The sequence below is a fragment of the Pseudarthrobacter xylosi genome (assembly GCF_055412765.1).
Genome location: NZ_JBVAYT010000001.1, coordinates 451,330 through 508,266, shown reverse-complemented (window position 1 = coordinate 508,266; position 56,937 = coordinate 451,330). Strand labels below are relative to the sequence as shown.

Genomic DNA, 56,937 nt, shown 5'->3' with positions numbered 1-56,937 from the left:
GGTCGTCGTAGGTCCGCACCGGAGAACCCGGCGGGACCTACGACGACTATCACTGGGCCCGGTGGCAGGTCTTGTCACAGAGGCTCACCGCAGGATGTGACCCAGGGTCCCGACGCCAACGAAAACGCGAAATCGCCGGAACCATATCCGGGTCGCTAACGTTGCAGCGACCGAAAACGGTTCCGGCGATTTCGGCGGCCAGCCAGTAAAGAGGCGGGCTGGTAAGCGGCGGCCTAGGTGAGGCGGATCTGGCGGTTCATGTCCTTGTACAGCAGGTAACGGAACTGGCCGGGACCGCCGGCGTAGCAGGCCTGCGGGCAGAAGGCGCGCAGCCACATAAAGTCGCCTGCTTCCACCTCAACCCAGTCGTTGTTGAGCAGGTACATGGCCTTGCCCTCCAGCACGTACAGGCCGTGCTCCATAACGTGGGTCTCCGGGAACGGGATGACGCCGCCCGGCTGGAACGTCACGATGTTCACCTGCATGTCGTGGGCCAGGTCGCTGGAATCCGTGAAGCGGGTGGTCTTCCAGGCGCCGTCGGTATCAGGCATCGCGGTGGGTTCCACCTCGGCATCACTGGTGACGAAGGACTTGGCCTCGTAACCTTCGAGCCGCTCGTAGGCCTTGCGGATCCATTGGAAGGAGACGACGCCGTCCGAGACGTTTTCCAGGCCCCAGGTGGAACCGGCGGCCAGGTAGGCGTAGCCGCCTTCCTCGAGCTGGTGCAGTTCGCCGTCGAGCGTCAGGTTGACCTTACCCTTGGTGACGAAGACGACGCCCTCGACGCCGGCTTCGAACTCGGCCTTGGGGGCACCGCCGCCGGGGCCGATCTCAACGATCAGCTGGGAGAAGGTGGTGGAGAAACCGGAGATCGGGCGGGCGATGATCCAGGACCGCGTGTTGGTGAAGCCAGGCAGGGTGCTGGTCACGATGTCGGTCATAACGCCCTTGGGGATGACCGTGTAGGCCTCCGTGACGATTGCCCGTTCCGTGGTCAGGTGCGTCTGCGGCGGCAGGCCGCCCTGCGGGGTGTAGTACTTGCCCATCGTTGGATCCTTACTTCGAAGTGGAGTGTGCCAGCCGCGGGTGAGCCAGTGCGGTCAGCTGGGAAAGTTCGACGCCGGCGAGCGCCTGGACCTCTTCGGTCCCCACTGCGCCGCACTGGACGCCGCGCAGGACAAAGGCGGCCAGGGCCCGGGCGGTGGCGGGCTCGTCCATAACCCCGCCTTCGGTGCGTTCCACGTAATTGCGGAGCCGTGCCGCGGCGGCTGGCAGGCCCTCGCGGTAGAACGCATACGTGGCGGCGAAACGGCTGGGCAGCTGGGCGGCATGCAGGTCCCAGCCCTGGTAGTAGCCACGCTCCAGTGAACGGCGGACCAGCCGTCCGTGCAGCTTCCAGGCATCTTCGACGGCGTCGCCCACCGGGATGATGTTGGTGGAACCGTCTGAGAGCCGGATGCCCGTGCCGGCGACGGCCAGCTGCATGACTTCCTTGGCGAAGTCCGCCACCGGGTGCTCCATGGACTGGTACTCGGCCGAGATCTGCAGCGACGCGGAGTAGTCGTAGGTGCCGTAGTGCAGGGCGCTGATGCGTCCCGGAACCACGTGCGGCAACTGTGCCACGGGGGAGGTGCCGTCCGGTCCGAGGATCAGCTGCGGCGTTTCCACCTGCACCTCAAATCGGAGCCGGCCGGCGGGAAGCCCGTGGACTTCCTCCAGCCGGGACACCGCGAAGTCCATTGCCTGGACCTGGGCCACGGTGGTGACCTTGGGCAGGGTCAGGATGAGCCCGGCAGGCAGTTCGCCGGCCTGCGCGAGCGTGGAGACGAACAGGTCCAGGGTCTTCAGGCCGCGGGCCCGGGTGGGCGCCTCGAAGCACTTGAACCGGATGCCGATGAACGGTGGTGCGGTGCCGGCGGCAACTGCTTCGCTGACAGCCCGGGCAGCCGCGACCGCTGCCGCGTCCTCCGCTTCGTCGCCGCGGTCGCCGTAGCCGTCCTCGAAGTCGAGGCGCAGGTCCTCGATCGGTTCGCTTTCGAGCTTCGCCTGGACCCGCGACGCTACTGCCCCGGCGAGTTCGACGTCCTGGCCCAGTAGCGCGCCGAGCTGCTCGAGCCCGCCGTGCGCCTCCGCCGTCGTGAGCGCCTGGGCTCCCCACTCGGCAGCGAACGACGGCGTGAAACGGTCCGCCGGCACGTACACGGTGTGCACGGGCTGGCGGGTGCCGTCATCGCCCGGGTAATTGCGTTCCAGCAGCTGGTCGGTGGCTGCCAGCTGTGCGTCGATGGCGGCGAGGTCCGCCGCGGAGAGCGACGGCGTGGGGGAGACCGCCATGCCTCAGCCCACCAGTTCGTAGGCCGGGGTGGTGAGGAAGTCCGTGTAGTCCTCGGACAGGCAGATCTCACTGATCAGCTTGCTGGCCGGCTGGTAGTACCGGCGGAACGCCTCGTCCCCGAATTCGGTCCGGAGCCGTTCCGTTTCCTCGCCCAGGATCTTTTCCACCAGTTCCCGGGTGACAGTGTTTCCGGTGTCCGCCAGGACAGACTTGTTGCGGATCTGCTGCCATACCTGCGAGCGGGAGATCTCCGCGGTGGCGGCGTCCTCCATCAGGTTGTGGATGGCCACGGCGCCGTTACCGGAGAGCCAGACGGCGGTGTAGGCGACGGCGACATACAGGTTCAGGCGCAGCCCGCCTTCGGTGACCTGGCCGTCGGCCGAGGCGATGTCCAGCAGCTGGTCGGCGGTGACCGAAACTTCGGGGCGCTGCTTGTCCAGCTGGTTGGCGCGGCCGCCCGTTTCCGGATCGCCGAGCACCGCGTCGAAGACCTCGCGGCAGGTGGGGACCAGGTCCGGGTGGGCCACCCAGGAGCCGTCGAACCCGTCGTTGGCTTCACGGGTCTTATCCGCGCGGACCTTGGCGAAAGCGGCCTCGGTGACCTCGGGGTGGCGGCGGTTGGGGATAACGGCGGCCATGCCGCCCATGGCGAAGGCGCCGCGCTTGTGGCAGGTCTTCACCAGGAGCTCGGTGTAGGCGCGCATAAACGGTGCGGTCATGACCACCGAGGCGCGGTCCGGGAGCACAAACTCCTCGCCGGCGTCGCGGAAGTACTTGATGATGCTGAACAGGTAGTCCCAGCGTCCGGCGTTCAGGCCTGAGGCGTGGTCCCGGAGTTCGTAGAGGAACTCGTCCATCTCGAACGCGGCCGGGATGGTCTCGATCAGCATGGTGGCGCGGACGCTGCCCTGCGGGATGCCGAGGAAGTCCTGCGCGAAGACGAACACCTCGTTCCAGAGCCGGGCCTCGAGGTGCGATTCCATCTTGGGCAGGTAGTAGTACGGGCCGTGGCCGTTGAGCAGCAGCTGCTTGGCGGTGTGGAAGAAGTGCAGGCCGAAGTCCACCAGCGCACCCACGGCGGGTTCGCCGTTGATCAGCAGGTGCTTCTCCGGCATGTGCCAGCCGCGCGGACGGGCCACCACGACGGCGAGCGGAGCGTCGCTGCGGAGCTTGTACTCCTTGCCTTCGGGCGAGGTGACGGCCAGCGTGCCGGTTGCGGCGTCACGCAGGTTCAGGATGGAGTCGATGACGTTGGGCCATGTGGGCGTGCTGGCGTCCTCGAGGTCCGCCAGCCAGACTTTGGCGCCGGAGTTCAGGGCGTTGATGGCCATTTTGGCCGGCGTGGCCGGGCCGGTCATCTCGACGCGGCGGTCCTGCAGCGCGGCGGGCGCCTCGGCAACTTTCCAGTCGCCGTCGCGGATTTCCTGCGTCTCCGGGAGGAAGTCCAGGCGGCTGGTGCGGGCGACGCCGTCGCGCTTGGCCTGGCGGGCCTCGAGCAGCTCGTTGCGCGTGCCGGCGAAGCGCTGGTGCAGCTGCTCCAGGAAGGCCAGGGCTTTGGGGGTGAGGATCTCTTCGGCGCGGTCCACCGGCTGGCGGTCTGTGACAGTAATAGCCATGTTCGTAAGTCCTTTTCTAGAGAGCGCGGGCGGCGTTTGCGTGCGCAGCTGCCGCTACCGCACCGGCCACATCGGCGGCGACATGAGGATCGAAGACGCTGGGGATAATGTAGCTTGCATTGAGCTCGTCGTCAGCCACCCGGTTGGCGATAGCGTCCGCGGCCGCCACCAGCATCTCCGGCGTGATGTCGCTGGCCCCGGCGTCGAGCAGGCCCCGGAAGAAGCCCGGGAAGGCCAGCACGTTGTTGATCTGGTTGGGGAAATCGCTGCGGCCCGTGGCCACCACGGCGGCGTGCCTGGAGGCGATGCCGGGGTCGATCTCCGGCGTCGGGTTGGCCATCGCGAAGACGATCGCGTTCTCGGCCATGGCGGCAACCTGCTCTTCGCCGATCACGTGCGGGGCGCTGACGCCGATGAAGACGTCGGCACCGGTCATGGCTTCGTGCAGGGTTCCGGCGAAGCCTTCCTCGTTGGTGTTCGCCGCAATCCAGGCGCGGTGCTCGTCGTCGTAGTCCTTGCCCGAGTGGATGGCTCCGGACCGGCCGGCGGCAACGATGTGCTGCGCGCCCTGGGCCTTGAGGAGCTGGATGATGGCCGAACCTGCTGCGCCGACGCCGGAGACAACAATGCGGACCTCGGAGAGCTTCTTGTCCACCACGCGAAGGGCGTTATGGAGGGCTGCCAGGGTGACGATCGCGGTGCCGTGCTGGTCGTCGTGGAAGACGGGGATGTCGAGTTCGTCGCGCAGGCGCTTCTCAATTTCAAAGCAGCGCGGTGCCGCGATGTCCTCAAGGTTGATGCCGCCGTAGACCGGGGCCATGGCCTTGGCGATCATGATGATTTCCTCGGTGTCCTGGGTGTCCAGGCAGACCGGCCATGCGTCGACATTGGCGAACTGCTTGAACAGTGCGGCCTTGCCTTCCATGACGGGGAGGGCCGCGGCTGGGCCGATGTTGCCCAGTCCCAGGACGGCCGAACCGTCGGTGAGGACGGCGATGGTGTTGCGCTTGACGGTCAGGTTGCGGGCCGCCGACGGGTCCTCCGCGATGGCGAGGCAGACGCGGGCGACGCCGGGCGTGTACGCACGGGACAGGTCGTCACGGTTGCGCAGGGCCACCTTGGGGACTACCTCGAGCTTGCCGCCGAGGTGCATCAGGAAAGTGCGGTCCGAGACGTGCTGGACTGTGACGCCGTCGAGCGCGTTCAGGGCGTCCTTGACGCGGGCGGCGTGGTCGTCGTCGGTGGTGTTGCAGGTGACATCCACAACCAGGGTGTCGTGGTGGGATTCCGTGACGTCCAGCGCCGTGATGGCTGCACCGGCTGCGCCGACGGCGGCAGCGAGTTCACTCGTGGCGGTGAAGCTCGAGGGCGCCGCGACGCGCAGGGTGATCGAATTTCCGGGGCTCGGGTTCGCCATTGAATTTCCTCCTCGTTGGGTCCGTCGCCGGACCGTTCGTGCAACCGAATGTTTTCGTATTATGGATATTATTATCTACAAAGTGGAAATGCAACCCCTTGGTGGTCATGTTTGGGGACATCGCCGGGGCCTGGTTGTGCTGTATGTTGAGTGTTCTAAGCAACTCTTTTCACGATGTGGATAAGAGATGTCAGAATCTGAGCCATAGGAGACAACGGAATGGCTGAAAAAGCCTCCGGAGGCGTGCAGTCCGTCGAGCGCGTCTTCGAACTGCTGGAACTCATCACAGACGCGGGCGGTGACGTGACGCTCAGCGAGCTCTCCGCCTCCACGGACCTGCCGCTGCCCACCATCCACCGCCTGCTGCGTACCCTGGTCTCGCTTGGCTATATCCGCCAGCTGCCCAACCGCCGTTACGCGCTGGGCCCCCGGCTGATCCGGCTTGGCGAAGGCGCCAGCAAGCAGCTGGGAGCCGTGGCCCGCCCGCAGCTGAAGAACCTCGTGGAGCGCCTCGGCGAAACCTCCAACATGGCGGTACTGGATTCGGACATGGTCATCTACGTGGCCCAGGTACCGTCCCTGCACTCCATGCGCATGTTCACCGAGGTGGGCCGCCGCGCCCACACGCACGACACCGGCGTGGGCAAGGCGATCCTGGCCCAGCTCGACGACGAGGTAGTGCGCGGCATCGTGGCCCGCACCGGCATGCCCACCCCCACGGCCAAGAGCATCGGTGACATCGATGCCCTCCTCGCCGATCTCAAGCTGATCCGTGAACGCGGCTACTCCATCGACGAGGAAGAGCAGGAGCTCGGCGTGCGCTGCTTCGCGATGGCCGTGCCCAACGCGCCAACCCCTGCGGCCATCTCGGTCTCCGGGCCGATCAGCCGCGTGGACCAGAGCTTCGCCGACCGAGCCGTGCCGCTGCTGCGCCAGGCCGCGATGGCCATCTCGGCGGAGCTCAACCAGAACTGACCCGTCGAACGCACGCTCATAGCGCGAACGTACAGTTGAGGCCCCGGAATCCGCGGATTTGGGGCCTCAACTGTACGTTCGCGCTGTTTGGTGGTGGAGACGCTAGTGGTCAGACTTCGACGACGACTCCACCGGGACTACCTTGCCCTCGGCGTCGATCAGCTTGCCGCCCTCGAAGCGGTCGCCGTCGGCCAGGCATTTCAGGTCAGCGTCGGTGACCACCCGGGCCGTGCCGGCCACAAATACCGACTGGTTCTCCGAGTTGCCGGCCTTCAGGTGGTTGAAGAGCAGGTTCAGCGCGATGGCCATGACGGCGGCCGAGCTGATGCCGGAGTGGAAGATGGTGGAAAACCAGGACGGGAACTGGTCGTAGAAGGCCGGTGCGGCGATCGGGATCATGCCGAACCCGATGGACGCCGCCACGATGATCAGGTTCATGTTGTTCTTGTACTCCACCTTGGACAGCGTGCGGATGCCGCTGGCGGCCACCGTTCCAAAGAGTACGACGCCGGCACCGCCCAGGACGGGTGTGGGCACCGCCGCGACTACCCGGCCCAGTACGGGCAGCAGCCCGAGGACCACCAGGATCACGCCGCCGGCGCTCACCACGAAGCGGCTCTTGATGCCGGTGATGGCTACCAGGCCCACGTTCTGGGCGAAGGCGCTCTGGGTGAAGGAGCCGAAGAGCGGCGAGATGGCACTGGAAAGCATATCGGCGCGCAGTCCGTCGCCGATGCGCCGGGAATCGACCTTGGTGCCCACGATCTCTCCGACGGCGATGATGTCCGCCGAAGTTTCAGTCAGGGTCACCAGAATGACGATCAGCATGGAGATGATGGCCGCGATGTGGAACGTGGGCGGGCCGAAAGCGAACGGAGTGGGGAACGCGACTATCTCACCCTGGCCCACCTTGGAGAAATCGGCCATGCCGGTGACGAAGGCGATGACAGTCCCGATGATCATGGCCAACAGGATGGACAGCCGCGAGATGGTGGCGCTGCCGACCTTGCTGAGCAGCAGCACAATGCCCATGGTGGCGGCGGCCAGGCCGATGTTCGCCACGCTGCCGTAGTTGGGTGCCTTGTTGTTGCCTCCCATGGCCCAGTTGGCCGCCACCGGCATCAGCGTCAGGCCGATGGTGGTGATGACGGTGCCCGTGACCACCGGCGGGAAGAACCGGATGATCTTGGAGAACAACGGGGTGATGGCCAGGCCGATGAGCGAGGCCACGATGACCGAGCCGAAAACGGACTGGATGCCCCCGCCGCCGTGGACGATCGCCACCATGGTGGAGACGCCGGCGAACGAGACGCCCTGGACCAGCGGCAACTGCGAGCCGAAGAACGGGATGCCCACGGTCTGCAGGATGGTGGCCAGGCCGCCGACAAACAGGCAGGCCGCGATGAGCAGGCCGATGTCAGTTGAGGACATGCCGGCGGCGGCTCCGATGATGAGCGGCGGGGCGATGATGCCGCCGTACATCGTCAGGACGTGCTGGAAGCCGTAGGCGAAGCTGCTGCCGATGGAGAGGCGCTGGTCTTCGGGACGGTCAGAGGGCTGGCGGCCGGTCTTGGCGGCCAGGCTGGGGGACTTTTTCTTGAAGTTCACGGCAGACTTTCTGGTTCATGGCAGACATCTTTGTCTGGCTAACGTGGTCTGGCTAAGAGTGTGCGGGGGATTTCGCTCCCACCGGCTCAATCACCGGTGGCTGAGCCCGTCGAAACCCAGGGTCCCGACGGGCTCAATCAGCGTGGGCAGCTCAGCAGAAGCCGGCGATGCCGTTCCAGGCGGCGGGGGCCGTGCCTGAGTCTTCGCGCTGGACCGTGGCCTCGATCAGGCCGTACGGGCGGTCGGCTGCGAAGAAGACCTCGTTGGGGTTGTCGAGCCCGAACGGGGAGAGGTCAACCAGGAAGTGGTGCTTGTTGGGCATTGAGAACTTGATCTCGTCCACTTCGCCGTGTGCCTCGAGGACCTTCTTGCCCATGTCGAACAGGGTCTGCTGCAGGGCGTGGGAGTAGTTCTCCGTGAAGCCCTCGAGCAGCAGGGCCTTGATGTCGTCGTAGCTCTTGTTGAAATCCGTGGCCGTGTGGTCCAGGCCGGTGCTGTAGCGCCAGCGGGCGGAGACATCCGTGGCCAGGATACGGTCTGTGGTCTCCGGCAGGGTGGTGTACTTGTCGCGAGGGTAGCCCACAAAGCCGGACTGGGTGGTCTTCAGAACGGTCAGGTCCTTGAGCCCGGAGATCACGTGCGTTGTGTTGCCGTCCCGGACCACGACGGCGGTGCGGACTTCCTGCCCGTTGCGGACAAAGCTGTGGTCGTGTTCGGAGCCGTGCGCCTGGATCCGGTCCCAGGTGTAGGACTCGGCCTCCCAGCGGCCGCCGGTGACCCAGTCGAAGCCTGATGTGAAGTGCTCGCTGAGGCGAAGCAGGAAGGCTTCGGGGGAGCCGACTCCCGCCCGGGCGAAGGCGTAGATGGTGTTCTTCTGGGTGTCCGTGGCGACGACGTGGGCGTTGTCGCCCTGTAGGTGGGCAGCCTCGAAATCGCCGCGCAGTTGCGAGGTGACGTTCAGGTCTTCGATTTGGTGGCGGTCGGTGTCGCGGGTGACTTTGACGACGCGGACTTCTGCCTTGCCGTACTGGTTGTCGCCGAGGACGATCTTGTTGCTCATGGTCATATCCCAACTTCTGCGAGGTGGAACCTTCAAGGTCCACCAACGAAATTAAGCGCGTGTTTCAAGCGCGTTTCTGGTGGAGCCGACCCCAACAAAAAAGAGCCGGCATCCATTGATGCCAGCTCATTACGACCCTGCCTGCTGCTCCCAGGTTACGTGACTTGCGCCACGAGTTGGGTATCAGAATAGCCCAGCTTTTGGGTGGTGTACATCACAATCTGAAAAATCAGTTTGTGACCGAGGGTCATCCGGACCATTGACGTACCGAAGCCCGGCAATCTAGCATATTTCATATAGCAAAAGTTCTTTTCCACTTTGCGGAATAATAGAACCAGTATCAACCACCTCGGAGGAGGATCAGATGTATCAGCAGGACACAACGCCGGTCGCACCGGAACGGACGGCGGCACCCGCCGTCCAGGAGTTCTACCTTCCCCTCGGAGGCGGAACGGATCCGGACTTCTATCTGCCCGCGGACCGGGAGCATATTCCGGGCCGCTTCTCGCGCTGGGTCCAGGGCCTGCCGGGCTTCGGCCGCCAGCGTTCCCCACGGGGCTGACCGACACTCATCTTCGCTGAGGACGCCCAAGCGGCCTGGGGACACTCGAATTCGGAATTCGGGTGTCCCCAGGCCGTTTCCGTGTCCCCAGGCCGGCAGGCAGGGGCGGGCGCTACGATCCAGGGCGCTCCGGCCACTGCTTGCCTGCCCAGGGGTCGTAGTCGGCGATGAGTTCCTCCTGCGGCGGGCGCTCCGCCTCGGGGACGTGCTGCAGGTTCACCCGCACCCGGTACCAGAGCGAGCTTGATCCGCGCATGCCGTCGACGAGCACATCGGCCGGATGCAGGGCCGGGACGACGTCGGCATGCCGGGTCTTCCACTCGTCGAGGGCAGCGACCGCCTCGGCTTTGGACTTGGTCCGGGCCACCTCGAGGAGCGGCATCACGGACAACCGGCGGCCGGAGCCGTCGCCGCTGCGGGGGGCTTTCTCGGCGGGGCCGAGCTTGGCTGCCAGTGCGAGGAGTCCATCGAGTGAACCGACAGCGTCGTCGATCCCGGCGTGCGGGTCACCCATGCCGGCGAAGCGCTCAGGCACCGTGCGCACGGTGAACTGTTCCGGCCGGATGGAGTGGACCTCGTCCCAGGTGAGCGGTGTCGAGACCCGGGCGTCGGGCAGGGGCCGGATCGAGTACGCGGATGCCACGGTGCGGTCCTTGGCGTTCTGGTTGAAATCGACAAAGACGCTCTCGCCGCGCTCTTCCTTCCACCAGCGCGCGGTGGCGAGGCCGGGAGCGCGGTTTTCGACCTCGCGGGCGAGGGTCTCGGCGGCGAGCCGAACGTCGCGGTACTGCCACTGCGGCGCGATCCGCACCAGGATGTGGAGTCCGCGCGATCCGCTCGTTTTCGGCCACCCCACGAGTCCGACGTCGTCGAGCACCTCCCGTGCGACAAACGCCACGTCCACGATCTGGGACCAGCTGACTCCCGGCATCGGATCGAGGTCCACCCGGACTTCGTCGGGGTGCTCAAGGTCCTCGGCACGCACGGGATGCGGGTTGAGGTCCAGGCAGCCAAGATTCACCACCCACGCCAGGCCCGCGGCATCCCTTATGACGGCCTCCTCGGCCGACGTCCCCGACGCGTAGTGCAGCGTTGTGGTGTCGATGAAATCGGGGTGGTTTTCGGGCACGCGCTTCTGGAAAAACGGCTCAGCGTCGATGCCCTTCGGGAAGCGCTTGAGCACCATGGGCCGGCCACCCGCACCGCGCAGCGCACCATCCGCCACGGCGAGGTAATAGCGCACCAGGTCGAGCTTCGTCAGCCCAGGCTCGGGGAACACCACCTTGTCCGGGCTCGAGATGCGCACCTCGGTGCCACCAATGTTGAGGATCTCGGCCGGGGTCTTCGACGGGCTCATGCCGCCACGCTAGCAACGATCGGAGGTGGCAGCCAGAGCTCGTGCATCGGCCCCGTTCTGACGGTTCCCTGCACGCTCGACGCCGCTGGACGTCGTGTGCGCAGGGAACCGTCGAAGCGGCCAGCGAAGAGCTAGCCCGCCACAAGCTTCCGCGCCGCGGCCGAGTGTTCTGCGATGAGCCCGGCTATGTCCAGGCCCGGAATCTGCCCGTCAACCACCCGCCATGTCCCGCCCACCATGACGCGGTCCGCGCGGTCCGCACCGCACAGCAACAACGCGGCAACAGGATCGTGGCTGCCGGAGAACCGCAGGTCGTCGAGGCGGAAGAGTGCCACGTCGGCCTGCATCCCCGGCGCCAGCTGGCCGATATCGGAGCGCCCCAGGACCGCGGCGGATCCACGCGTCGCCCAGCCAAGGGCCCGCTCCACGGGAACGGAGGCCCCGTAGCGCAGCCGCTGCAGGTACAGCGCCTGCCGGGCCTCGAGCATCATGTTGGAGGCATCGTTCGACGCCGACCCGTCCACGCCCAGCCCCACCGGCACCCCGGCGGCCTCAAGTTCCAGCACGCGGGCGGTGCCCGACGCGAGCCGCATGTTCGACGTCGGGCAGTGGGCGACGGCGGTGCCAGCGGCTCCCAGCCGGGCGATCTCGTCGTCGTTGAAGTGGATGCCATGGCCCAGCCACGTGCGGTTGCCCAGCCAGCCGACGCTTTCCAGGTAGTCCACGGTCCGCAAGCCGAACATCGAGTGGCAGAAGTCCTCTTCGTCAATGGTTTCGGCAAGGTGCGTGTGGAGCCGGACGTCGAGCCGCTCCGCCATCAATGCGCTCTCCGCCATGATTTCCTTCGTCACCGAGAACGGCGAACACGGGGCCAGCGCAATCTGGATGACGGCGCCGTCGCCGCGCTCGTGGTACTGCGAGATGAGGCGTTCGCTGTCCGCCAGAATGATCTCCGGCCGCTGCACCGTGGACTGCGGCGGCAGGCCGCCGTCGTCCGTTCCCAGCGTCATGGAGCCGCGTGTGAGGGTGGCCCGCATGCCCAGTTCGCGTACGACGCCGACCTCCACGTCGATCGCGTCCTCCAGTCCCGCGGGGAAGAGGTAGTGGTGGTCGGCGGCCGTGGTGCAGCCGGAGAGCAGCAGCTCTGCCAGGGCCACTTTCACCGCGAGTTCCAGGCTGGCCGGAGTCAGGCGCGCCCAGACCGGATAGAGGTTCTGCAGCCAGGGGAACAGAGGGGCGTTGGCCACCGGACCCCAGGCGCGGGTGAGGGTCTGGTAGAAGTGGTGGTGCGTGTTGATCAGGCCGGGCAGCAGCACGTGGCTGCCGGCGTCGAAGGTCTCATCGCAGGGTGCGGATGGCTGCCCGCCGGCCGGAACCAGCTCGGCGATGATGCCGCCGCTGACCACAATGCCGCCACCGGCGTCGAGCCCGTTTGCGGTGAAAGCGGCGAGCGGGTTCCTGATCCAGAGCCTGGACGGGGACGGGGACGGGGACGGGGTGTGTGGGTGGGCCATGGATGGCTCCTTGTCTGGTCGGCGTGAGTGCGTTCCAGCTCAGTTAGGCCCTGTCTGCTGATCCAGGTGGCGCCAGCCTAGGGTGCTGCCGCGACGGAAGTCAATGCAACGCGGGGTCACATACGGCCCATTGCACGCCTTCGGATGGGCCGTATGTGACCCCGCGTTGCTGCAGAATTTCACATCACGAAATTAAGTTTTCAAAAACTATGGCGCTGCTCACACATCCGGTGCTAATCTCGATCTTGCCAAAGGCGGGCACCCGGACTCCGGGAAGCTATCTACCAGGCGAACCTTCAAAAGCACATGCTGAAGCCTGGTAGCCATCTCACTGGCGCGTCCCCGTCTCAGGGTTACTGGGCTTCCTTGCCACTAAGGAAGTCGCACAATGAGTACCACCGTCACGGCCGAACATTTCCTGGCCACCTCCATAAAACTGGCAACAGCCAACGTCCTGAACAGCGGCGGGCCGTTCGGCGCCGTCATTGTCACCGCGGACGGACAGTCCTTCGAAGGCGTCAACCGGGTCACCGCCACGAACGACCCCACCGCCCACGCCGAGGTCACCGCCATCCGCAATGCCTGCCGCGAACTCGGCACCTTCGATCTCAGCGGAGCCACCCTCTACACCAGCTGCGAACCCTGCCCCATGTGCCTGGCCTCGGCCCTGTGGGCGCGGATCGGCAACGTGGTCTTCGCCGCAGACCGGCACGACGCCGCCTCCGTGGGCTTCGACGACGCCGTCTTCTACGAGTACTTCGAGAACGAGGACCGGGATGCACTGATGCCGGTCGCCAAGCTGGAGCTGGGTGACCCCCTGGCCCCGGCCATCCTGGAACCGTTCAACACCTGGAACACGCTCGATTCCAGGATCGACTACTAGGGCCGGTGGCTGACATGACAATCCTGGACCCCGCAGAAATGCGATCGGCAGCTGAAGAGCAGGCTGCGCCCGCAGGCGCAGGGCACACAGCGGCACCCCGCCCCCCGGCGTCGAAATCCTTCCTGGACAGTTTCTTCCAGATCTCCAAGCGTGGCTCCACGCTGGCCCGCGAATTCCGTGGCGGCATCGTCACGTTCTTCACGATGGCCTACATCGTGATCCTCAACCCCCTGATCCTGGGCGGCTTCTCGGCCGAGAACGCCCCCACGGACGTCGCCGGCGGCTGGCTCTCGGCAGCGCAGGTGGGAGCCGTTACCGGCCTTACCGCTGGCGTCATGACCATCGTTTTCGGCCTCGTCGCAAACCTCCCCTTCGGCCTCGCAGCCGGCCTGGGCATCAACTCGTTCCTGGCCGTAGCCGTCATCCAGGAGGTCACCTGGCCCGAAGCCATGGGCCTGGTGGTCATCAACGGCATCCTGATTGTCCTCTTCGGCGCCACAGGTGCCCGGACGGCGATCTTCAGGGCAGTCCCCAAGGAACTCAAGGCCGCCATCACCGTCGGCATCGGCTTGTTCATCGCCTTCATCGGCTTTGTGGATTCCGGCTTCGTCCGCCCCACCAAAGGCGGCCCGCCGGTCCAGCTCGGCAATGACGGCTCCATCACCTCCATCCCCACGCTCGTCTTCATCGTCGGTCTGCTGGTTATGGGCATCCTCGTTGCCCGCAAGATCCAAGGCGGCCTCCTGATCGGAATCGTCGCCACCACTGCCCTCGCCGCCGTCGTCGAGGCCACGTTGCATATCGGCCCCGGCAGCGCCGACAACCCCGGCGGCTGGCACCTCAATACCCCGGTGCTGTCCGGCCAGCTGGTGTCCGCCCCGGACTTCAGCCTGGTGGGCCAGTTCGATCTCTTCGGCTCCTTCTCAAGGATCGGCGGCCTCGCGGCCACCATGCTGGTCTTCACCCTGGTGTTCACGAACTTCTTCGACGCCATGGGCACCATGACCGGGCTCGCCAAGAGCGCCGGCGTGGCGCACAAGGACGGCACGTTCCCCAGGCTGAAGTCCGCCTTCATCGTCGAAGGCATGGGCGCAGTGGTGGGCGGCGGAACATCCGGCTCCTCCAACACCGTCTACATCGATTCCGCTGCAGGCATTGGCGAGGGCGCCCGCACCGGCCTGGCCTCGGTGGTCACCGGCGTGCTGTTCCTGGGCTCGATGTTCTTCACGCCGCTGACCTCGGTGGTGCCGCTCGAGGTGGCAGCAGCCGCCCTGGTGGTGGTGGGCGCCATGATGATGGCACAGATCCGCGAGATCAAGTTCAGCAAGTTCTCGATAGCACTGCCGGCCTTCCTGACCATCATCACCATGCCGCTGACCTACTCGATCGCCAACGGCATCGGCGTCGGATTCATCTCCTTCGCTGTCATCAGCGCAGCATCGGGAAGGGCAAAGAAGGTGCATCCGCTGATGTGGGTGGTCACCGCGGGCTTCATCATCTACTTCGCCCGCGGGCCGATCAACGCCCTGCTGGGAGCGTAGGGCGCCGGCGTAACCGCCCCTTCGGGCGCCTCAAGCGGCGGTCCATCCGCACCCACCGCATCGGGTGGTCGTCCCGCCGCCGTGGCTCGCAGCACCGGAGCCACGACGGCGGGCGGCGGTGGAGTGTAGTTGTTCCGGCACGGACCGGGGCGGGATTAGAGGCCCTGCCCCGGTCCCCGCAAACAACTACCCTGACTTTCCCTCTACACCAGCAAGGAATGAGATTATGAGGCAAGACCGCGCTCTGTTCCGGACAGGCTTCCCGTCCGGAACCCCAGTGGTAAAGGACGTGTTGCCATGTTGGACCTAATCCCCTCACTGGGAAGGTGGCAGCCCGCGGTCTCCGGCCAGCGCTGCGCCGTCGCCACCATCGTGTCCGCCGGCGGCTCCGTGCCCCGGCCGCTCGGTACCTCCATGCTGGTTTCCGAACACGGCGACGTCCTGGGCAGTCTCTCCGGCGGATGCGTGGAGGGCGCCGTGGTGGAAGCTGCGCTCGCGTCAATGCGCGACGGCGGCAGCCGCCTTGAGTCGTTCGGCTACAGTGCCGAGGACGCGTTCGCCGTGGGGCTGAGCTGTGGAGGGGAGCTGGAAGTCCACATCCAGCCGCTCGGATTCTCGCCGGAGGCGATGGACTACGCCATGCTGAACAGCATGGCGGGCCAGCAGCCCACCGCTGCCCTAGCACTGATCCGCAGGCTGGACGCCGGCGGGGGAGCCGTCGTCGTACAGGATCCTGTGCGCTTCCGCGCCATGGAGTCCCCGGACCTTGCCCGCCTGGTGGGTGACCACCCCGCCACGGTTTACGCGGCAGCCGCCCAGCTCGAACCACTGCTCCAAGGCGGACGCAGCGGGCTGGTCCGCTTGGCACCACCCGATGGCTGCTCCGACAGCCCGGGCCAGACACACCCCGAGCCCATCACGCTGTTTGTGGAAAGCCGGCTGCCGGCCGCCCGGATGCTGATCTTCGGGGCCAACGACTTCGGCGCCGCACTCGTTCCGGCCGGGAAACTGCTGGGCTATAACGTCACCGTGTGCGATGCCCGGCCGGCTTTTTCCAGCCAGGGCCGCTTCCTCGCCGCCGACCACGTGGTCACGGACTGGCCGCACCGCTACCTTGCCGCAGAAGCAGCCGCAGGACGCGTGGACGGCCGGAGCGTGGTGTGCGTACTGACCCACGACCCCAAGTTCGACATCCCGCTGCTGGAAACCGCGCTCGGCCTGGGCGTCGCCTATGTGGGCGCCATGGGGTCGCGGCGGAGCCACCGCCAGCGCATCGATGCGCTGCTCGCGGACGGCACGCCGGCCGAAGCATTGGAGCGGCTCCATTCGCCCATCGGCCTGGACCTGGGCGCGGTCACCCCGGCTGAAGTGGCTGTTTCCATCACCGCCGAGATCATCGCTTCCCGTGGCCGGGTCGGACCAGGCAGCACCACGGTGGCGACGGTCAAGGCGACCTCCCTCAAGGACGGCAGCGGCCCCATCCACCACCCAGACGCCCGCACACACGATCCCCGCACGCACGAACCCCGCACATACGATCCCCGCACGCACGAACCCCGCCAGGAGGACCCATGGACATGAACACCATCGAGGCCGTCGTCCCAACGACCGACCCCGCCGACTGGCGCGACGGCGACGCCTGGCTCGCCGGCGGCACGGTGCTGTTCTCCTACGGCAGCACTGTCCTGAAGCGGCTGCTGGATTTGGGTGAAGCCGGCTGGCCTGCGGTGACCGTGAGCGACGCCGGGATTGAACTGGCCGCCACGTGCACCATCGCGGACGTTTATGCCCTGCCGGATTCCGCCGCAGTAGCCGGCCGGAACTGGCCGGGACTGGCCTTGTTCCGGCCGTGCTGCGACTCCTTCGTGGCTTCCTTCAAGATCTGGAACATGTCCACCGTGGGCGGCAACCTGTGCACCTCGCTGCCGGCTGGGCCCATGATCTCGCTCTGCGCCGGCCTGGACGCCACCGCCACCATCCTCGGTCCCGGCGGCAGCAGCCGGACGGTCCCGGTAGCCACGTTCATCACCGGCGACGGGCAAAACAGCCTGGCACCCGGGGAACTCCTGCGCAGCATCCAGCTGCCGGCGTCGGCCTTGTCAGCCAAAGTGGCCTTCCGGCGGCTCTCGCTGAGCAACCTCGGCCGTTCCGGGGTGTTGCTGATCGGGCGGCGGGACGCCGACGGCGGCCTGGTCATCACCGTTACTGCGGCCACCAAACGTCCCGTGCAGCTGCGGTTCGCCGCCGCCACGATGGCCGGCCCGGCGGCCCTGGCGGCCGCCGTCGGGAAAGCTATCCCGGCGGAGCTGTACCACGATGACATCCATGGGCTGCCCGAATGGCGCCGGGACATGACCCTCCGGCTCGCGGAGGAAATCCGTGCGGAACTGCTGGAAGAACGGCTCACCGTGTCGGGCGATTTCTGGACCGGACCGTCCGTCCAGCCGCATGCCACGTCGCCGCAGCCGAGCGCGCAACCCGAGACACCACAGAACAAACAGCAGAAGGAGGCCTGAGCATGGCAATTGAAATCAACGGCACCGCCACCCCGGCCACACCCCGCCCCGGCCAGTGCCTGCGCACGTTCCTGCGCGAACAGGGCAACTTCGGCGTCAAAAAGGGCTGCGACGGCGGCGACTGCGGTGCCTGCACCGTCCACGTGGACGGCACCCCCGTGCACAGCTGCATTTACCCGGCCGTCCGCGCGGAGGGCAGGTCCGTCACCACCATCGAAGGCCTCGCCCAGGGCGGTGCGCTGCATCCCGTGCAGGAGCAGTTCCTGGCCGAACAGGGATTCCAGTGCGGCTTCTGCACCGCCGGCATGATGATGACAGCAGCCACTTTCGACGACGAACAGAAGGCCAACCTGCCCCGCAGCCTCAAGGGCAACCTCTGCCGCTGCACCGGCTACCGTTCCATCGCGGACGCCGTGTGCGGGACCCACAACACGCACACGCACGACGGCGGCGTGGCGGGTGACGCTGTCCGTCCAGCTTCCGCGGATGGCACCGCCGCGGTCGGCACGTCCGCCGCCCGCACCACAACATCCCGGGCCGGGCAGCTCGGCGACAACGTGCCCGCCCCGGCAGGCGCCGCCGTCGTCACCGGTAGCGCCCGCTACACCCTGGACGTCCCGGCCGACGAGCTCGAGGGCCTGCTGCACCTGAAACTGCTGCGCTCACCCCACGCCCACGCGCGGATCGTGTCCATCGACAGGACGGCCGCGCTCCAGGTACCCGGTGTCGTCGCGGTCTTCACCCACGAGGACGCCCCGGGGCAACATTTCTCCACGGCCCAGCACGAGCTCTACACCGACGATCCCGACGACACCCGCGTCCTCGATGATGTGGTGCGGTTCATCGGCCAGCGGGTTGCCGCCGTCGTGGCCGAATCGGTGGGTGCCGCCGAGGCCGGCGCCCGCGCCCTGCACGTGGAATACGAACTGCAGGACACCGTCTTCAGCCCGCAGGACGCCATGCTTCCCGGTGCACCAGCCCTGCACGGGGACAAGGACGCCGTGAAGGCCAGGATCTCGCGGCCGCGGCAGAACGTAGTGGCCGAGCTGCACTCGGAGCTGGGCAGCGTGGCGGACGGGTTCGCCGCTGCGGATTTCACTCACGAGCACACGTACCGGACCCAGCGCGTGCAGCACGTCGCCCTGGAAACCCACTCCTCCATCGCCTGGCTCGACGCCGAAGACCGCCTCGTGGTCCGCACCTCCAGCCAGGTCCCGTTCCTGGTCCGGCGCACGCTGGGCCGGGTGTTCGACCTGCCGGAGGACCGTATCCGCGTGGTGGCCGGTCGCGTGGGCGGCGGCTTCGGCGGCAAGCAGGAAGTGCTCACCGAGGACCTCGTGGCCCTCGCCGCACTCACCCTGCGCCGGCCGGTGCAGGTGGAGTTCACCCGCACCGAGCAGTTCACCGCCACCACCACGCGGCACCCCTTCACCATCAAGCTCAAGGCAGGCGCCAACAAGGAAGGGTTCCTCACGGCGCTGCAGCTGGACGTGGTCACCAACACCGGTGCGTACGGCAATCACGCGCCGGGCGTCATGTTCCATGGCTGCGGCGAATCGCTGGCCGTGTACAAGTGCGCCAACAAGAAAGTGGACGCGCACGCCGTCTACACCAACACCGTGCCGGCCGGGGCGTTCCGGGGCTACGGGCTGAGCCAGATGATCTTTGCCATCGAGTCGGCCATTGATGAGCTGGCTGTTGGCATCGGCATGGATCCGATGGAATTCCGGCGCCGGAACATGGTGCGCGAGGGCGATGACATGCTCTCCACCAACCCTGAGCCGGAGGAGGACGTCCACTACGGCAGCTACGGCCTGGACCAGTGCATCTCCTTGGTGCGCGACGCCCTGGACCGCGGCAAGCAGCGCTACCGCGATGCCGGGCTCGATGACCTCGGCCCGGAATGGGTCACCGGCGAAGGTTCCGCGCTGTCCATGATCGACACCGTCCCGCCCCGCGGCCACTTCGCCCATACCCGCGTGAGCCTGCTCCCGGACGGCACCTTCGCGGCCGACGTCGGGACCGCCGAATTCGGCAACGGCACCACCACCGTGCACGCGCAGCTGGCCGCGACGGCGCTCGCCACCACGGCAGGCAAAGTGGCTGTGCGGCAGTCCGATACCGACCTGGTGGAGCACGATACCGGTGCGTTCGGCTCGGCCGGGACGGTGGTGGCCGGCAAGGCCACACTCCTGGCGGCCACCGGGCTCGCGTCCCGGATCATCACCGTTGCGGCGGCGCTGACCGGGGTTCCGGAGACCGAATGTGTGCTCGACGACGGCGGCGTGGACTGTGCCGGGCGGCGGATTCCGCTCGCGGACATCCACAACGCCGGGCGGCACCAGGGCGTGCAGCTCGCCGTCGACGGCAACTGGGACGGGACCCCGCGATCGGTGGCATTCAACGTCCACGGCTTCCGCGTGGCCGTCAACACAGGTACGGGAGAACTGCGGATCCTGCAGAGCGTGCAGGCCGCGGACGCCGGTGTGGTGGTTAATCCGCGGCAGTGCCGCGGCCAGATCGAAGGCGGCATCGCGCAGGCGCTGGGCGCTGCGCTGTATGAGGAGGTCCGCGTTGACGACGCCGGCCGGGTCACCACGGACATCCTGCGGCAGTACCACATCCCGTCCTTCGCGGACGTGCCGCGCAGTGAGGTCTACTTCGCTTCGACGAACGACCAGGTTGGCCCGCTCGGTGCAAAGTCCATGAGCGAGAGCCCGTTCAATCCCGTGGCGCCGGCCCTGGCCAACGCCGTCCGGAACGCCACGGGAGTCCGGTTCGCGGAGCTGCCGATCGGCCGGGACAAGATCTACCTGGGCCTGAAGGAAAGCGGGCTGGTTCCCTCCCACTAAGACCAACGCGGGGTCAGATACGGCCCATGTTTTGGGGTTTATTGGGCCGTATCTGACCCCGCGTTGCAGTTGAAGCAACCGTTTATGACCGGTCCCGTTCCGGCGACCCTTGACTGATGCGTGATCCAGGTCATACCGTTATTTCACTACTCGATACCTATTTTCCGCATTGTGGAAATTGCAATGACGCTCCTGCCGGTCGTTTCCGGCATTAATCCCACTGCGGAACACATGGAAGACATCTTCAAGAAGTGAGATCACGATGCAGACAACCCCGTTGACCGGCGTCGATCCGACACCGGAGCCAGCCGTTGACCCTGACCTGGGCAAATCAGCCCACCCTTCCATGGGTGTCGACGCGCTTTGTGATGCAGCCAGCGCCGCCTCCGGCCGGACCATCAGCCCCACCCTGTACAACATCGACCTGGCCCCGACCAAGCGCGAAGGTCGCCGCTGGACCAGCTATAGCATTTTCACGCTCTGGGCCAACGACGTCCACAGCCTTGGAAACTACGCGTTCGCCATCGGACTCTTCGCCCTCGGGCTGGGCGGCTGGCAGATCCTCCTCGCCCTCGGAGTCGGAGCTGTCCTCCTGTTTGCGCTGCTTAGCCTCTCCGGCTTTATGGGCGTCAAGACCGGAGTTCCCTTCCCTGTCATGAGCCGGATCAGCTTCGGCATCAGGGGAGCCCAAATCGCCAGCCTCCTGCGTGGGGCGGTGGCCGTGGCCTGGTTCGGCATCCAGACCTACCTCGCGTCCGTAGTGCTCCGGGTCATGCTCGTAGCCATGGTTCCCTCGCTGAAAGAGCTGGACGCCAACTCCATCCTTGGCCTGTCCACCCTGGGCTGGGCGTCGTTTGTGTTCCTCTGGATTGTCCAGTTGGTGATCGTCAGCTTCGGCATGGAGATGATCCGCAAGTATGAAGCGTTCGCCGGGCCCATCATCCTGGTGACCATGGCAGCCATCGCGGTCTGGATCTTCGTCGAAGCCGGGGGCTCCATCGCCTGGGCCTCGGACAATGCGCTCGAAGGCGCCGAAATGTGGCGCACAATCTTCGCCGGCGGTGCCCTGTGGGTTGCCATTTACGGAACGTTCGTCCTGAACTTCTGCGACTTCACCCGTTCCGCCGTCTCCAAGAAGGCCGTGGTGCGCGGCAACTTCTGGGGCATCCCCATCAACATGCTTCTCTTCGGCGCGATCGTGGTGGTCATGGCCGGTGGACAGTTCAAGATCAACGGCACCGTCATCCAGAGCCCGTCGGACATCGTCCAGACCATCCCGAACACACTTTTCCTTGTCCTGGCCTGCCTTGCGCTGCTGATCCTTACCATCGCCGTGAACCTGATGGCCAACTTTGTGGCCCCGGTGTACGCCCTGACCAACCTCTTCCCGAAGCACCTGAACTTCCGGAAGGCGGCCTGGGTCAGCGGCACCATCGGCCTCATCATCCTGCCGTGGAACCTGTACAACAACCCGCTGGTGATCGTGTACTTCCTGGGCGGACTCGGAGCGCTGCTCGGCCCGTTGTTCGGCGTGGTGATGGCCGATTACTGGCTGCTGCGCCGCGGCAAGGTCAACGTCCTTGAGCTCTACTCCGAGGACCCGGCGGGAACCTATTACTACAAGAAGGGCTTCAACCCCCGGGCCATCATCGCCATGGTGCCCGCTGCCGCCATCGCGCTCCTGATCGCCTTTGTTCCGGCGCTGGAAGCCGCCGCCCCGTTCGCGTGGTTCGTCGCGGCCGGCATCGCCGCCGTGGTCTACTACGTCATCTCGGACCGCTCCCAACGGCTCGAGGACGTCGACGGCGAGTCAATCGCCGTCGCCAGCACCCACTGACCCACGCGCCAGCTGACGTACGACCCACTGACGTTCCTGTTCCGAACTACCTGTCCCGAAAGAGGAAAGCACCATGCGCATCCTTGTGGCCAACGTCAACACCACACAGTCCATGACCGATTCGATCGCGGCCCAGGCACGGCAGGCCGCGCTTCCGGATACGGAGATCGTGGGAATCACTCCCCGCTTCGGCGCGGACTCCTGCGAGGGAAACTTTGAGAGTTACCTCGCGGCCATCGCTGTGATGGACGCCGTGGTCAGCTACCCGGAACCCTTCGACGCCGTCATCCAGGCCGGCTACGGCGAACACGGCCGCGAAGGGCTCCAGGAGCTCCTCGACGTCCCGGTGGTGGACATCACCGAGGCGGCCGCGAGCACCGCGATGTTCCTGGGCCACAAGTACTCCGTGATCACCACCCTGGACCGTGCCGTTCCGCTGATCGAGGACCGGCTGAAGCTGGCCGGCCTCGACGCCCGGTGCGCCTCGGTCCGGGCCAGCGGCATGGCCGTCCTGGAACTGGAGGAGGAGCCGGAACGCGCTGTTGAAGCCATCATCGAACAGGCGCTGCTGGCCGTCCGCGAGGACAAGGCCGAAGTCATTGTCCTCGGCTGCGGCGGCATGGCTGGCCTGGATGAGGAAATCCGCAAGCGTGCGGGCGTCCCCGTGGTGGACGGCGTGGCCGCTGCTGTCACCATTGCCGAATCGCTGGTCCGGCTGCGGCTGAGCACCTCAAAGGTCCGGACCTACGCCACCCCGCGGCCCAAGACGGTCATAGGCTGGCCCATAACGGCGGCGGAAGTTCCCGCCGCACCCTAGCCCGGCGATCCATAGCCCGGCCATCAACACAAGGAGCGACCCCATGACTGCAACCCACCGGCCCGTACAGCCCCATAGGCCGGCGCTGGTCGCCGTCGTGACCGGTGCCGGTTCCGGAATTGGCAGGGCGGTGGCGCGGCTCCTGCTGGCCGACGGGTACCGCGTGGTGCTGGCCGGCCGCCGTGAGGCTCCGCTGCTGGAGTCCGCGGCCGGCCACCGCCAGGCGCTGACGGTGCCCTGCGACGTAACAGTGCCCGACGACGTCGAGCGTCTTTTCGCTGCGGCACTCGGGAGGTGGGGGAGGGTTGACCTCCTGTTCAACAATGCCGGCGTGTTCGGCCCGGCCGCGTCGGTGGATGAAATCAGCGTGGCCGACTGGGACGCGGTGCTGGCGGTGAACCTCACGGGCTCGATGCTGTGCGCCGCCGCAGCCGTCCGGGCCATGAAATCCCAGGACCCGCAGGGCGGCCGGATCATCAACAACGGATCCATTTCAGCGCATTCGCCGCGGCCGCGGACGGTGGCCTATACGGTCACCAAGCACGCAATGACGGGCCTGACCAAGAGCATAGAGCTGGACGGAAGGGGCTTCGGCATCACCTGCGGCCAGATCGACATCGGCAATACGGCCACGGACATCATGTCCACCATCGGCGTGGACTCCGGAGCCCTGCAGGCTGACGGCAGCCGCAGGGTGGAGCCCACGTTCCCGGTGCAGGACGCCGCGCGTGCCGTTCTCCTGATGGCTGGCATGCCGCCGTCGGCCAGTGTGGGCTCCGTAGTGATCACGGCCGCCGGCATGCCGTTCGTCGGCCGCGGCTAACAAAGAACAATCCACACCTTTCCGCTGTGGAAACGGACGTCCGCACCTGTGTTTTCCGTGGCGGGCGTCCGTTTCCGTGGCGGGTTTTGCATGTCCGGAAATTTCCAACTATTTCCGCATTGTGAAAATGCAATTTCCCCTTGCGGAATCTTGTGACCGGGGTTACGTTTAAAACAGACCCCGATCTCCGGGGCTGTTCCCTATTGATAGGTACAGATCAATGAAGATCCCAGATTCCGCGGCGCTGAAGGCGAGTTCGGCACCGCAGAAGAAGAAGCCCCTGTATAGGTCGCTCTTCTTCCAAATTCTGATCGCCGTCGTGGCAGGTGTTCTTATTGGACATTTCTGGCCGAACCTTGGCTCGCAGCTGAGGCCGCTCGGTGATGGTTTCATCCAGCTCATCAAAATGATCATCGCGCCGCTGATTTTCCTGGTGATCGTCACCGGCATTTCGGCCGTTGGCGACGTCAAGGCGGTCGGAAGGGTCGGAGTCAAAGCCCTTCTCTACTTCACCGGGGCCACGCTCTTCGCGCTGGTCTTCGGCCTGATCGTAGGCAACATCGTCCAGCCCGGTGCCGGGCTGAACATCGATCCCAGCACTCTTTCCCAGGACGCGCTGAACGCGAAGACCGGCACCACGCCCCCGAAGGACGCGGCTGCCTTCATCCTGGACATCATCCCCACCAGCGTCATCGGTGCGTTCGCGAGCAACAGCCTCCTGCAGGTCCTGTTCTTCTCGGTGTTCTTCGGCGCGGCCATCGTGGTCATCGGACGCGAGCGCTGCATGCCGGTCATCAGCCTTATGGAAACTGTCCTGGAGCTCATTTTCAAGATCATGTCCTGGATCATGAAGGTGGCGCCGATCGGCGCTTTCGGTGCCATGGCGTTCATCATCGGCCAGTACGGACTTGCCACGCTCGGCACGTACGCCAAGCTGATTGCCGCCTGCTACGGCGCTGCTATCGTCTTCATTGCCCTGCTGTTCCTGGTGGCCTGGAGTTTCGCCCGCGTTCCGCTCTGGCAGTTCCTGAAGTACACCCGCGAGGAGTTCCTGCTGGCCCTCGGCACCGCCTCCACCGAGGCTGTGATGCCGCGCATCATGACCAAGCTGACCAACGCCGGCTGCTCACGCGCCACCACCGGACTGGTGGTTCCCACCGGCTACTCGTTCAACCTCGACGGCGCCGCGATCTACCTCTCCATCTCCCTGCTCTTCCTGGCGCAGGCCTTCGGCCACAACCTTGACCTCGGCCAGCAGCTTGCGGCGCTCGGCGTTCTGCTCCTGACCTCCAAGGGCATGGCCGGCGTGCCCGGGTCCTCGTTCCTGGCGCTGTCCGCCACCGCTGCCGCCCTGGGGATCTTCCCGGTTGCCGGCGTGGCCCTGCTGCTCGGTGCCGACCGCCTGATGGACTCCATGCGGGTGGTGGTCAACCTGCTGGGCAACTGCGTCGCCACCTTTGTGGTCTCCAAATGGGAGGGCCAGTTCGACCGCAGCGTTATGGTCCGGGCCTTCCGCGGCGAAATCACCAACCACGATTCCGCCATCATGCTCGGTGTCGAAGACGACTTCGAGGACCAGGAGCTTGAGCGGATCAGTGGCGGCCAGCAGCCGTCGCCCAAATTCCGTGGCGGTCCGAACCCGGAGGCGATTCCCGAGTTCCAGATGAGGCGGCCCACCCACGCCGCTGTCATACCTGACGGGTCGTCTGACTCTGGTGGCGGGAAGTAATTCCACGCCCCGGACCACCGAAGTCCGCGACGCGAGGAACCCCGCCCCTGATAGGGGCGGGGTTCCGTGCGTTGGGGACGAAAATCCTAGCGGCGGCGAGCTGCCGGGAGCAGCTCGTTTGCACCGTAGCTGTTGTCGTGGGGATTCAACGTCCGGCCCGGGGCGACGAGTTCGTCGATGCGGTCCAGGGTCTCAGTGGACAACGTCACGGTGGCCGCCGGCAGCTGGGATTCGAGCTGCTCCATGGTGCGCGGTCCGATGATGGGCGAGGCGCCGTAGCGAGTTCTCGACCGCCTGCATGATCCACTTCCGGGAGCCGCCGCTGCGGTTGGGCCCCTTGCCCATGGGCATGAAGAACTTGGTGGCCAGTACGACGTCGTCGCGCCGCCCTTCGAGTGCCTTGCCGACGATCTCCTCCGATTCGCCGCCCGAGTAGACGTCGGCCGAGTCGATGAAGTTGATGTCCGCGTCCAGGGCGTGGTGGATGATCCGGATCGAATCGTCAACGTCCGTGTTGCCCCAGGCGCCGAACATCATCGTGCCCAGACACAGCGGGCTGACTTCCACTCCGGTGCGCACTGTCATTACTCCGTTCGAGTCGGCCCTCGGGCGTCCGGTAAAGGACGGCGCAGCAAGGACACTTCGGGCTACTCGAGGAGGTGCAGGTGTTCGGGGGTGTCGAGGTCTTCGCCGCCGGAGAGGTCGCTGCAGTCCACGAGGTCTATCAGTTCCGGGTGGCCCTGGAGGAAATGGCGGGCCCCGGCGTCGCCCGTTGCGGTGTCCGCGGCCTCAGCGCGGAGGCTGGAATCCAGAAGCAGCGGATGTCCCCGCCGAAGTCTTCCGTCGGGGCCACGGTAGGCGGCCGCCGTCACCCGGCCAGGCCGGTGGGATGCCAGCAACCTGGCGGCAGTTTCTGCTGTCAGGCCGGGCTGGTCCACCAGCGCGATCAGCACATGGTCCCCCGGTGCTGCTGCGGCAACTCCCGCCCGGAACGAACTTCCCATTCCGCCGGCCCAGTCCGGGTTGTCGATGACCCGGTGCCGGCTCAGATCGGTGGCGGCGCGGACCTTTTCCGCGTCCGCGCCGAGCACAGCCACCACTTCCCGGCAGCCGCCCGCGAGCAGCACGTCTGCCAGCACTTCAACGAGCGTGCGGCCGCGGAACCGGAGCAATGCCTTGGGCCCGAGCCCCAGCCGCGTCCCGGCGCCGGCGGCAAGCAGCACCGCCGTCGTGCGTTGCGTGTCCAGGTCAGCCATCGCCCCAGCCTATCCAGCCACATGACAGATGACGGCAGCGTCCCGGGGGAACACTGCCGTCATCTGTTGTCTCGACGAAGGAGGTCAGGCGTCGCCTCCGGCGCCGCCGGTGGTCCCGGCGTTGACGTCCAGGAGCTTGTAGCGGTCCATCGCGTAGGCGGGCACGCCGCCGTCCACCTCGCCGCGCGCAGCCAGCAGCTGCAGGGTCTTCACCACAATCGAGTGGGTGTCGTTCTTGAAGAAGCGTCGGGCGGCTGCGCGGGTGTCGGAGAAGCCGAAGCCGTCTGCCCCTAGCGAAGCGAACTGGTGCGGGAGGAACTGGCGGATCTGGTCCGGGACGGCCTTCATGTAGTCGGTCACCGCCACTACGGGCCCCTGCGCATTGGCGAGCTGCTGCGTGACGAACGGTAAGCGGGCGGGCAGGCCAGGGTTCAGGAACGCCTCTTCCTCCGCTGCGAGCCCGTCGCGGCGCAGTTCGTTCCAGGACGTGACGGACCAGACGTCGGCGGAGACTCCCCAGTCCTCGGCGAGGATCCGCTGGGCATCGATGGCCCAGGGGACGGAGACACCGGAGGCCAGGATCTGGCTCTTGGGCCCTTCAAGGCCCGACGCCGACACCCGGTAGATGCCTTTCAGCACACCGTTGACGTCGAGGTTCTCAGGTTCGGCCGGCTGGGAGGTGGGCTCGTTATAGACCGTGATGTAGTACATCAGGTTCTTATCGGATGCTGGTCCGGTTCCATCGCCGCCGGCGTCCGGTCCGTACATGCGCTCGATGCCGTCCCGGATGATGTGGCCCATCTCGTACCCGTAGGCGGGGTCGTACGTGACCACGGCCGGGTTGGTGGAGGCGAGGATCGGGGAGTGGCCGTCGGCGTGCTGGAGGCCTTCGCCGGTCAGCGTGGTCCGGCCGGCGGTGGCGCCGATGATGAAGCCGCGCGTCATCTGGTCCGCGGCGGCCCAGAAGGCGTCACCGGTGCGCTGGAAGCCGAACATGGAGTAGAACACGTAGACCGGGATCAGCGGTACCCCATGGGTGGCGTAGGAAGTTCCGGCGGCCGTGAAGGCTGCGACGGCGCCGGCTTCGTTGATGCCGGGGTGGATCAGCTGGCCCTGCGCCGATTCCTTGTACGCGAGGACCAGGTCCCGGTCCACCGACAGGTAGGCCTGGCCGTCCGGGTTGTAGATCTTGGCCGTGGGGAAGAACGCGTCCATGCCGAAGGTCCGGGACTCATCCGGAACGATCGGGACAATACGGTGTCCGAACTTCTTATCCCTGAGCAGGTCCTTCAGCAGGCGCACGAAGGTCATGGTGGTGGCGGCCTGCTGCTTCCCGGAACCGCGCTTGGCAACCTCATAGGTCTTGGGTTCCGGCAGCTCCACCGGAGCGTGGTCCGGCCGGCGTTCGGGGACGAAACCGCCCAGGGCGCGGCGGCGTTCCATGAGGTACTGGATTTCGGGGGAGTCCATGCCGGGGTGGTAGTACGGGGGCCGGTAGAGGTCCGCGTCGAGTTGTTCGTCCGTGATGGGGATGCGGAGGTAGTCGCGGAACTTCTTCAGGTCATCGAGGGTGAGCTTTTTCATCTGGTGGGTCGCGTTGCGGCCCTCGAAGTGGGGTCCGAGTCCGTAGCCCTTGACCGTTTTGGCCAGGATGACGGTGGGCTTGCCCTTGAATTCGGTGGCTGCCTTATACGCCGCGTAGACCTTGTGGTAGTCGTGGCCGCCGCGCTTGAGGTTCCAGATTTGGTCATCGGAGAGGTCCGCGACCATGTCCTTGGTCTGCGGGGTCTTGCCGAAGAAGTGCTCGCGGACGAACCCGCCGGATTCGGCCTTGTAGGTCTGGTAGTCCCCGTCCGGGGTTTCGTTCATGATCTTCACGAGCGAGCCGTCGGCGTCCTGGGTGAGCAGGTCATCCCACTCCCGGCCCCAGACCACCTTGATGACGTTCCAGCCCGCGCCGCGGAAGAACGCTTCGAGTTCCTGCATGATCTTGCCGTTGCCGCGCACCGGACCGTCGAGGCGCTGGAGGTTGCAGTTGACCACAAAGTTCAGGTTGTCGAGCTTGTCGTTCGCGGCGAGCTGGAGGAGGCCGCGGGACTCGGGCTCGTCCATTTCGCCGTCGCCCAGGAACGCCCAGACCTGCTGGTCCGAAGTGTCTTTGAGGCCGCGGTTGTGCAGGTACCGGTTGGACTGGGCCTGGTAGATCGCGTTCATCGGGCCGATGCCCATGGACACGGTGGGGAATTCCCAGAACTCCGGCATGAGGCGCGGGTGCGGGTAGGAGGAAAGCGCGTGGCCTTCCTTGGACTTTTCCTGCCGGAAGCCGTCCAGGTCCTCCTCGGAGAGCCGGCCTTCCATAAACGCGCGGGCGTACATGCCGGGGGAGGCGTGGCCCTGGAAGAAGACCTGGTCACCGCCGCCGGGGTGGTCCTTGCCGCGGAAGAAGTGGTTAAAGCCCACCTCGTACAAGGTGGCGGCGCCGGCGTAGGTGGAGATGTGCCCGCCTACCCCGATATCGGCCCGCTGCGCCCGGTGCACCATGACGGCCGCGTTCCAGCGCAGCCAGGACCGGTACTTCCGCTCGATCTCATCGTCCCCCGGGTACGCCGTTTCCTGGTCCACCGGAATGGTGTTCACATAGTCCGTGGTGGTCACCATCGGAACTCCGACGCTCTGCGCGCCGGCCCGCTGGAGCAGGCTCCGCATGATGTATTGGGCACGCTCGGTGCCCTGTTCCTGAATCAGGGCATCCAGGGACTCCAGCCATTCGGCGGTCTCTTCCGGATCACGATCGGGCAGCTGGTTGGTCAACCCGCTGAGGATATGGGAGGTCTCTTCTCCTGCAGCCACGTCCAGCCTCTTTTCATCGTTGAATAGTTGGCTCAAGTTTTCATTCTGTGAGAAAACTTTATTGCATCTCGAGATTATCCAAGCGACGATCCGCGCGTCAAGGCGAGCGGACGGTCACAATCGGCGGCCACGGACTCCGATGCGGCGGCCGCCGAGGGGGTGCTGCCTGAACGCTTAGCTGCCCCGGTAGGTGGAATACGCGAACGGGCTCAGCAGGAGCGGCACGTGGTAGTGCGGCTCTGACTCCACCACGCCAAACGTGAGGGTTACCTCCGGGAAGAACGTCTCGGTGCCGCTCGCTGCGAAGTACTTGCCGGTGTCGAACGCCAGGCGGTAGGTCCCCGTGGGCAGCCGCTCCGGTCCCAGCTCTTTGATGCGTCCGTCCGCATCGGTGGCGCCGTCTGCGATCCGGACCCAACGCTCGCCGTCGAGCACGTGGAGCGTTACCGGGACCTCGGCCGCCGGTTTGCCGGAACCGGTATCAAGTACATGGGTGGTGACGTGGGAAACGCTCATTTGCCCATCAGTCCTTCGAGTCGGAGCACTGCGATTTCCCGCAGCTGCTGGCCAATGATTGATTGCTCTGCTTCGGGGGTGTGGGCGAGCCTGGTGTTGAGGGCGGCCAGGATTTCCTCCCGGCTGCGGCCGGCAGCGCGGATCAGGAACACCTGCCCGAACTTGTCCTCGTAGGCCCGGTTACCCTCAGCCAGGGCCTCGGCGACGGCGGCGTCGGCCGGACCCAGTCCGGCCTGTTCTGACTGGGACAGCCTTGCTTCCGCGCTGTCACCCTGCGCACGCTCGCCGATCCGCGGATGGTGGGCGAGCGCTGCTTCGATCTCTGCCGGGGTGAAGGGATTGGCTGCGCCGCGGCCTGCGGCCAGGAGTGCTTCGGGGCCGGAATAGGGCCGCGCATCGGCGAGCTCGTCGATCCAGCGTTGGATATCCAGGCAGGGGCGCAGGAATTCGGCGGCCTCGGTGCGGCCGGCCGCGTTGAACTGTTCAAGATTCATGAGGCAAGTCCTCGTGTTTTGATGCTGGCATCCACGGTGTAAGGCTATACGGATATTTTGTTTCCGCATCATGGAACTGTTATTTCAGCATATGCAAAAGTCAACCGCACGCACCTGCGGGTGTCAACTTCCGGGCCGCCGGTGGGTACGCAGCTCAAGGCAAGGCGGAACGCACCCAACAGAAGCGGACGACGGCGGGAAGTCCCGCCGTCGCCCGCTGTTCCTGTTTCCGGCGGCGCAGGTCAGGCGAGCCTGCGCCGGATCAGGGCCGACGCCTGGTCAACCACCACGATCAGGACGAGCACCACCATGATGTGCGTGAGCATCTGATCGAACTGGAACGACTTGATGGCCTGGTTGATCAGCAGGCCCACGCCGCCGGCACCCACCAGGCCCAGGACCAGCGAGGACCGCACGTTCACGTCGAACCGGTAGAGGAGCAACCCCACAAACTGGGGGACCACCAGCGGGATGCTCGCGTGGAACGTCTGCTGCAGTTTGCTGGCACCGGCGGAGGCAAGTGCCTGCATAGGTCCCTGGTCACTTTCCTCCATGGCCTCGGCCCAAAGCTTCCCCATCACCCCGGTGTTGTGGCAGATCAGGGCCAGCACGCCCGCGAACGGGCCAAGCCCCACGGCGGTGACAAAAATCAGGGCAAAGACAACGTCAGGCACCGCCCGGAAGAAAGACAGCACAGCCCGCGCCGCCTGGTACACCACGGGATGCGGAGTTGTGGTTTCCGACGCCACCGCGGCCAACAGCAGGGCAGTGGGAATGGAAAGGGTGGTTCCCAGCAGCCCGATCCAGAGCGTCACCAGGGTTGCTTCGAGGCTGGGCTTCAGCACCTTCTCCCAGTTCAGGTCCGGCGGGAACGCCTCGGCGAGGAACCGTCCCATGCCCTGGGCGCCGTCAACCAGCAGGGCAGGCCTGAACTCGGTGCTCTCCAGGGCCACCGCATGCAAGGCAATAAAGAGTACGACGGCGGCGGTGATGGTCCCGGTACGGGTCCACTGGCGCTTGGCCCGGGGGAGCGCGGGGGCGCTCATGCTGCAACCCTGTCCGGTGCGTACAGCGTGTCCAGGACATGGTCGGTCAAGCCGGCCAGGCCGCCGTCGAACACTATTCTGCCCTTGAGGAGGCCGATGGCGCGGTCCGCGTAACGGATCGCAAGGTCCGGTTGGTGGAGCACCGCCGCCACCGCGAGGTTCTCCGTGTGGGCAAGTTCGGCCAGCAGCGCCATGACCTGTTCAGCCGCGTGCGGGTCCAGGGCGGAGACGGGTTCGTCCGCGAGCAGCACCGAGGCGCGCTGGCAGAGGGCCCGGGCAATCGCGACGCGCTGCTGCTGCCCGCCGGACAGCTTCCCCGTCCGTTCCAGGGCAATCCCCGCCAGCCCCACGCGGTCCAGGCATGCCATGGCTTCCTCCTTCAGTTCCTTGGCAAAAAATGCCGGGCTGACTGAGGCGAGGCCGCGGACCCGCAGGAGCCCGCCGGAGCAGACGTTGTCCAGGGCCGTCCGGCGCGGAACGAGATGGATTTTCTGGAAGACCATGGCCGCCTGGCTGCGCGCCAGGATCTGCGCCCGGCCCTGCAGTGTCCCCAGGTCCTTGCCCTGGACACGGACGGTGCCGGCGTCCGGGCGGGTCAGCCCGATGACGCATTTGAGGGTGGTGGACTTTCCCGAGCCGTTGGCGCCCAGGAAGGCCAGCAGTTCCCCTGCCCGGACGGTGAAGTCGACGCCGTCCAGAACAGTGGTCCCCGCGTAGGCCTTGGTGAGGCCAGCCACCTGGACAGCTGTCACAGGTCTTCCTCGGTCAGTCCCATGGTGGCGGCGAGGTCGAATAGCGGCTGGTAGGTCTCCTTGGTGACCGCCAGCAGTGGGCCCGGAGGCGTGACGTCCAGGAAGGCACCCACTTCTGCGATGGCCTCGGCGGGGAGGTTCACCAGCGCGTCGCGGACGGCTTCCTTGAGGGCCGGGTCGGCGTTGCCGCGGATGGTGATGGGATCGTTGGGGATGGCTTCCGACGTCCAGATCTGGCGGAAATCCTCCGGCTTGAACGTGCCAGAAGCCGTGGCCGAGGCAAGGGTCTGGGAGTTGATCTCGGCGGCGTCCACCGTCCCGTTGGTCAGGGCCAGGAGGGCCTCGGGGTGCCCGCCGGCGTAGCTGATGTCCAGGTCGGCTTCGCTGATGCCGGCCTTCTTGAGTCCGTAGCGGGGGAGGACGTCGCCGGAGGTGGAGCCGATGCCGCCGAGTGCCACGTCCTTGCCCTTGAGATCGTTGATCGACTGGATGGCGGAGTCCTTCGGCACCCAGATGCCGGCAGTGTAGGTGCTGAGTTCGCCGTCGGCCGTTCCAAAGGAGGCGATGGGCTCAGCCCCTGCTTTCGTGCTGGCGAAGACGTAGCCCATGGGGCCGAACTGTCCGATGTCCAGGCGGTTGTTGGCCATGGCCAGCACCTCTGCCGAGTAGTCTTCCACCACCTGGACCTCCACCTCGCAGCCCAGCTTTGCCGCCATGGCGTCCGCAAGGACACGGTAGGCGGGTTCGAGCTTGGCCGGGTCCTCATAGGGCTCGATGCCGAACTTGATGGGACCGTTGGCGCAGTACGCGGGGGTGTTGGCCGACGCGTTCTGGACGTCCGGGCTGGCACAGGAGGACAGGCCGACGGCGGCGAGCAGGGCAACCGGAATCAGGGCGAGGCAGCGTGTTTTCATGGGGATCCTTGGGGGTCTCGGGGGGGAGGAGGGGGATGGAAGATCAGGGGAGGGCGGAGACGTTGCGCGCCGCCAGGCCGAAGGAAACCGTCATGCCGATTCCCGCGGTGACGGATACGGCAGTGACGCCGGGGGCAATGCCGGCAACAAGTAGCGGGCCCACCTCGCTGGAGGCGTAAATGCCCTGCCAGCGTTCCGTGACATCGAGGGATTCGACGCCCAGGACGTCCTGCATCCGGTCCAGCAGGAGCGTGGTGGTGGACTCTGCCAGGAAGGGGTCCGCCGTTTTCTGGTAGGCGTGGGAGTCGCCCAACAGCAGGGTGCCGTCAGGTCGCTGGGTGAACATCACGTTGGCGCCGATGTCCAGGAGGGCCGGATCCTGAGCCTGGACCTCTGCAAGAAGGTCCGCCGCGGACGGCATCTCCACAAAGGCGCCATAGCGGAGCATGGAGGTGGCGGTCAGGACTGCCGGTTCCAGCTTCAGACCCTCCGGGCCACTGGCTGCTGCCATCTGGAGCGAGCAGCGTTCGATCCTGTGCCCTTCGGCAAGTTCCGGGAAGAGCAGGTCCACGTCATGGCCCACGCACACAAACACGTGGTCGGCCTCCACCTCGCCGCGGCTTGTCCGAACGAGTGCTGTCCGTTCGCTCCCTACGCCAAAGCCGACGGCGGACGTGTTCCACCGCACGGACGTGTCCGGACGCGAATCCAGCCACGCGGCGAGGCTCGCCACTGTGGTCCGGGGATCGACGCGGAGGTCATCGCGCAGCCACGCGCCGCCAACGACGGCGGGACCTGCGGTTGCGTCCGGAACCTCCGCTGCGGCCACTCGCCCCAGCCGGGCGGACGTTTCCGCGGCACTGAGCAGCACGATCTGGCCGGGTTCGCGGCGTTCCGCCAGCTCCTGGAGGACGCGCAGTTCGGTTGCGCTACGCGCCACCACCACGGCTCCGGATTCCGTAGCCCAGAAGCCGGCGCGCTCCGAGAAATCGAGCCAGTGCTTACGGCCGGTGATGGCCAGTTCGTACAAGTCGCCGGTCTGCGCGGTGATGCAGCAGTGTCCGAAGTTCCGGATGGAGGCGCCCACCGCCCGGTGATCACGGTCAATGACCAGCACGGAGAGCCCGCGATCGGCGGCAAGGGCCGCGTGGGCCAGGCCCACGATGCCGGCCCCGACCACCACCACGTCCACGGAAGACGGCAGGCTGCCGGCGGCTTGGGTTTGAAGGATTTCGGTATTCACAAGATCGATAGTGGCCGCTCCGCGCCGCGTCAATCAAGCCTAAGTGGCACTTGTTTGAACAAGTTTACGGTTTGTTCATAAAAGGCCCGGGGAGTTAATGGCGTGTTCATCCAGGATGGCTGAAATCGTTGGAAAGCCCGGGAGGGCAACTTGTATGATCAACTCATGGCCCTCTCGCAGCTTCAGCCCCTCCACCAGCGTCTGACCGACGAACTTCGTGCCCGGATCACGTCGGACGTGTGGCCCGAAGGACTCCAGATTCCCAGCGAGGCAGAGCTCTGCCGGGAATTCGAAGCCTCCCGGGGAACGGTCCGGCAGGCCCTCTCGGCACTGCGTAAGGAGGGCCTCATTTTGGGCGGTCGCGGCAAGCAGCCGGTCGCAGGCCGTGCGGCGCTGTCCCAGCCGTTCACTACTTTTATGTCCTTCACGGAGTGGGCCGGATCCATTGGCAAAATCCCGGGGCAGCAGACCCGGGAGATCGCCCGCCGCCCGGCCTCGCCCGAGGTGGCAGGCCAGTTGGGCATCACGGCTGGTGAGCCTGTGGTGGAGGTCCTGCGGCTGCGGCTCCTCGGCGACGCGCCGGCCATGGTGGAGCGGACCAGCTTTGTCCTGGACGTGGGCCGGCTGCTGTTCGACTTCGATACGGACAGCGGCTCCATCTTCAGCTTCCTGAAAAGCCAGGGCGTGGACCTGAGCAGGGGCCGGCACACCATCGACGCCGTGGCGGCTGAGGGGCTGGACGTGGAACTGCTCGGCGTCGAACGCGGCGCACCGTTGCTCCGGGAACGGCGCCTGACCTCATCGGCGGCCGGGGAGCCGATTGAATACTCCGACGACAGGTATGTCCCCGGCCTGACCAACTTCACCATCGAAAACACCAGCGAGCACCGCGCCAACCTGGTCCGCGTGCCAACCACAGCCTAAGGAACACCGTAATGATTGAACTTGTAGCCCTGGACATGGCCGGAACCACCATCGACGAACACGGGGATGTCTACCGGGCACTGGAGGAATCGGTCCGCGAGACCGGCGCAGAGGTGACCCCCGCGAACCTCCAGACGTGGATGGGCGCGGACAAGGCCGAGGCCATCTCAGCGCTGCTGGAGCTTGGTGGCATCGCCGCCGAATCCGGGCTTGTGGCGCGCACATTTGTCCGCTTCCAGGAAATCCTGGCGGTGCTGTACGCCGCGAACGCGCCCGTTCCCCTTGACGGTGTGGAGGACGCGCTGCGGACCCTGAAGTCCATGGGTATCAAGGTGGCGTTGACCACCGGATTCTCACGGGACGTGGCTGATCCGCTGCTGGCATCCTTGGGCTGGCGGGTGGGCGACGGCGAGCTTCTGGACGCCGTGGTCACCTCAGACGAGGTGCCCCGTGGACGCCCGGCTCCCCACATGATCCACCGCGCGATGGAGCGCACCGGGGTCCTGAACGTGCGCGCCGTGCTGGCAGCCGGGGACACCGTCAACGATCTGCAGGCCGCAACCAATGCCGGCGTGGCCGGCGTCGGCGTCCTCACCGGGAAGCTCGGTGCGGAGGAGCTGGGCCGCCACCCGCACCTGCGCATCCTTCCCGGCGTGAGGGACCTCCCCGAACTGGTGGGCGCCTTGGCTGCCGGGAGTCCCGCCGTCGTCCGCTGACGGGCAACCTCCGCTGACGGGCAACACGGTCAACCGCCCGCCGGGTTACCGCGCGGTTACAGTTGCGGCACGCATTTTCCGGTTCCAAGCAACGCCAGCCCCGCACGGTCGCCATCGCCAAAGTCGAACTGTCCGCTGTTTTCCGCATACATGAGCTGCGTGGGATCGTCCACGTGGTCCAGCCCCAGGACGTGCCCCAGCTCGTGCATGATGATGGCGCGGATGTGGGCAGGCCCCTCCGGCCAGGCCAGTCTCTCTGCAAGGTCCGGTGCATCGAGGGTCACCTGGCCGGCCACGTACACATAGGGTTCGCCAGGAATGTGGGCGTAGGCGCTGCCGCCGATCCCGGCAACATTCCCGGCCAGCTTGGGTGCTACCTCCGGAGACGACCACGCAATGAGAATCGGCGCCCACTGCTTGCCGTATCGCGCCGGCTGGTAAGTTTCGCGGGCTTCCGATGGCGCCTCGGACGTGGTTCCGTCATACACGAACTGCAGTCCGGAGGCCGCCGAAACCGCGGACACGGCCTGCTGGATGAGTAGGTCTGTTCCCGGCGGCGCATTGTCCGGCCGGACCACGTAATGCAGCGGACGGCACGGGTCATAGGCAACGAAGGCCTGCCCCGGGTCCGGAGACTTCTGCAGGACATAGGCGGTGGATCCGCTGGTGGCCGGCGACAGTCCGAGCGGGGCAGAAGCGGCCTCAAACCCTGGCGGCGGCACCTTGGCGCCCGGCAGGTATGGAATGGCTGCTGGCAATACAAACCGTTCGAAGAGGGTCGGCGTGAAATAGAGACAGACCACGAGGGCGATGCCCAAAACCGTGGCGGAGCGTGATCTCCACTTGCGCCCGCTGGGCGAGCGGCGGATGCGGGGATAATCCCTGCCGCCGGAATCTGATGCCACGAGTTGCCCCTTGTGCTGCCAAGCCCATCTCCATTGATGGTCAGCCCAGCATAGTGGCGGACCAACAGATCCGTACGGAGTTATTCCAAATGGTGCGGTAAATGCGGGAACCGACGGACGGCTGCAGGTCCCGTCTCCGGACGGGGTGGCCTTCTCCGGTATCGTTGGTCCATGGTGCGGAACCTGGCCGATATCGGTGCTGAAGGCGTATTGCTCGCCGGGGCGGGCCGCGCCATCCTGCTGCAGATCGCGAACCCCGCGGTTGGCCATGGCGTCGCCGAGCACAGTGACTTTATTGCCCGCCCGTTGGACCGCTTCCGGGCCACCGTCACCTACGTCTACGCCGTGGTTTACGGCACCGAGGACCAGGTCGCGGCCGTTCGCCGCAGCGTGAACCGGGCCCACTCGGCGGTCCGTCGCAAGCCCGACGCCGGTTCCCACGGGTACAGCGCGTTCGATGCCCAGGCGCAACTATGGGTGGTGGCAACCCTGTACGACACCGCCATCACCGTCTACGAGAAAATCTACGGCCCGCTCGACAACGAGGCAGCCGACCTTATGTACAGCGACTACGCGAGAATCGGCACCGTCCTGCAACTCCCCGCGGACCTGTGGCCGGCTGACCGCGCAGCCTTCCGGACCTACTGGGACGCGTCACTCCGGGCACTGGAGCTGGATGCAGTAACCGCCGGCGTCGGCCGCGACCTCCTGTACCCGCTGGCCGGGCCGCTCTGGCTGCGGATGAGCATGCCCCTGATCCGGTTCATCACCGCCGGCCTGCTGCCGGACCACTTGCGTGCCGGCTTCGGGCTGCCGTGGAGCGACCGCCACAGCCGCCTGTTCGACCGCACCACCCGGTGGTCCGCCCTGGTGTATCCGCGGCTGCCGCGACCGGTCCGGCACTGCGTCAAGAACTACTGCCTCGGCCGGCTCCGCACCTCGTAGGAAGGCACCGCGCAGGGAAACGGACGACGGCGGGAGGTCCCCGCCGTCGTCCGTCCCTGCCTGCAGCGCCTGGCCCCGCGGTGGTGCCCGGCAGGCCATCTTTCGGCGTCGCCGTAACGAATCCCTGTCATGAACTACTACAGCCAAGCAGCGCAGGAACGGGTTCGGGACGCTGCATACGACGCAGTCGAGAAGGTCCTCAACAGCATGTTCGAACCGTTGAACCGGCAGGCCCTCACAGCGCGCTGGAACCAGGCCTGCGAAGCCATGGCGAAGCACCTGGAAGCCCGAGACGCCGGCGAGGAGTAGACGCCGTACTTTCGGTCTCAAATAGGATTGACGGACGATCGAGATCGAAAGTTTGAGCTGTCTATGAAGGTCATAACCACAACGCTCCAGATGCTCCAGCCGCCCACCTGGACGGCGCGCCCGTTGCCCGACGAGGCCCGGCTGGACCGGGCTGATGGGGTCACTCCGGAGTTCGCCCGCTTCCTCTATGGCCTGGTGGGCGGACCGTGGCACTGGACGGATCGGCTCGAGTGGACGCGTCGGCAGTGGGCCGAGGAACTCGCGGTGCCTGGGACGGAATTCTGGGTCCTCTATGGTGAGGGCGTGCCGTGGGGCTATGTCCACCTTCAACCCGTCGTCTCCGAGGATGGCACGCACGTGGAGGTCAGGTACTTCGGACTTTCAGAGCAGGCGATCGGCCGGGGTCTCGGCGGCCGGCTGCTGGAGCACGGCATTACGGCGGCCTGGTCGCTGACACAGCGCGTCGACCTCCCGCAGGTGGCCCGCGTCTGGGTCCATACCTGCAGCCTCGACGGTCCCGCGGCCCTGGCGAACTACCAGTCACGCGGCTTTGTGCCGTGCGGGACCGAGGAAGAGGACACAGAAGTGGCGGACGTGCCGCTCGGTTCCTGGCTGGCCACCGGCGGTCGGTAAGCGATTGCGTCACTGGCGCGGACGGACGTAGCTCCGGAAGGCGAATCGCAGTACTTGGGTGGTAGATGAGCCCGAGAGCTGTGAGTGATGTGGCTGGCACTCAGCGTGGATATTTGGGCAAATGCCCTCGTTTATCGGCCTAAACGGGGGAAAAAATCCCTTGAGTTGTGACCTCGCGCACACCAAAGTTGAGTGCACCGAGCAGTCACATTTCACCTCAGCCGCCTCTCACGTTGGAGAAGAGCCATGCCTCAATCATCCGTTGCCCCACCCGCAACAACGTCCGGTCCCAAAATAGACAAGATGCGTAAGATCGCAGTAGCCAGTGTGATCGGAACCACCGTTGAGTGGTACGACCTGTTCCTCTTCGCTACGGCGTCTGCCCTCGTTTTCAACAAGATCTTCTTCCCAAGCTTTGATGCGTTGGTTGGCACCATGCTGGCCTTCGGCACGTTCGCTGCCGCCTATGTCGCCCGGATGGCCGGCGCCGCGCTCTTCGGCCACTTCGGTGACCGGATGGGGCGCAAGTCGATGCTCCTTACATCACTGCTGACGATGGGTGCCGCGACGTTTGCCATCGGCCTCCTGCCGGACTACGCAACGATCGGCATCGCGGCGCCGATTCTTCTGCTCGTGCTTCGAGTCATTCAGGGACTTGCCCTGGGCGGGGAGTGGGGCGGAGCGGTCCTGATGGTGGTGGAGCATTCTCCGAAGGACAAGCGCGGTTTCTACGGGTCACTGGTCCAGGTGGGCGTCCCCGGCGGAACACTGATCGCGAACCTGGTGTTCCTGATCATCGCCGGCATCATGCCTGAGGAAGCACTGCTTGCTTGGGGCTGGCGGATTCCCTTCCTCGCGAGTGTCATCCTCGTTGCCGTAGGCCTTTACATTCGGCTGACCCTGGAAGAGACGCCGTCATTCCAGGCAGTCAAGGACGCGGGAGCCAAGGCAAAAATGCCGCTGGCCGAACTGCTGCGAAAGTACTGGAAGCAGGTCCTTCTCGGCGCGCTGGCAACAATTTCCACCGGAACGGCCTTCAATATCCTGGTGGCGTTCGGGCTTACCTACGGCAAGACAAAACTGGGCTTTTCCACCAATGACATGCTGATTGCAGTCCTGGCGGCGTGCGCCGTGGGAATTATCATGCTCCCCGTTTTCGGCAAACTATCGGACAAATTTGGCCGCAAGCCCATCATCGTCGGCGGAATAATCGCTGAGATCGTCGTCGCATTCCCGCTGTTCTGGCTGATGGACACCCGTTCCCTCGCCGGCGTGGTGTTCGGTTACATCCTGCTGATGACGGCATTTTGCGCGAACTACGGCCCGATCGCCACGTTCCTGGCCGAACTCTTCGGATCGCGGGTCCGCTACTCCGGCCTCTCCGTCGCCTACATGCTCGCCGGACTCCTTGGAAGTGCGATCACACCGGTCGCCACAACAGCTCTGCTGAACGCGACGGGTCAAGGGTCCTCCGTGGCATGGTTCATGATCGGTTCGGCTGCTGTTTCCCTCGTGGCACTGCTCCTGCTCACTGAAACGCTGCGTTCCAACATCGATGCAATCCACGAGGCTCCTTCCGAGGCTGCCGACCACGACGAACTCGCACGCGCATGATCCGGCGCATCGGCACACTGGACGGCGTCAGCGCCCGCTCCAGTCCACCCCCTCGGGCGGTCGTGGCCAATGGCCTGGTGTTTACCTCAGGACAGGTACCGCTGCGCTCCGTCCCTGAATCGGAGAGCCGGAACTTCGCCGACGACGTTCGGCTGGCGCTGGCAAACCTCTCTGCGACTCTCGAAGACTCGGGGTCCAGCCTCAAACACGTACTGAAAATAACGACGTTCCTCACGGATCCACGGCTGGCCGAATACAACGAGATCTACGTGGACGTCTTCGGCGACAACCTTCCTGCCAGGACCACCGTTATGGTGTCCGACAGCGACTACAGCATCGAGATCCATTGCATAGCGGCCGTCGCGGACGATCAAAAGCCACCGCTTATCCGGCGCATCGCCAATGCGCCAGGAATGGCTCCTGTCCTGGGACCCTATTCCCAGGCCGTCGTGGCAAACGGAATGGTCTTTACGTCGGGCCAGATCCCGGCCCGAACCAGCATGCAGGACCAGCCGGAGGACTTCGCCGGAAAAGTCCGCCAGACCCTGACCAACCTGGAAGCCATCCTCCTTGACGCGGGCTCTGATCTTGCCCACGTCGCGAAGGTCACCACCTACTTGACGGACCCGGAGCAGTTGGCCGAATACAACGGAGTGTACGCCGAGGCTTTCGGGTCAACGTTGCCGGCCCGCACTTCATGCTGCGTTGGCATCTGGGACATAGCGCTGGAAATCGAATGTATTGCGTTCGTGGCGGACGGACCGCCCCAGGGCCGATTTTCTCAAGAACCGGAGCTTGTCTCCGCTACCCGGAAAGCAGGGGAGACATGCTAGCGCGATTGGCTACATTTCCAGGGATGGCGGCCTCGGTGGGACCGTTCTCCCAGGCTGTGGTTGCAGGAGGATTCGTCTTCACCACAGGCCAGATTCCACTGATCGCCGGAACGGACGATCGGCCAGCGGACTTTGAAGGGAAAGTCCGCCAGGTGCTGACCAATCTCCAAACCGTTCTTGAAGGGGCGGGATCCAGCCTTGACCACGTGGTCAACGCGACCGTGTACATCTCCAACCAGAGCCAGGACGAGGAATACCGCCGCATCTATGCTGATGTTTTCGGTTCCTGTGCCCCTGCACTCACGTCCATCTGCGTGGGAATCTGGGATTTCTCCTTCGAGATTCAGTGCATAGCTGTCATGAAGGAGGGCGGCGGTTCATGAATGGCACAGTTCGTCTGACCCAGGCCCTGGATGCTGAACTGGTCAGTCGGCTTCAGTCCGTAAGCTTTCCCACCATCGGGCATTTTCTGGAGGAGGGGTTCCTCGATTCGGGCATCCGGTCGATGCTCCGGAACGTCCACCTTGTTGGCCGGGCCATGACCGTTCGAGTTGCGACTGCGGATGCCTTCGCTACGAACCGGGCGCTGGCACTTCTGGAACCTGGCGACGTTCTTGTCATCGAAACCGGGCACGACACCACGCATGCACCTGTAGGTGCTGTCACCGCGTGTGCAGCCCAATGTGCCGGTGCCGCAGGGATCGTTGTGGACGGGGTGGTGACCGACATCGTGGAGCTCCGGAGCGCAGGGCTTCCGGTGTTCGCCCGCGGAACCAGTGTCCTCACGGCCAAGCGCCGGCTCCATGCCAACAGTGCGGTGAATGTTCCGGTGCTATGCGGCGGGGTGACGGTAAACCCCGGCGACATGGTGATGGCCGACGACAACGGCGTCCTGGTTCTCTCGCCCGAGGATGCCGCTGCCATTGTTGACCTGGCCCTTTCAACGGACCGTGCTGAGCCGGACATTCTGCGACGCCTGCGTTCGGGAGAGGCCATCGACACGGTTCTTCCTGGCGGCATGGAATAAGCTCCGCGCGTCCGGCCGGGATGTCCCGGCCGGACGCCACCGTCCAGGAGAGCCGAAGTATTACTTTTCGGCGTACCTAAACATCAGCTATCCTCGGTGGTATCAGTATGCCCCCCCGATGACGAGGACTCCGATGGCTATACCCACACTCCAAGCAGGGCCGGCAACCGGGAAGCGATGGTCCCGACTGCTGCTGATGGGACCTGCGTTCGTTGCCGCGATCGCTTACGTGGATCCAGGCAACGTTGCAGCGAACCTCACGGCGGGGGCCAGTTACGGGTATTTGCTGGTCTGGGTTTTGGTGGCCGCCAATGCTATGGCCGTGCTGGTGCAGTATCAGTCAGCGAAACTGGGCCTGGCCACAGGTCTGAGCCTTCCCGAGATCCTGGGCAAGCGGCTGGGAAACGGCCGCCGACGGCTGTACTGGGCCCAGGCTGAAGTCGTCGCGGGCGCGACGGACATGGCCGAAGTTATCGGCGGGGCCGTGGCGCTGAACCTGCTGTTCGGGCTTCCGCTGCTGGCCGGAGGGGTCATTATCGGACTTGCGTCCATGTTGCTGCTGGCGCTGCAGTCCTCCCGGGGCCAGAAGTCCTTTGAGTACGCAATCCTGATCCTCCTGGGTGTGATCGCAGTTGGTTTCGTGTCGGGGCTGTTCGTTAATCCCCCTGACGCGGGGAGCGCCCTCGGCGGCTTGCTCCCCCGCTTCGAGGGAACGGACACCGTCCTTCTGTCTGCCAGCATGCTCGGGGCGACCGTCATGCCGCACGCCATCTACCTGCATTCGGCCCTTGCCCGGGACAGGCACGGCTTTTCCGAGGACCCGGCCGAGCGGACACGGCTGATACGCGCGACCCGTTTCGATGTGGCCGGCGCCCTGATGCTTGCCGGGGTCGTCAACATCGCGATGCTCCTGCTGGCCGCGTCCAGCCTCCGTGGCATCGAGGGAACGGACACCATCGCGGGCGCCCATGCCGCCGTCACCTCCGCCCTTGGCCCGGTGATTGGGGTGGTTTTCGCGATCGGGCTGCTGGCGTCGGGTCTGGCCTCGACCTCGGTTGGCTGCTACGCGGGCGCCACGATCATGGGTGGTCTTTTGAAGCTGCGGGTACCACTGTTGACCCGCAGGGTGATCACGCTGATCCCGGCCCTGCTGATCCTTGGTGCGGGGATTGAGCCCACCGTTGCCCTGGTGCTGAGTCAGGTGCTGCTGAGCTTCGGCATCCCGTTCGCGCTGATTCCGTTGATCCGGCTGACCGGGAAACGTGAGGTGATGGGGATCCACACCGACTCGATGCCGCTGAAGATCGCGGGCTGGACCAGCGCCACGCTGATCGTGGGCCTGAACTGTGTCCTGATCGTCCTCACCATCACAGGTCAGGCCTGATACTCCTCTCTCTGGAGAGCAGTACCGTATCGGCATCGGATGCCGGCTCGCGACTTCACCGACTACGCCCCGACAACCGCCGTCACTCGCGTGTGGAGCATTTAGCCCCGCGAGCCGGAAGCGGCTTTCAGAGCCGGGCCAGCACCGGTGCGAGCCGGTGGATGCCTTCGGTGATGAGGGCGGGGCTAAGTGCGCTGAATGCCAGGCGCAGCTGATTCGATGGCGCGGTGCCCGGCGAAAACGCGGCTCCCGGAAAGAACACCACACCGGCGTCCACCGCCGTCGTGATGAGCGCCTGGGTGTCCACAGACCCAGGCAGCGTGAGCCAGGTGAAGAAGCCGCCTTCAGGCCGGGTCCAGGTGACGCCGTCGGGCATGGTCTCGGAGAGCGCAGACAGGGCGGCATCACTGCGGAGCCGATAGGCGGTACGGGACACTTCGAGCTGGCCTTGCCAGTCGTAGTCGCGGAGGTAAGCAGAAGTGAGCATCTGGTTGAAAGCTGGCGGGCACAGGGTGCTGGACTCGCCGATAATGAGGAAACGCTGCTTCAAGTGAGGCGGAACCAGCGCCCAGCCGAGCCTGAGGCCGGGAGAGAATATTTTGGAGAAGGAACTCAAATAGATGACGTCCAGGGGGTTGGCCGCCCGCATTGCAGGGAGCGCGTCGCCACGGTAGCGGAGCAATCCATAGGGGTTGTCCTCCACCACCAGGATGTTGGCGTCCCGGCAGATGTCCACTACCTGCTGCCGCCGTTCCAGGCTGAGCGTCACACCGGTTGGATTGTTGAAGTTGGGAATCGTGTAGAGGAACTTGATGTGCTTCCCCAGTCCCCGCAACGCGTGGATGCGTTCCTGCAGAGCTTCCGGGATCAGGCCGTCGGAGTCCGTCAGGACCGGTTGGACGTCCACTTCGTAGACGGAAAATGTGCCGAGGGCACCCATGTACGTGGCGTCATCGGTCAGCACCGTGTCCCCCGGATCGCAAAGAATCTTCGTCACGGTGTCCAGGCCGGACTGGGATCCGATGGTCACGGAAACGTCGCCAGGGTCGGCGTCCGTGATGCCTTCGAGGTACATGACGGTGCAGATCTGCGACCGCAGTTCCTCGGTTCCCTGCCCCGCACCGTACTGCAGCGCGCGGGAACCCTGGCCGGCGATGATGGCGGCCGCCGTCTTGCCGAGGGCTTCGAGGGGCAGTGATCCGACGTCGGGGTTTCCACCTGCCAGCGAAATAATCCCTGGCCGGGCAGCGGCGGCAAAGATCTCCCGCACGGCCGTAGATGGCGTGGGTGCCGCCCGTCGGGCCCACAGTTCCGTGTGGCCCGGGCGGACGGGCATGACCTCCGGCTCCACCACGGTCATGGTGCGATTCCCGCAGCGTCTGATGGGACGCGCTGGAGAACCTTTGGCCTGCCGTCCGTCAATTGCAGGCCAGGTGTTAGGTGCGTGAACGTGCCGCCGACGGAGGTGGCGAGCACTTTGAGTCCGGAGATATCGTCGACGGCGAGCGGAGAGCCGGACAGGACAGTGAAGTCCGCCAGTTTCCCGGGGATCAGTGCGCCCTTGATATGGGACGTGCCAGTGGCCGCGGCAGCTCCGGTGGTATAGGCCGCCAGGGCCTGAAACGGGGTCAGCCGCTCAAGCGGGTTCCCGAAGACGTTCCCTGTTGAGGTGCGCCGGTCCACGAAGGCCTGCATCCCGCGGAGCACATTGCCGTCTGCCACCGGACGGTCCGAGCTGCCGGCAACAATCACGCCGGCCGCCAGGAAGGACGCTGCCCGGTAAGCCCAGCCCAGCCGTTCCTGGCCCAGCGAGGCGGTCATTCCGTCCCCGCCGTCCGCGAAGAAGCTGGCCTGCGGGGTGACGGCGATGTCAGCCGCCGCGATCCGGGCCACCTGTTCGGGCCTGGTGATGGACGCGTGCTCAATCCGGTTGGGCACGGTCCGCGGCGCGTACTTTTCCGCGCAGTCCGTGATGATGTCAATCGCCAGATCGACCGCCCGGTCGCCGATGGCATGGGCGGCGATGGACCAGCCCGCCGCGTAGGCGGCCTCGATCCGGTTCCGCAGCGCTTCCGGATCGGCCTGGAAATACCCGGTGTTGCCGCTGTTATCGGTATGTCCGTGGCTGCAATAGGCGTCGCTGACTGCCGCCGTCTCGCCCAGCAGCGAGCCGTCCAAAAATACTTTGGCCGGCCCGAGGGACAGGAGGTCGTTGCCAAACCCGCTGTACATACCCAAATCGAGGCCAGCCGCTCCGGCCGGATCTGCGTCATGCCCCTCCAGCGGGTGGAGGGCATCCAGGACCGGCATGAGCTGCGCACGTGCGTGGAGCCTGCCGTTGGCCAGGGCGCGCTGGTAGGCGGCCAGTTCCACGGGGCTGTGTCCGATCCAGCCGCCGCCGATTCCTGCTTCGGTGAAGCTGGTGATTCCTTCCGACGCGTAGTACCGGGTCCCACGATCCAGGGCTGCCTCGATGCCATCCAGCGTATACGGCAGGATCAGCTGCTGGATCAGCTGCTGCGCCGTCTCCTGCACCAGCCCCGTGGGCCGGCCGGCGGCGTCGCGGACTATCACCCCGCCGTCGGGGTCAGGGAACGACGGCGACTCGGCACCTGCCAGCCGCAGCGCCGCGGTGTTGACCACGGCCATATGCCCCGAGTTGTGGCGGATAAACAACGGCCGGTTCCCCGTGATCCGGTCCAGTACGGCGATGTCCGGAAACTGGCCCCCATGCTGGGTCTGGCTGAAACCCGTGGCCATGAGCCAACCGGTCTGCTGGTCCGGGGTTTTCTCCCCATCGGTGGCCCCAATCGTGGCCATGTCGGCCTCCAGCAGGGCATACAGCTGGTCCAGGCCGCGGGCGGCGGCAACGTCCACTTCCGCCAGCCCCAGGCCGAACCAGGTGGTGTGGCAGTGGGCGTCGATGAACCCGGGAGTCACCGTGGCGCCGTCCAGGTCCAGGACCTCGACGGCGTCCAGCCCAAACAGGTCTTCGTCCAGGCCGACCACGCGGCCCTGCCAGATGCCCAACGAGGTGGCGTGCGGGCGACGCTCGTCCATGGTGATGATGTCCGCGTTGCGCAGCAGCAGATCGAGTTTCATGGGTTACCTAGCGGTTGGAACGGGCAGGTCAGCGGTGTGAGGTGGTGACGGATTTGATGCGGGTGTAGTCCTCGAGGCCGTAGATGGAGAGGTCTTTGCCGGTGCCGGAGTGTTTGAAGCCGCCGTGGGGGGCTTCGGCGGGGATGATTTGGTGGCAGTTGATCCAGACGGCGCCGAAGTCCAGTTCGTTGGAGACGCGGGTGACCACGCCGTGGTTGTTGGACCAGACGCTGGAGGCGAGGGCGTATTTGGTGCCGTTGGCCAGCTCAAGTGCTTCTTTTTCGGTGGTGAAGGGTTGGATGGTGAGGACGGGGCCGAAGATTTCGTCGCAGACGACTTCGTCGGTTTGGAAGACGCCGTCGATCACGGTGGGTTCGAAGTGGTAGCCGGTGCCGGTGCGTTTGCCGCCGGTGAGGATGGTGGCGTTGGCGGGCAGCCGGGTCATAAAGCCCTCGACCTGGTCCAGTTGGGCGGCGCTGTTCAGGGGTCCGAGGTCCGCACCCTCGCCGCCGGTTTTCAGGGCGGACGCGGCGTGGGCGAGGGCGGCGGCGAACTCGGCGTGGATGGATTGTTCGACGAGGACGCGGGTGATGGCGGTGCAGTCCTGCCCGGCGTTGAAGAACGCACTGAGCGCGATCTCCTGGGCGGTCTGGGCGATGTCGACGTCGGCGAAGACGATCGCGGGTGCTTTGCCGCCGAGTTCGAGGTGGACATCCTTGAGGGTTGCGGCTGCCGCGGACATGACGTGGGCGCCGGCGCGGGTGGAGCCGGTGATGGACACCATTTCCGGGATCTCGTGCTCCACCATGGCAGCGCCGGTTCCGCGGCCGCCGCAGAGGATGTTCACCACCCCGGGCGGGTAGGCTTCCTGGGCGAGTTCACCGAGGGTCAGGGTGGACCAGGGCGTGGTGTCGGCGGGTTTGAGGACCAGGGTGTTGCCCGCGGCCAGGGCGGGCCCGATCTTCCAGATCGCCATCATGAACGGGTAGTTCCAGGGTGTGATCTGGGCGACGACACCGAGCGGCTCGCGCCGGACCGTGGAGGAGAATCCCCGCACGTATTCGGTTTGTGCGGTGCCGGAGACCACCCGGCACGCACCGGCGAAGAAGCGCAGCTGGTCCGCTCCCCGCAGGATTTCGAGTTCACGGGTCACTCCCCGGGGCTTGCCGGTGCAGGCGACTTCGGCCTCAAGCAGCCGGTCCGCGTTGGCTTCGATGAGGTCAGCGAGCTTGAGCAGCATCCCCTGGCGTTCGGCCGGGGTGGTGCGTTTGTAGTTGGTGAACGCGGTGTGTGCGGCCTGGAAGGCGGCGTTGGTGGTGGCGGTGTCGCTGTCGGGGGCGGTGCCGAGCTGGACTCCGGTGGCGGGGTCGAAGAACGGCAAGGAAGCCGCAGCCGGGACGGATTGGCCGTTGATGATGTTGTTCAGGGTGATCACGGGGGGCTCCGGTCAGTTGCTGGCGGTCTGGGGTGAGCGGGTGGCAGGGTCCTGGGGCAGGTGCAGCACGGCCGGGAGCCCGGATGCGACGGCGCGGCGGAACGCGGGCGCGAAGTCCTCTGCCGTTTCGATCCGTTCGCCGTAGCCGCCGTAGGAGCGGGCCAGGGCCGCGAAGTCGGGGTTGGTCATGTGCGTGCCGGACGGGCGGCCCGGGTAGTGGGCTTCCTGGTGCTCCCGGATGGTGGCGAAGATGCCGTTGTCCACCACCAGTGCGATGAACCGGGCGCCGTGGCCCATGGCCGTGGCGATTTCCTGGCCGTTCATCATGAAGCAGCCATCCCCGGCCACGGAGATGACCTGCCGGCCCGGGTACGCCAGGGACGCGGCCACCGCCGCGGGGATGCCCATGCCCATCGCACCGTTCCGGGGTGCGGCCAGGGAGTTCGCGGCGTTGTGCTTGAGGTAGCGGGCCGGCCAGAGCGAGTGGTTCCCTGCCCCGTAGGTGATGACGGCGTCCTCGTCCATTTCCTGTTTCAGGATTTCCATCACGGCCCCGAGGTCCACATATTTTGAGTCCACTTCGTTGACCCTGTCGGGCCCGGCGGTGGAGAACTTTTCGTGGTCGGCGCGGGCCTCGGCCAGCCACCCCGCGGCCGGCTTCACCCCGGAGGCGGTCGCGGCGAGGACGGTGGCGAAGGACGCGACGTGGGCGCGGATGTGCTGATCCAGCCGGCCGAAGTGACCCAGCAGGTCAGCGTCCGCGTTGACCACTACGGTGACCGCATCCAGGCCCCGGGTGTAGCCGTCGGAGAGCACATCGGCGCGGACACAGCCGACGAAGACGATCAGGTCGGCCGCGTCCAGGCGTGCGGCGTTCGCGTCGCTGCGGGCGTAGCCCAGGTATCCGGCATAGGCGTCCGAGCCGTGCGGGACCGCATCGTAGGCGCGGAAATCAGCCAGGACAGGAACGCCGTGGCGTTCAGCCCAGCCAGCCAACGCCTCGGACGAAGCCTGGTCCCAGCCTTCGCCGCCGACCACGATCAGCGGTTTGTGCGCGGCTGCCAGGCGCTGTTCCAGCCCGGCCAGGTCCGCCGCGGCCGGTCCGGACCGTGCCACCACCCGCGGCTCCACAGTCCCGGAACCGATCGCGTGGACCAGGACATCCTCGGGCAGGCCGATGACCACCGGTCCGGGGCGGCCGCTGAGGGCGGTGAAGATCGCGTCATCGACCACCCGGGCCGCGGACGCGGCGTCATCGAGGGTGACCACTTTCTTGGCGGTGCTCCCGAACCAGGCGTTGATGTCGAATTCCTGGAAGGACTCCCGGCCACGGTCCGCGACCGGGATCAGGCCCACAAACAGGATCATCGGGGTGGCGTCCTGATGCGCGGTATGGATCGCGATGAACGCGTTCGCCGCACCCGGGCCACGGGTCACCATCGCCACCCCGGGCAACTCCGTCAACCGGCCCTCCGCGAGGGCCATAAAACCCGCCCCGCCCTCATGCCGGGTCACCACCATCTCAATGGGCGAGCCATGCAAACCATCCAACACATCCAGGAAACTCTCACCCGGAACCCCATAAACCCGCTTGATACCGGCCCGCTCAAGCTGGGCAACAATCAGATGCCCGGCAGTGGTTGTTGTGCTCAATGCTTCATACCTTCTTCTTCGATGCTGAGTGCCGGCAGGAAGATGCCGGACAGCGCGGTCATGATGGAAACCACCAGGAGGATGATGGCGCCAGGCCAGAATGAGTTGCCGCTGGCGGCAACCAGTGCGGTGGCAATCAGCGGCACGAAGCCGGAGATCACGCCGGCGCTGTTGGAGGTGATGGCTACCCCGGTGTAACGGACCTTGGTGGCGAAGAGCGAGGTCAGTGCGGTGCCGGAGACGGCGTATGGGATCGAGAGTGTGCACACGCCAACGATCATGGCCAGGATCACCAGGACCGGGTTGGCGGTGTCGATTGCGAGGAAGACCGGTACGGCGACGACAGCGGAGGCGATGCCGCCCCAGAGGATGACCTTGCTGGCGCCGTACTTCTCGCCCATGCGTCCTGCCCAGATGAGGACGAAGATCTCGAAGACCGCTGCGAGGAGCGAGCCTAGCAGGAGGATCTCGTAGGGCATCTTGAGGACCTTGGTGCCGTAGAAGACCACAAAGCTGGTGATGAGGTAGAAGCCGCCGATGCCCAGGAGCGCAGAGCAGCCGCCCACCAGGATCTGGCGCCAGCTCTTGGTCAGGACGCCTCGGATGGGGGCGTGTTCCGTTTCGCCGGACTCCATAAGTGCTTCGAACTCGGGTGATTCGCTGAGCTTGCTGCGGATCCACATCGAGATGGCCAGCAGCGGGATGGCCGCAATAAACGGGATGCGCCAGCCCCAGGCGTCGAAGTTGGTCTGGCCCACGAGATACAGCATGCCGAAGAAGCCGCCGGAGGACAGGATGGTGCCGATCGGGGAACCGATCTGCGGCAGGGCGGCGTAGCGGGCGCGCTTGGCAACGGGGGCGTTTTCGACGGCGATAATCACCGCGCCGCTCCACTCGCCGCCTACTGCCAGGCCCTGCAGGATGCGCAGCGCCACCAGGATGATGGGGGCCGCGACGCCGATGGTCGCATAGTTCGGCAGCAGCCCGATCACGCCCGTGACAACGCCGATCCCGACGATCGTGATCATCAGGATCTTCTTGCGCCCCACCTTGTCGCCCAGGGCTCCGAAGATGAAGCCACCGATGGGACGGGCCACAAAGCCCACGGCAAGGGTGGCGAAGGAACTCATCGCGGCGACGAACGGATCTGCGGAAACAAAGTACTGGGCGTTGAACACCAGGGCGGCAGCCGTGGTGAAGAGGAAGAAGTCGTACCACTCCAGCGCGGTGCCCACCAGCGCGGCCAGGGCCACCTTTCTCGTCACACGCTCGTCTACGACGCGGGGTACCGATGGTCCGAGACCAGTTGCGGGGCTGCTGCTTGCCATGCTTACTCCAAATACGGATGGTAGTGCGGATAGATTCTGCCGGCCGGGACCGGCAGAGGGCCATCGGGGCCGTTGGGGGCCCGGATGGGTGTGATGCGTCTCACCGGATTCAATTGTCTCAGTAGATCTGCTCAAATAAGTTAGCTAGCGGCAACCGAAATCGGCTTGTACGGTGTGTAAATGCACAATAATGAGGATGATGCGGTCTCGCGCAGGTGGTCGGAGCTCGTGGAACTGCTTCATGACAAGGTGGATACGCTGGCTGGGAAATTCATCACCCAAGTCCGGGAGATTCCCGAATATCGGGAGTCCACCGTTGACACCGATGAGATCATGCTGACGGCTCGGGAAACCTTCCACCGGCTGGTGAACGCCCTCAGGAGCGGCGGGAGCCGGCCCGGTGGGGAACAGGATGGCGAATTCTCTGCGGCTTTGGGTGCCAAACGTGCCCGGTCCGGAATTCCAGCCGAAGCCCTCATTTCCGCGGTGCGCTTGGACTTCACCATTCTTTGGGCAGAGCTATTGGCGATCGCTGATCCGGCAGATGCGCCCATGCTGACATCCCGGGTGGATCAGGTGTGGCGTGTTGTGGACGAGTTCGCCGCACGGACGAACGCGAGTTACCTCAATGAGCGCGTGCGCATGGCACAGGAGGAATCGAGCATCCAGAACGAGTTCATTGCGCGACTGTTCAGTGTGGCGAATCCTTCGGCGGAAACGGCCGCCCAGGTCGCGGACGCACTGGGGGTCTCAGCAGGTGCACGTTTTGGGCTCGTAGCCGCAAGTGGGGGCGCCGCCGCCCAGCTGCGAACGGCCCAGGCAAAGGCCCCGACCAGGCGCAACCAAAGGCTCTTTCTCCGGGAATCGGGCGAGATGGCCTACGTCTTCTGGCCGGTGGCAGCATCGCGGGCCGGAGACGACAAGGCTGTCATTTTCACGGTGCCCCAGGTATTTGCAGATATCCCCTGCGGTGTGGCCGAAGCGAACGGCCTGCGCGGATTGCCCAAAGCTGCGCGGACGGCTTCAAGCCTGGCGGCCCTCCTGCAGCCCGCGGACACAGGTCCACTGTCTGCCAACCAGGCGTGGCCGCGACTTGCCAAGCGGCAACTCGCGGAGTCGGGTCTGGACCTCGTGGAAGAGATCGACGCTGCGCTGGAACCGTGTCGTGGCGCGGAACGGGAAAGGCTCACGGAGGCTGCGCGGCACTTTCTTCAGTCGGGCAGCGTGGCGCTCACGGCGGAAGGGCTCTTTTGCCACCGGAACACGGTCCTCAACAGGCTCAACCGGTTTCAGGAGCTGACCGGGATTGATCTCACCGTGCCCAACCAGGTCGCGCGGCTCGTTGTGGCATGGGCATGACCCGCTGTCGCGTGCGGACGTTAGTCACCACAAACAGAAGCGGACGACGACGGGAACCTCCCGCCGTCGTCCGCTTCCGCACTGTCAGCCGTAGGCTGGAACCGACAAATGGGTGACCGAAAGGGTGACAATGTCGGAGACGATAACGGCCGGGCTGCTGGGCGAGGTCATGGCCGAGCTGGCTGAGCTTGATGACCCGAAGGTGCGCGAGGCGAACCAGAAGCGCGGCGACGACCACGGGGTGAACCTGTCCAAGATGCGCGCTGTCGCCAAGCGGCTGAAGACACAGCAGGAACTCGCGCGCGAGCTCTGGGCCACGAACGACACTCCGGCCAGGTTGGTGGCGCTGCTGATCTGCCGGCCCAAGGCCTTCGAACGCGACGAACTGGACACCATGCTCCGCGAGGCGCGGGCCCCCAAAGTGCAGGACTGGCTGGTGAACTACGTCGTGAAGAAGAGCCCGCACGCGGAGGAGCTGCGCGTGGCCTGGACGGCGGACCCGGATCCGGTGGTGGCCAGCGCCGGTTGGGCCCTGACCAGCGAGCGGGTGGCGAAGAAGCCCGCGGGGCTGGACCTCCCGGGGCTGCTGGACACCATCGAGGCGGAAATGAAGGACGCCCCCGGCCGGCTGCAGTGGGCGATGAACCACACGCTGGCCTTCATTGGCATTGAGCACGCAGAGCACCGGGCCCGCGCGCTCGATATCGGCGAACGCCTTGAGGTCCTCAAGGACTATCCGACGCCGCCGAACTGCACCTCACCGTTCGCGCCGGCCTGGATCAACGAGATGGTGAGCCGCCAGGACCGGGCGTAAGGATGTTTGCCCGGAAGCAAAACGGAAGCGGACGACGCCGGGAAACTCCCGCCGTCGTCCGCTTTAGTTTGAGCTGTCAACCGATCAGACGGTGGCGAGCTGGCGTTCCTGGCTACGGACGCTGACCGTGAAAGTGTTGGGGCCGCTGCACTGGACCGCGATGCGGCATTTGGTGGTGTTTGCCTTGACCGAGAGATCGTGCACAACGCTCTCCAGGGTGTGCTCAACCGCAGACCGGTCCCAGATTTTCAGCGTGATGGAGTGGTTATCAAACGTCATTGTCAGTACTTTCGCTCATGCAGTTAACGGCTCCGCGTCGTCCTTGAGGGGGCCGCATCCTCGTCGGTGAGGATTGCTGATCTTGGTAGTGCGGGAACGAGGTCCCGATCTCATGCTTCATGGTGGCCGCTGACATTTGCAACCGAAATGGCGAAAGTGTGAGCGATTACACGCTCGCGCCGCGCTTAGTTACTGACGGCGGCGTAAAGGTTCAGGGACGCCGAAAACACCAGCCACGATACGTTCGGCAGCATCAGGACGCCGGCCGTTTGGCTGATGGGTCCGAAGCGCAGAACTGTCAGGACCGCTGTGAGCGTGAGGGCGGCGAGGACGGCCAGTGCCAGCCAGAGCGCCGCGGTGCCCAGCGCGGGATACAGCCCGAAGAACGTCATGGGCCAGAGCAGATTCAGTGCCAGCTGGAGCCCGTACAGCGTGAGTGCGTGACGGCGGGGGAGGCGCCGCTGCCGCCACACCAGCCAGGCCGCTACGGCCATTGCCGCGTACAGGACCAGCCAGACGGACGCGAACATCAGCCCGGGAGGCGTCCAGGGAGCTTTGTCCGCCAGGGCGTACCAGCCGCCCGTCGCCGCGCGGACCGGGAGGGATCCCACGAACGAGACGGACCAGGAGAGCGCGAGGAAGCCGATCAGGGCGGCGAACTGCCGCCATGCTGATGGCCCGTCCGGGGCGTCCGGATCCGGGGTGTCGGTGGGGATGGTGGCAGGCACTGACCCACTGTGGGCAATGGCGGGCACCCGCGTCAAACCGGGAGGCCGCGGAGGTCCCTTGACACCTCCCTGCCCCGGGCGTATCTTACAACCAAATGGTTGTAGATCAGCTCAAAGATGCGGACCTTGACCGCCTGTTCCAGGCGCTCGCGGACACCACCCGGCGGGACATTGTCCGGCGGGTGACAGCGGGGGAGTATTCCGTCTCCGGCCTCGCCGCCCTCTACGCCATGAGTTTCGCCGCCGTCCAGAAGCACGTGGCGGTGTTGGAACGGGCTTCCCTGGTAACGAAGGAGAAGCGCGGAAGGGAGCAGATCGTGCGGGGTAACCACGAAGGACTGCAGAAGGCCCGCCGGCTGCTCGACGAGTATGAGGCGATCTGGCGGCAGCGTGCCGGGCGGATCGCGGACATTCTGGCTGAAGGATAAGGAAGGTACGGCAATGCCTGTTATCAGTTCCACCAAGAATCTCGAGGCACTCAGCCTCACCCTCGTCGCCGAGTTCGACGCCGCCGTGGAACGCGTCTGGCAGATCTGGGAAGACCCGCGGCAGCTCGAGCGCTGGTGGGGTCCGCCCAACTATCCGGCCACGTTTGAGGCGTTCGACTTCCAGCCCGGCGGGAAGGCCGACTATTACATGACCACGCCCGAAGGCGAGAAGCCCCGAGGCTGGTGGAAATTCAGAACCATCGAGGCGCCGCGCAAGCTCGAATTTGATGACGGCTTCGCCGACGAAACCGGAGCGCCCGTGGATGCCATGGGCAGTGCCCATGCCGCTGTTGACCTCGAGGATCTTGGTGGCCGCACCCGGATGACCATCATGTCCACGTTCGACTCCGAGGAGCAGATGGAAGAAATGGTCAAGATGGGCATGGAGGAAGGCATGAGGGAAGCCGCGGGTCAGATCGACGCCGTCCTCTCAGAGCACGCCCGCGCCTGACATCGTCCGGGCAGCGACGACAACCAGCCCATCCACCTGGGCTGACCCACTCTTCAGCGCGAAAGGACACTTGGAGCCCCAGGATCCGCGGGGCCGAAAGTGTCCTTTCGCGCATGGGGGTGGTGACGTCCTCGTTGAAACCTGACGTCCGCGTCTGAATACTGGAAGTCACGAGTCTTTCGGCAGAAGGGTGGCGGATCATGGGCGGCGATAGTGCTTTCAAACGCCGGCTGGAACGGGCTGCAGAAGTGCGCTCCTACCGCGGTGCCGGGATCCGTGCCGACGAGGAGGCCGAGCTCGAGGCCGCCGAAGCCAAGGATCGGGATATTCGCAAGAAGGTGGACGATGCCCGGCGGGCGGAGTACCTGATCCGGGACGCCATGGCCCAGGGCAAGTTCGACAACCTCAAGTACGCCGGCAAGCCCATCCCCGGTCTGGGGGAGGCCTACGATCCTGACTGGTGGGTCAAGGGCCTGATCCGGCGCGAGAACATCAGCGGGCTGGGGCCCAAAGCCATCCTGCTCCGCACCGAAGACGCCGAACTGGACGGGCGGCTTGATGCCCAGTCCACCGAAAAGCAGGTCCGGGACATCCTCGCTGACTTCAACGCCCGGGTGATCGACGCCCGGCGGCAGCTCCAGGGCGGTCCGCCCGTCGTCACCAAAACGCGCGACGTCGAAACGGAGGTGACGCGCTGGCGCGAACGTCGTGCTACCCGCGCACAGGATGCCCCGTCCGAACAGGAACCGAAGCGTTCCTGGTGGCACCGACTCTGGCGCGGCACCACTTAGGGGACGGACGACGGCGGAGCCTCCCGCCGTCGTCGGCTCTCAGGGGCTGCATCTCGTCAGGGCCGGCCCTCCGGGAAGCCGTTCGCCGGCGGAAGGCCCGGATTCTCGGGCGGCGGCAGGACAGGCGCGGGCTCAGGAGCAGGAGGTGGCTCTGGAGCTGGAGCTGGAGCTGGAGCAGGAGCTGGCGCGGGCGGTGGCTCTGGAGCTGGCACGGGAGCAGGAGGTGGCGCGGGCGGTGGGACTGGAGCGGGAGCAGGAGCAGGAGCGGGGGCTGGTGCGGGCGCCGGAGCGGGAGCAGGCCTGGGTGCGGCCGGGGCGGGAGTCGGTGTCGGTGGGGCCACCATTGACGCTGGCGGCGGCGGGAACGGATTTGCTGGGTAGAGCGGGGCGGCCTTGAGCATGTAGTTGACCCACTGCGGTCCCGCGACCATGTAGCCGTCCAAGCGCGGGTAGAACTGACCGTTTACGGTGACGTTCTGGCCGGGGCGGTTCTGGCCGTCCAACGCATCGCCGAAGAAGGACGCTGTGGCCAGCCCCGAGGTATAGCCCACCACCCAGGTGGAGCCGTTGTTGTTGGACGTACCGGTCTTGGCGGCAACTGGCATGAGTGTGTGGATTTTGGGGTTGATCCACACGCCCGAGCCGACCTTCAGCACGTCCTGAAGCACCGCGTTGACGCCACGGGCAACCTCCGGTTTGACGGCGT

General features: G+C 65.8%; 52 protein-coding genes and 1 pseudogene (1 of these 53 only partly in view). 26 read left to right on the top strand and 27 right to left on the bottom strand.

The features are described from left to right. Positions 1-233: 233 nt before the first annotated feature. Genes ACZY1F_RS02395 through ACZY1F_RS02380 form a run of 4 tightly spaced genes read right to left on the bottom strand, consistent with a single transcriptional unit; the run spans position 234 to position 5,368 of the window. Positions 234-1,046 (bottom strand): bifunctional allantoicase/(S)-ureidoglycine aminohydrolase, encoded by an 813-nt coding sequence (locus ACZY1F_RS02395; protein ID WP_463940061.1) that lies wholly within the window; start codon positions 1,044-1,046, stop codon positions 234-236. 10 nt (positions 1,047-1,056) lie between these two features. Then, positions 1,057-2,334, bottom strand: coding sequence for a DUF6986 family protein (locus ACZY1F_RS02390; protein WP_463940060.1), 1,278 nt, complete (start codon positions 2,332-2,334; stop codon positions 1,057-1,059). Between the two features lie 3 nt (positions 2,335-2,337). Beyond that, complete coding sequence (aceB, locus tag ACZY1F_RS02385; protein ID WP_463940059.1) at positions 2,338-3,951, bottom strand: malate synthase A; 1,614 nt, start codon at positions 3,949-3,951, stop codon at positions 2,338-2,340. 16 nt (positions 3,952-3,967) lie between these two features. Continuing rightward, positions 3,968-5,368, bottom strand: a complete 1,401-nt coding sequence (locus tag ACZY1F_RS02380; protein WP_463940058.1) for an NAD-dependent malic enzyme — start codon at positions 5,366-5,368, stop codon at positions 3,968-3,970. Positions 5,369-5,587: 219 nt separating this feature from the next. Between ACZY1F_RS02380 and ACZY1F_RS02375 the strand changes: the two genes are divergently transcribed. Beyond that, positions 5,588-6,343: an IclR family transcriptional regulator gene (locus tag ACZY1F_RS02375; RefSeq protein WP_463940057.1), complete on the top strand. Its 756-nt coding sequence runs from the start codon at positions 5,588-5,590 to the stop codon at positions 6,341-6,343. A gap of 102 nt (positions 6,344-6,445) precedes the next feature. On the opposite strand, the gene ACZY1F_RS02370 is transcribed toward ACZY1F_RS02375, so the two are convergent. Both ACZY1F_RS02370 and pucL read right to left on the bottom strand, forming a co-directional pair. Beyond that, positions 6,446-7,951: a nucleobase:cation symporter-2 family protein gene (locus tag ACZY1F_RS02370; RefSeq protein ID WP_463940056.1), complete on the bottom strand. Its 1,506-nt coding sequence runs from the start codon at positions 7,949-7,951 to the stop codon at positions 6,446-6,448. Positions 7,952-8,102: 151 nt separating this feature from the next. Further along, the gene (gene pucL, locus ACZY1F_RS02365) at positions 8,103-9,017 is read right to left on the bottom strand and encodes a factor-independent urate hydroxylase (RefSeq protein ID WP_463940055.1); all 915 of its coding nucleotides are present in this window, start codon (positions 9,015-9,017) and stop codon (positions 8,103-8,105) included. 358 nt (positions 9,018-9,375) lie between these two features. Here pucL and ACZY1F_RS02360 point away from each other — a divergent pair, with 358 nt between their 5' ends. Next, complete coding sequence (locus tag ACZY1F_RS02360; protein WP_463940054.1) at positions 9,376-9,573, top strand: hypothetical protein; 198 nt, start codon at positions 9,376-9,378, stop codon at positions 9,571-9,573. Between the two features lie 112 nt (positions 9,574-9,685). On the opposite strand, the gene ligD is transcribed toward ACZY1F_RS02360, so the two are convergent. Both ligD and ACZY1F_RS02350 read right to left on the bottom strand, forming a co-directional pair. Further along, on the bottom strand, positions 9,686-10,930 hold the full coding sequence (gene ligD, locus ACZY1F_RS02355) for a non-homologous end-joining DNA ligase (protein WP_463940053.1): 1,245 nt from the start codon (positions 10,928-10,930) through the stop codon (positions 9,686-9,688). Positions 10,931-11,061: 131 nt separating this feature from the next. Continuing rightward, positions 11,062-12,444, bottom strand: coding sequence for an 8-oxoguanine deaminase (locus ACZY1F_RS02350; RefSeq protein ID WP_463940052.1), 1,383 nt, complete (start codon positions 12,442-12,444; stop codon positions 11,062-11,064). A 388-nt stretch (positions 12,445-12,832) separates the two neighbouring features. Here ACZY1F_RS02350 and ACZY1F_RS02345 point away from each other — a divergent pair, with 388 nt between their 5' ends. From ACZY1F_RS02345 to ACZY1F_RS02305, 9 genes are all read left to right on the top strand, one after another. Further along, positions 12,833-13,327, top strand: coding sequence for a nucleoside deaminase (locus ACZY1F_RS02345; protein WP_463940051.1), 495 nt, complete (start codon positions 12,833-12,835; stop codon positions 13,325-13,327). A gap of 14 nt (positions 13,328-13,341) precedes the next feature. After that, entirely contained in the window at positions 13,342-14,868 is a 1,527-nt protein-coding gene (locus tag ACZY1F_RS02340) for an NCS2 family permease (protein WP_463940387.1), read from the top strand. A gap of 297 nt (positions 14,869-15,165) precedes the next feature. Continuing rightward, the gene (locus ACZY1F_RS02335) at positions 15,166-16,449 is read left to right on the top strand and encodes an XdhC family protein (RefSeq protein WP_463940050.1); all 1,284 of its coding nucleotides are present in this window, start codon (positions 15,166-15,168) and stop codon (positions 16,447-16,449) included. Beyond that, a complete protein-coding gene (locus ACZY1F_RS02330) occupies positions 16,440-17,384 on the top strand; it encodes an FAD binding domain-containing protein (RefSeq protein ID WP_463940049.1) in 945 nt (314 codons plus the stop codon). Before ACZY1F_RS02335 ends, ACZY1F_RS02330 begins: the two co-directional genes overlap by 10 nt. A 2-nt stretch (positions 17,385-17,386) precedes the next feature. Continuing rightward, entirely contained in the window at positions 17,387-20,236 is a 2,850-nt protein-coding gene (locus tag ACZY1F_RS02325; RefSeq protein WP_463940048.1) for a molybdopterin-dependent oxidoreductase, read from the top strand. 262 nt (positions 20,237-20,498) lie between these two features. Next, positions 20,499-22,073 (top strand): NCS1 family nucleobase:cation symporter-1, encoded by a 1,575-nt coding sequence (locus ACZY1F_RS02320; protein WP_463940047.1) that lies wholly within the window; start codon positions 20,499-20,501, stop codon positions 22,071-22,073. A 73-nt stretch (positions 22,074-22,146) separates the two neighbouring features. Then, entirely contained in the window at positions 22,147-22,890 is a 744-nt protein-coding gene (locus ACZY1F_RS02315) for an aspartate/glutamate racemase family protein (protein ID WP_463940046.1), read from the top strand. A gap of 43 nt (positions 22,891-22,933) precedes the next feature. Next, on the top strand, positions 22,934-23,713 hold the full coding sequence (locus ACZY1F_RS02310; RefSeq protein WP_463940045.1) for an SDR family oxidoreductase: 780 nt from the start codon (positions 22,934-22,936) through the stop codon (positions 23,711-23,713). 220 nt (positions 23,714-23,933) lie between these two features. Next, the gene (locus ACZY1F_RS02305) at positions 23,934-25,442 is read left to right on the top strand and encodes a cation:dicarboxylate symporter family transporter (RefSeq protein WP_463940044.1); all 1,509 of its coding nucleotides are present in this window, start codon (positions 23,934-23,936) and stop codon (positions 25,440-25,442) included. Between the two features lie 86 nt (positions 25,443-25,528). On the opposite strand, the gene ACZY1F_RS02300 is transcribed toward ACZY1F_RS02305, so the two are convergent. The 10 genes and pseudogenes from ACZY1F_RS02300 to ACZY1F_RS02255 form a co-directional block, all read right to left on the bottom strand. Next, a complete protein-coding gene (locus ACZY1F_RS02300; RefSeq protein WP_463940043.1) occupies positions 25,529-25,651 on the bottom strand; it encodes a hypothetical protein in 123 nt (40 codons plus the stop codon). A 58-nt stretch (positions 25,652-25,709) separates the two neighbouring features. After that, positions 25,710-26,027: pseudogene (locus ACZY1F_RS02295) on the bottom strand (aldo/keto reductase); the annotation flags it as partial. A gap of 62 nt (positions 26,028-26,089) precedes the next feature. Then, complete coding sequence (nboR, locus tag ACZY1F_RS02290; protein ID WP_463940042.1) at positions 26,090-26,698, bottom strand: nicotine blue oxidoreductase; 609 nt, start codon at positions 26,696-26,698, stop codon at positions 26,090-26,092. A gap of 84 nt (positions 26,699-26,782) precedes the next feature. Further along, complete coding sequence (gene aceE / locus ACZY1F_RS02285; protein ID WP_463940386.1) at positions 26,783-29,548, bottom strand: pyruvate dehydrogenase (acetyl-transferring), homodimeric type; 2,766 nt, start codon at positions 29,546-29,548, stop codon at positions 26,783-26,785. A 174-nt stretch (positions 29,549-29,722) separates the two neighbouring features. After that, positions 29,723-30,064 (bottom strand): hydroxyisourate hydrolase, encoded by a 342-nt coding sequence (uraH, locus tag ACZY1F_RS02280; protein WP_463940041.1) that lies wholly within the window; start codon positions 30,062-30,064, stop codon positions 29,723-29,725. Next, the gene (gene uraD / locus ACZY1F_RS02275) at positions 30,061-30,558 is read right to left on the bottom strand and encodes a 2-oxo-4-hydroxy-4-carboxy-5-ureidoimidazoline decarboxylase (protein ID WP_463940040.1); all 498 of its coding nucleotides are present in this window, start codon (positions 30,556-30,558) and stop codon (positions 30,061-30,063) included. The genes uraH and uraD overlap by 4 nt, the downstream gene beginning before the upstream one ends. A 242-nt stretch (positions 30,559-30,800) precedes the next feature. Continuing rightward, a complete protein-coding gene (phnE, locus tag ACZY1F_RS02270; RefSeq protein ID WP_463940039.1) occupies positions 30,801-31,604 on the bottom strand; it encodes a phosphonate ABC transporter, permease protein PhnE in 804 nt (267 codons plus the stop codon). Next, complete coding sequence (locus tag ACZY1F_RS02265; RefSeq protein ID WP_463940038.1) at positions 31,601-32,356, bottom strand: phosphonate ABC transporter ATP-binding protein; 756 nt, start codon at positions 32,354-32,356, stop codon at positions 31,601-31,603. Before ACZY1F_RS02265 ends, phnE begins: the two co-directional genes overlap by 4 nt. After that, on the bottom strand, positions 32,353-33,270 hold the full coding sequence (locus ACZY1F_RS02260) for a phosphate/phosphite/phosphonate ABC transporter substrate-binding protein (RefSeq protein ID WP_463940037.1): 918 nt from the start codon (positions 33,268-33,270) through the stop codon (positions 32,353-32,355). Before ACZY1F_RS02260 ends, ACZY1F_RS02265 begins: the two co-directional genes overlap by 4 nt. Positions 33,271-33,313: 43 nt before the next feature. Beyond that, a complete protein-coding gene (locus ACZY1F_RS02255) occupies positions 33,314-34,513 on the bottom strand; it encodes a TIGR03364 family FAD-dependent oxidoreductase (protein WP_463940036.1) in 1,200 nt (399 codons plus the stop codon). Positions 34,514-34,678: 165 nt separating this feature from the next. Between ACZY1F_RS02255 and ACZY1F_RS02250 the strand changes: the two genes are divergently transcribed. Further along, the gene (locus tag ACZY1F_RS02250) at positions 34,679-35,437 is read left to right on the top strand and encodes a GntR family transcriptional regulator (RefSeq protein WP_463940035.1); all 759 of its coding nucleotides are present in this window, start codon (positions 34,679-34,681) and stop codon (positions 35,435-35,437) included. An 11-nt stretch (positions 35,438-35,448) separates the two neighbouring features. Beyond that, positions 35,449-36,153, top strand: a complete 705-nt coding sequence (locus tag ACZY1F_RS02245) for a phosphonatase-like hydrolase (protein ID WP_463940034.1) — start codon at positions 35,449-35,451, stop codon at positions 36,151-36,153. Between the two features lie 56 nt (positions 36,154-36,209). On the opposite strand, the gene ACZY1F_RS02240 is transcribed toward ACZY1F_RS02245, so the two are convergent. Next, a complete protein-coding gene (locus tag ACZY1F_RS02240; protein WP_463940033.1) occupies positions 36,210-37,058 on the bottom strand; it encodes a matrixin family metalloprotease in 849 nt (282 codons plus the stop codon). A 171-nt stretch (positions 37,059-37,229) separates the two neighbouring features. On the opposite strand from ACZY1F_RS02240, the gene ACZY1F_RS02235 reads away from it, so the two are divergent. The 8 genes from ACZY1F_RS02235 (at position 37,230) to ACZY1F_RS02200 (ending at position 43,803) form a co-directional block, all read left to right on the top strand. After that, complete coding sequence (locus tag ACZY1F_RS02235; RefSeq protein ID WP_463940032.1) at positions 37,230-38,003, top strand: oxygenase MpaB family protein; 774 nt, start codon at positions 37,230-37,232, stop codon at positions 38,001-38,003. A gap of 129 nt (positions 38,004-38,132) precedes the next feature. Further along, positions 38,133-38,312 carry a hypothetical protein gene (locus ACZY1F_RS02230; RefSeq protein WP_252570505.1) on the top strand — a complete coding sequence of 60 codons (180 nt, stop codon included), beginning with the start codon at positions 38,133-38,135 and terminating at the stop codon, positions 38,310-38,312. A 63-nt stretch (positions 38,313-38,375) separates the two neighbouring features. Then, complete coding sequence (locus tag ACZY1F_RS02225) at positions 38,376-38,945, top strand: GNAT family N-acetyltransferase (protein WP_463940031.1); 570 nt, start codon at positions 38,376-38,378, stop codon at positions 38,943-38,945. A 303-nt stretch (positions 38,946-39,248) separates the two neighbouring features. Then, positions 39,249-40,559 carry an MFS transporter gene (locus tag ACZY1F_RS02220; RefSeq protein WP_463940030.1) on the top strand — a complete coding sequence of 437 codons (1,311 nt, stop codon included), beginning with the start codon at positions 39,249-39,251 and terminating at the stop codon, positions 40,557-40,559. After that, positions 40,556-41,392 carry a RidA family protein gene (locus tag ACZY1F_RS02215; RefSeq protein WP_463940029.1) on the top strand — a complete coding sequence of 279 codons (837 nt, stop codon included), beginning with the start codon at positions 40,556-40,558 and terminating at the stop codon, positions 41,390-41,392. Before ACZY1F_RS02220 ends, ACZY1F_RS02215 begins: the two co-directional genes overlap by 4 nt. Before the next feature lie 5 nt (positions 41,393-41,397). Further along, positions 41,398-41,775 (top strand): RidA family protein, encoded by a 378-nt coding sequence (locus ACZY1F_RS02210; protein ID WP_463940028.1) that lies wholly within the window; start codon positions 41,398-41,400, stop codon positions 41,773-41,775. Continuing rightward, the gene (locus ACZY1F_RS02205) at positions 41,772-42,419 is read left to right on the top strand and encodes an RraA family protein (protein WP_463940027.1); all 648 of its coding nucleotides are present in this window, start codon (positions 41,772-41,774) and stop codon (positions 42,417-42,419) included. The genes ACZY1F_RS02210 and ACZY1F_RS02205 overlap by 4 nt, the downstream gene beginning before the upstream one ends. Before the next feature lie 133 nt (positions 42,420-42,552). Further along, positions 42,553-43,803 carry an Nramp family divalent metal transporter gene (locus tag ACZY1F_RS02200; RefSeq protein WP_463940026.1) on the top strand — a complete coding sequence of 417 codons (1,251 nt, stop codon included), beginning with the start codon at positions 42,553-42,555 and terminating at the stop codon, positions 43,801-43,803. A 127-nt stretch (positions 43,804-43,930) separates the two neighbouring features. On the opposite strand, the gene ACZY1F_RS02195 is transcribed toward ACZY1F_RS02200, so the two are convergent. The 5 genes from ACZY1F_RS02195 to ACZY1F_RS02175 are packed head-to-tail and all read right to left on the bottom strand — an operon-like array spanning position 43,931 to position 51,321. Further along, complete coding sequence (locus ACZY1F_RS02195; RefSeq protein WP_463940025.1) at positions 43,931-45,163, bottom strand: aminotransferase-like domain-containing protein; 1,233 nt, start codon at positions 45,161-45,163, stop codon at positions 43,931-43,933. Then, positions 45,160-46,905 (bottom strand): amidohydrolase, encoded by a 1,746-nt coding sequence (locus tag ACZY1F_RS02190; RefSeq protein ID WP_463940024.1) that lies wholly within the window; start codon positions 46,903-46,905, stop codon positions 45,160-45,162. Before ACZY1F_RS02190 ends, ACZY1F_RS02195 begins: the two co-directional genes overlap by 4 nt. A gap of 28 nt (positions 46,906-46,933) precedes the next feature. Further along, positions 46,934-48,340 (bottom strand): gamma-aminobutyraldehyde dehydrogenase, encoded by a 1,407-nt coding sequence (locus ACZY1F_RS02185; RefSeq protein WP_463940023.1) that lies wholly within the window; start codon positions 48,338-48,340, stop codon positions 46,934-46,936. A 12-nt stretch (positions 48,341-48,352) separates the two neighbouring features. Further along, a complete protein-coding gene (locus ACZY1F_RS02180) occupies positions 48,353-49,993 on the bottom strand; it encodes a thiamine pyrophosphate-dependent enzyme (protein ID WP_463940022.1) in 1,641 nt (546 codons plus the stop codon). Beyond that, positions 49,990-51,321 (bottom strand): MFS transporter, encoded by a 1,332-nt coding sequence (locus ACZY1F_RS02175; RefSeq protein WP_463940021.1) that lies wholly within the window; start codon positions 51,319-51,321, stop codon positions 49,990-49,992. Before ACZY1F_RS02175 ends, ACZY1F_RS02180 begins: the two co-directional genes overlap by 4 nt. 180 nt (positions 51,322-51,501) lie before the next feature. On the opposite strand from ACZY1F_RS02175, the gene ACZY1F_RS02170 reads away from it, so the two are divergent. After that, positions 51,502-52,680 carry a PucR family transcriptional regulator gene (locus ACZY1F_RS02170; RefSeq protein ID WP_463940020.1) on the top strand — a complete coding sequence of 393 codons (1,179 nt, stop codon included), beginning with the start codon at positions 51,502-51,504 and terminating at the stop codon, positions 52,678-52,680. 130 nt (positions 52,681-52,810) lie between these two features. Further along, positions 52,811-53,494, top strand: coding sequence for a DNA alkylation repair protein (locus ACZY1F_RS02165; protein WP_463940019.1), 684 nt, complete (start codon positions 52,811-52,813; stop codon positions 53,492-53,494). A gap of 84 nt (positions 53,495-53,578) precedes the next feature. Here ACZY1F_RS02165 and ACZY1F_RS02160 read toward each other — a convergent pair whose 3' ends face one another. Further along, positions 53,579-53,773 (bottom strand): hypothetical protein, encoded by a 195-nt coding sequence (locus tag ACZY1F_RS02160; RefSeq protein WP_463940018.1) that lies wholly within the window; start codon positions 53,771-53,773, stop codon positions 53,579-53,581. A gap of 185 nt (positions 53,774-53,958) precedes the next feature. Next, positions 53,959-54,501: a TspO/MBR family protein gene (locus tag ACZY1F_RS02155; protein WP_463940017.1), complete on the bottom strand. Its 543-nt coding sequence runs from the start codon at positions 54,499-54,501 to the stop codon at positions 53,959-53,961. 95 nt (positions 54,502-54,596) lie between these two features. Between ACZY1F_RS02155 and ACZY1F_RS02150 the strand changes: the two genes are divergently transcribed. The 3 genes from ACZY1F_RS02150 (at position 54,597) to ACZY1F_RS02140 (ending at position 56,231) form a co-directional block, all read left to right on the top strand. Beyond that, positions 54,597-54,929 carry an ArsR/SmtB family transcription factor gene (locus ACZY1F_RS02150; protein WP_463940016.1) on the top strand — a complete coding sequence of 111 codons (333 nt, stop codon included), beginning with the start codon at positions 54,597-54,599 and terminating at the stop codon, positions 54,927-54,929. A 13-nt stretch (positions 54,930-54,942) separates the two neighbouring features. Further along, a complete protein-coding gene (locus tag ACZY1F_RS02145) occupies positions 54,943-55,440 on the top strand; it encodes an SRPBCC family protein (RefSeq protein ID WP_463940015.1) in 498 nt (165 codons plus the stop codon). A 200-nt stretch (positions 55,441-55,640) separates the two neighbouring features. Beyond that, positions 55,641-56,231 carry a DnaJ family domain-containing protein gene (locus ACZY1F_RS02140; protein ID WP_463940014.1) on the top strand — a complete coding sequence of 197 codons (591 nt, stop codon included), beginning with the start codon at positions 55,641-55,643 and terminating at the stop codon, positions 56,229-56,231. Between the two features lie 56 nt (positions 56,232-56,287). Here the strand turns inward: ACZY1F_RS02140 and ACZY1F_RS02135 are convergent, their stop codons facing one another. Continuing rightward, positions 56,288-56,937 carry the 3' portion of a transglycosylase domain-containing protein gene (locus tag ACZY1F_RS02135; protein WP_463940013.1) on the bottom strand. 1,777 nt of this gene lie beyond the right edge of the window, so the window shows 650 of its 2,427 coding nt (coding positions 1,778-2,427); its start codon lies beyond the right edge, outside the window; its stop codon occupies positions 56,288-56,290.

Coding starts and splice junctions, on each gene's coding strand:
- uraH (WP_463940041.1), bottom strand. CDS start 30,064: ATGAGCGTTTCCCACGTCACCACCCATGTACTTGATACCGGTTCCGGC.
- ACZY1F_RS02165 (WP_463940019.1), top strand. CDS start 52,811: ATGTCGGAGACGATAACGGCCGGGCTGCTGGGCGAGGTCATGGCCGAG.
- ACZY1F_RS02345 (WP_463940051.1), top strand. CDS start 12,833: ATGAGTACCACCGTCACGGCCGAACATTTCCTGGCCACCTCCATAAAA.
- ACZY1F_RS02160 (WP_463940018.1), bottom strand. CDS start 53,773: ATGACGTTTGATAACCACTCCATCACGCTGAAAATCTGGGACCGGTCT.
- ACZY1F_RS02200 (WP_463940026.1), top strand. CDS start 42,553: ATGGCTATACCCACACTCCAAGCAGGGCCGGCAACCGGGAAGCGATGG.
- ACZY1F_RS02190 (WP_463940024.1), bottom strand. CDS start 46,905: ATGAAACTCGATCTGCTGCTGCGCAACGCGGACATCATCACCATGGAC.
- ACZY1F_RS02330 (WP_463940049.1), top strand. CDS start 16,440: ATGGACATGAACACCATCGAGGCCGTCGTCCCAACGACCGACCCCGCC.
- phnE (WP_463940039.1), bottom strand. CDS start 31,604: ATGAGCGCCCCCGCGCTCCCCCGGGCCAAGCGCCAGTGGACCCGTACC.
- ACZY1F_RS02205 (WP_463940027.1), top strand. CDS start 41,772: ATGAATGGCACAGTTCGTCTGACCCAGGCCCTGGATGCTGAACTGGTC.
- ACZY1F_RS02215 (WP_463940029.1), top strand. CDS start 40,556: ATGATCCGGCGCATCGGCACACTGGACGGCGTCAGCGCCCGCTCCAGT.
- ACZY1F_RS02140 (WP_463940014.1), top strand. CDS start 55,641: ATGGGCGGCGATAGTGCTTTCAAACGCCGGCTGGAACGGGCTGCAGAA.
- ACZY1F_RS02260 (WP_463940037.1), bottom strand. CDS start 33,270: ATGAAAACACGCTGCCTCGCCCTGATTCCGGTTGCCCTGCTCGCCGCC.
- pucL (WP_463940055.1), bottom strand. CDS start 9,017: ATGACCATGAGCAACAAGATCGTCCTCGGCGACAACCAGTACGGCAAG.
- ACZY1F_RS02250 (WP_463940035.1), top strand. CDS start 34,679: ATGGCCCTCTCGCAGCTTCAGCCCCTCCACCAGCGTCTGACCGACGAA.
- ACZY1F_RS02170 (WP_463940020.1), top strand. CDS start 51,502: ATGCACAATAATGAGGATGATGCGGTCTCGCGCAGGTGGTCGGAGCTC.
- ACZY1F_RS02320 (WP_463940047.1), top strand. CDS start 20,499: ATGCAGACAACCCCGTTGACCGGCGTCGATCCGACACCGGAGCCAGCC.
- nboR (WP_463940042.1), bottom strand. CDS start 26,698: ATGGCTGACCTGGACACGCAACGCACGACGGCGGTGCTGCTTGCCGCC.
- ACZY1F_RS02360 (WP_463940054.1), top strand. CDS start 9,376: ATGTATCAGCAGGACACAACGCCGGTCGCACCGGAACGGACGGCGGCA.
- ACZY1F_RS02220 (WP_463940030.1), top strand. CDS start 39,249: ATGCGTAAGATCGCAGTAGCCAGTGTGATCGGAACCACCGTTGAGTGG.
- ACZY1F_RS02175 (WP_463940021.1), bottom strand. CDS start 51,321: ATGGCAAGCAGCAGCCCCGCAACTGGTCTCGGACCATCGGTACCCCGC.
- ACZY1F_RS02390 (WP_463940060.1), bottom strand. CDS start 2,334: ATGGCGGTCTCCCCCACGCCGTCGCTCTCCGCGGCGGACCTCGCCGCC.
- ACZY1F_RS02150 (WP_463940016.1), top strand. CDS start 54,597: ATGGTTGTAGATCAGCTCAAAGATGCGGACCTTGACCGCCTGTTCCAG.
- ACZY1F_RS02340 (WP_463940387.1), top strand. CDS start 13,342: ATGACAATCCTGGACCCCGCAGAAATGCGATCGGCAGCTGAAGAGCAG.
- ACZY1F_RS02395 (WP_463940061.1), bottom strand. CDS start 1,046: ATGGGCAAGTACTACACCCCGCAGGGCGGCCTGCCGCCGCAGACGCAC.
- ACZY1F_RS02325 (WP_463940048.1), top strand. CDS start 17,387: ATGGCAATTGAAATCAACGGCACCGCCACCCCGGCCACACCCCGCCCC.
- ACZY1F_RS02145 (WP_463940015.1), top strand. CDS start 54,943: ATGCCTGTTATCAGTTCCACCAAGAATCTCGAGGCACTCAGCCTCACC.
- aceB (WP_463940059.1), bottom strand. CDS start 3,951: ATGGCTATTACTGTCACAGACCGCCAGCCGGTGGACCGCGCCGAAGAG.
- ACZY1F_RS02375 (WP_463940057.1), top strand. CDS start 5,588: ATGGCTGAAAAAGCCTCCGGAGGCGTGCAGTCCGTCGAGCGCGTCTTC.
- ACZY1F_RS02235 (WP_463940032.1), top strand. CDS start 37,230: ATGGTGCGGAACCTGGCCGATATCGGTGCTGAAGGCGTATTGCTCGCC.
- ACZY1F_RS02195 (WP_463940025.1), bottom strand. CDS start 45,163: ATGACCGTGGTGGAGCCGGAGGTCATGCCCGTCCGCCCGGGCCACACG.
- ACZY1F_RS02310 (WP_463940045.1), top strand. CDS start 22,934: ATGACTGCAACCCACCGGCCCGTACAGCCCCATAGGCCGGCGCTGGTC.
- ACZY1F_RS02350 (WP_463940052.1), bottom strand. CDS start 12,444: ATGGCCCACCCACACACCCCGTCCCCGTCCCCGTCCCCGTCCAGGCTC.
- ACZY1F_RS02335 (WP_463940050.1), top strand. CDS start 15,166: ATGTTGGACCTAATCCCCTCACTGGGAAGGTGGCAGCCCGCGGTCTCC.
- ACZY1F_RS02230 (WP_252570505.1), top strand. CDS start 38,133: ATGAACTACTACAGCCAAGCAGCGCAGGAACGGGTTCGGGACGCTGCA.
- ligD (WP_463940053.1), bottom strand. CDS start 10,930: ATGAGCCCGTCGAAGACCCCGGCCGAGATCCTCAACATTGGTGGCACC.
- ACZY1F_RS02315 (WP_463940046.1), top strand. CDS start 22,147: ATGCGCATCCTTGTGGCCAACGTCAACACCACACAGTCCATGACCGAT.
- ACZY1F_RS02245 (WP_463940034.1), top strand. CDS start 35,449: ATGATTGAACTTGTAGCCCTGGACATGGCCGGAACCACCATCGACGAA.
- ACZY1F_RS02380 (WP_463940058.1), bottom strand. CDS start 5,368: ATGGCGAACCCGAGCCCCGGAAATTCGATCACCCTGCGCGTCGCGGCG.
- uraD (WP_463940040.1), bottom strand. CDS start 30,558: ATGAATCTTGAACAGTTCAACGCGGCCGGCCGCACCGAGGCCGCCGAA.
- ACZY1F_RS02305 (WP_463940044.1), top strand. CDS start 23,934: ATGAAGATCCCAGATTCCGCGGCGCTGAAGGCGAGTTCGGCACCGCAG.
- ACZY1F_RS02225 (WP_463940031.1), top strand. CDS start 38,376: ATGAAGGTCATAACCACAACGCTCCAGATGCTCCAGCCGCCCACCTGG.